At 48.9% G+C, this 57671-nt stretch carries 48 protein-coding genes and 1 other RNA gene (2 of these 49 only partly in view); 32 read left to right on the top strand and 17 right to left on the bottom strand.

Features of this window, described 5'->3' with window-relative positions:
- The 5 genes from KJS94_RS06000 to KJS94_RS05980 form a co-directional block, all read left to right on the top strand.
- On the top strand, positions 1-76 hold the 3' portion of the coding sequence (locus KJS94_RS06000; RefSeq protein WP_214446405.1) for a carboxylesterase family protein. The gene continues 716 nt to the left of window position 1, outside the view; the window shows 76 of its 792 coding nt (coding positions 717-792); the start codon falls outside the window, past its left edge; the stop codon is at positions 74-76.
- A gap of 197 nt (positions 77-273) precedes the next feature.
- Positions 274-663 carry a hypothetical protein gene (locus tag KJS94_RS05995; RefSeq protein WP_214446404.1) on the top strand — a complete coding sequence of 130 codons (390 nt, stop codon included), beginning with the start codon at positions 274-276 and terminating at the stop codon, positions 661-663.
- Between the two features lie 53 nt (positions 664-716).
- On the top strand, positions 717-1817 hold the full coding sequence (locus KJS94_RS05990) for an efflux RND transporter periplasmic adaptor subunit (RefSeq protein ID WP_214446403.1): 1101 nt from the start codon (positions 717-719) through the stop codon (positions 1815-1817).
- A 65-nt stretch (positions 1818-1882) separates the two neighbouring features.
- Positions 1883-5026: an efflux RND transporter permease subunit gene (locus KJS94_RS05985; protein WP_214446402.1), complete on the top strand. Its 3144-nt coding sequence runs from the start codon at positions 1883-1885 to the stop codon at positions 5024-5026.
- Positions 5019-6467, top strand: coding sequence for a TolC family protein (locus tag KJS94_RS05980; protein ID WP_214446401.1), 1449 nt, complete (start codon positions 5019-5021; stop codon positions 6465-6467). Before KJS94_RS05985 ends, KJS94_RS05980 begins: the two co-directional genes overlap by 8 nt.
- Before the next feature lie 137 nt (positions 6468-6604).
- On the opposite strand, the gene KJS94_RS05975 is transcribed toward KJS94_RS05980, so the two are convergent.
- A complete protein-coding gene (locus KJS94_RS05975; protein ID WP_214446400.1) occupies positions 6605-7552 on the bottom strand; it encodes a sugar phosphate isomerase/epimerase family protein in 948 nt (315 codons plus the stop codon).
- A gap of 427 nt (positions 7553-7979) precedes the next feature.
- Here KJS94_RS05975 and KJS94_RS05970 point away from each other — a divergent pair, with 427 nt between their 5' ends.
- The 6 genes from KJS94_RS05970 (at position 7980) to KJS94_RS05945 (ending at position 15021) form a co-directional block, all read left to right on the top strand.
- On the top strand, positions 7980-9806 hold the full coding sequence (locus KJS94_RS05970; protein WP_214446399.1) for an ABC transporter ATP-binding protein: 1827 nt from the start codon (positions 7980-7982) through the stop codon (positions 9804-9806).
- Positions 9807-9937: 131 nt separating this feature from the next.
- On the top strand, positions 9938-10345 hold the full coding sequence (locus KJS94_RS05965) for a DUF3276 family protein (protein ID WP_214446398.1): 408 nt from the start codon (positions 9938-9940) through the stop codon (positions 10343-10345).
- A 491-nt stretch (positions 10346-10836) separates the two neighbouring features.
- The gene (locus KJS94_RS05960; protein ID WP_214446397.1) at positions 10837-11544 is read left to right on the top strand and encodes a succinate dehydrogenase cytochrome b subunit; all 708 of its coding nucleotides are present in this window, start codon (positions 10837-10839) and stop codon (positions 11542-11544) included.
- 127 nt (positions 11545-11671) lie between these two features.
- A complete protein-coding gene (locus KJS94_RS05955; protein WP_214446396.1) occupies positions 11672-13645 on the top strand; it encodes a fumarate reductase/succinate dehydrogenase flavoprotein subunit in 1974 nt (657 codons plus the stop codon).
- A gap of 149 nt (positions 13646-13794) precedes the next feature.
- Positions 13795-14142, top strand: coding sequence for a four helix bundle protein (locus tag KJS94_RS05950; RefSeq protein WP_214446395.1), 348 nt, complete (start codon positions 13795-13797; stop codon positions 14140-14142).
- A gap of 114 nt (positions 14143-14256) precedes the next feature.
- The gene (locus KJS94_RS05945) at positions 14257-15021 is read left to right on the top strand and encodes a succinate dehydrogenase/fumarate reductase iron-sulfur subunit (RefSeq protein ID WP_214446394.1); all 765 of its coding nucleotides are present in this window, start codon (positions 14257-14259) and stop codon (positions 15019-15021) included.
- Between the two features lie 85 nt (positions 15022-15106).
- Here the strand turns inward: KJS94_RS05945 and KJS94_RS05940 are convergent, their stop codons facing one another.
- Positions 15107-16045, bottom strand: coding sequence for a hypothetical protein (locus KJS94_RS05940; RefSeq protein WP_214446393.1), 939 nt, complete (start codon positions 16043-16045; stop codon positions 15107-15109).
- 172 nt (positions 16046-16217) lie between these two features.
- Here KJS94_RS05940 and KJS94_RS05935 point away from each other — a divergent pair, with 172 nt between their 5' ends.
- Complete coding sequence (locus KJS94_RS05935; RefSeq protein WP_214446392.1) at positions 16218-17858, top strand: ABC-F family ATP-binding cassette domain-containing protein; 1641 nt, start codon at positions 16218-16220, stop codon at positions 17856-17858.
- Between the two features lie 235 nt (positions 17859-18093).
- Positions 18094-21570 carry a DUF8818 domain-containing protein gene (locus KJS94_RS05930; RefSeq protein ID WP_239804308.1) on the top strand — a complete coding sequence of 1159 codons (3477 nt, stop codon included), beginning with the start codon at positions 18094-18096 and terminating at the stop codon, positions 21568-21570.
- 88 nt (positions 21571-21658) lie between these two features.
- On the opposite strand, the gene KJS94_RS05925 is transcribed toward KJS94_RS05930, so the two are convergent.
- Positions 21659-22633, bottom strand: coding sequence for a DUF8428 domain-containing protein (locus tag KJS94_RS05925; protein WP_214446391.1), 975 nt, complete (start codon positions 22631-22633; stop codon positions 21659-21661).
- A gap of 213 nt (positions 22634-22846) precedes the next feature.
- Here KJS94_RS05925 and holA point away from each other — a divergent pair, with 213 nt between their 5' ends.
- Positions 22847-23845, top strand: coding sequence for a DNA polymerase III subunit delta (holA, locus tag KJS94_RS05920; protein WP_214446390.1), 999 nt, complete (start codon positions 22847-22849; stop codon positions 23843-23845).
- 27 nt (positions 23846-23872) lie between these two features.
- Here the strand turns inward: holA and KJS94_RS05915 are convergent, their stop codons facing one another.
- Positions 23873-24844 (bottom strand): bifunctional riboflavin kinase/FAD synthetase, encoded by a 972-nt coding sequence (locus KJS94_RS05915; RefSeq protein WP_239804307.1) that lies wholly within the window; start codon positions 24842-24844, stop codon positions 23873-23875.
- Between the two features lie 107 nt (positions 24845-24951).
- On the opposite strand from KJS94_RS05915, the gene KJS94_RS05910 reads away from it, so the two are divergent.
- From KJS94_RS05910 to KJS94_RS05885, 6 genes are all read left to right on the top strand, one after another.
- On the top strand, positions 24952-26127 hold the full coding sequence (locus KJS94_RS05910) for an AIR synthase related protein (protein WP_214446389.1): 1176 nt from the start codon (positions 24952-24954) through the stop codon (positions 26125-26127).
- A 223-nt stretch (positions 26128-26350) separates the two neighbouring features.
- Positions 26351-27208: a sigma-70 family RNA polymerase sigma factor gene (locus KJS94_RS05905; protein ID WP_214446388.1), complete on the top strand. Its 858-nt coding sequence runs from the start codon at positions 26351-26353 to the stop codon at positions 27206-27208.
- Positions 27209-27326: 118 nt separating this feature from the next.
- On the top strand, positions 27327-28214 hold the full coding sequence (locus KJS94_RS05900) for a DUF4249 domain-containing protein (RefSeq protein ID WP_214446636.1): 888 nt from the start codon (positions 27327-27329) through the stop codon (positions 28212-28214).
- Positions 28215-28322: 108 nt separating this feature from the next.
- Positions 28323-29276, top strand: a complete 954-nt coding sequence (trxB, locus tag KJS94_RS05895) for a thioredoxin-disulfide reductase (RefSeq protein ID WP_214446387.1) — start codon at positions 28323-28325, stop codon at positions 29274-29276.
- Between the two features lie 64 nt (positions 29277-29340).
- Positions 29341-29694: a dihydroneopterin aldolase gene (folB, locus tag KJS94_RS05890; protein WP_214446386.1), complete on the top strand. Its 354-nt coding sequence runs from the start codon at positions 29341-29343 to the stop codon at positions 29692-29694.
- A 9-nt stretch (positions 29695-29703) separates the two neighbouring features.
- The gene (locus KJS94_RS05885) at positions 29704-30456 is read left to right on the top strand and encodes a tetratricopeptide repeat protein (protein ID WP_214446385.1); all 753 of its coding nucleotides are present in this window, start codon (positions 29704-29706) and stop codon (positions 30454-30456) included.
- A gap of 73 nt (positions 30457-30529) precedes the next feature.
- On the opposite strand, the gene KJS94_RS05880 is transcribed toward KJS94_RS05885, so the two are convergent.
- Entirely contained in the window at positions 30530-31891 is a 1362-nt protein-coding gene (locus tag KJS94_RS05880; RefSeq protein WP_214446384.1) for an MATE family efflux transporter, read from the bottom strand.
- 24 nt (positions 31892-31915) lie between these two features.
- Here KJS94_RS05880 and KJS94_RS05875 point away from each other — a divergent pair, with 24 nt between their 5' ends.
- From KJS94_RS05875 to rnr, 6 genes are read left to right on the top strand one after another with little or no spacing between them, the layout of a single operon-like run.
- Positions 31916-32812, top strand: a complete 897-nt coding sequence (locus KJS94_RS05875; RefSeq protein WP_214446383.1) for a DUF3822 family protein — start codon at positions 31916-31918, stop codon at positions 32810-32812.
- Positions 32800-33339 (top strand): RsmD family RNA methyltransferase, encoded by a 540-nt coding sequence (locus KJS94_RS05870; protein ID WP_214446382.1) that lies wholly within the window; start codon positions 32800-32802, stop codon positions 33337-33339. Before KJS94_RS05875 ends, KJS94_RS05870 begins: the two co-directional genes overlap by 13 nt.
- A gap of 12 nt (positions 33340-33351) precedes the next feature.
- Complete coding sequence (gene bioD / locus KJS94_RS05865; protein WP_214446381.1) at positions 33352-33981, top strand: dethiobiotin synthase; 630 nt, start codon at positions 33352-33354, stop codon at positions 33979-33981.
- Positions 33978-34550: a 5-formyltetrahydrofolate cyclo-ligase gene (locus KJS94_RS05860; RefSeq protein ID WP_214446380.1), complete on the top strand. Its 573-nt coding sequence runs from the start codon at positions 33978-33980 to the stop codon at positions 34548-34550. Before bioD ends, KJS94_RS05860 begins: the two co-directional genes overlap by 4 nt.
- Positions 34540-35616: a tetraacyldisaccharide 4'-kinase gene (lpxK, locus tag KJS94_RS05855; protein WP_214446379.1), complete on the top strand. Its 1077-nt coding sequence runs from the start codon at positions 34540-34542 to the stop codon at positions 35614-35616. The genes KJS94_RS05860 and lpxK overlap by 11 nt, the downstream gene beginning before the upstream one ends.
- Before the next feature lie 9 nt (positions 35617-35625).
- Positions 35626-37638, top strand: coding sequence for a ribonuclease R (gene rnr / locus KJS94_RS05850; RefSeq protein ID WP_214446378.1), 2013 nt, complete (start codon positions 35626-35628; stop codon positions 37636-37638).
- Between the two features lie 124 nt (positions 37639-37762).
- Here the strand turns inward: rnr and KJS94_RS05845 are convergent, their stop codons facing one another.
- Positions 37763-38449 carry an HAD family hydrolase gene (locus KJS94_RS05845; protein WP_214446377.1) on the bottom strand — a complete coding sequence of 229 codons (687 nt, stop codon included), beginning with the start codon at positions 38447-38449 and terminating at the stop codon, positions 37763-37765.
- A gap of 202 nt (positions 38450-38651) precedes the next feature.
- Here KJS94_RS05845 and KJS94_RS05840 point away from each other — a divergent pair, with 202 nt between their 5' ends.
- Positions 38652-39950: a serine hydrolase domain-containing protein gene (locus KJS94_RS05840; protein WP_239804306.1), complete on the top strand. Its 1299-nt coding sequence runs from the start codon at positions 38652-38654 to the stop codon at positions 39948-39950.
- Between the two features lie 60 nt (positions 39951-40010).
- Here KJS94_RS05840 and KJS94_RS05835 read toward each other — a convergent pair whose 3' ends face one another.
- The 7 genes from KJS94_RS05835 to KJS94_RS05805 all read right to left on the bottom strand — a co-directional run bounded on the left by KJS94_RS05835 (position 40011) and on the right by KJS94_RS05805 (position 49257).
- Positions 40011-40511, bottom strand: a complete 501-nt coding sequence (locus tag KJS94_RS05835) for a GNAT family N-acetyltransferase (RefSeq protein ID WP_214446375.1) — start codon at positions 40509-40511, stop codon at positions 40011-40013.
- Between the two features lie 13 nt (positions 40512-40524).
- A complete protein-coding gene (locus KJS94_RS05830) occupies positions 40525-42165 on the bottom strand; it encodes a beta-N-acetylhexosaminidase (RefSeq protein ID WP_214446374.1) in 1641 nt (546 codons plus the stop codon).
- Positions 42166-43010: 845 nt separating this feature from the next.
- Positions 43011-45164, bottom strand: coding sequence for a DUF2207 domain-containing protein (locus KJS94_RS05825; protein WP_214446373.1), 2154 nt, complete (start codon positions 45162-45164; stop codon positions 43011-43013).
- A 27-nt stretch (positions 45165-45191) separates the two neighbouring features.
- Positions 45192-45746, bottom strand: coding sequence for a LemA family protein (locus KJS94_RS05820; RefSeq protein ID WP_214446372.1), 555 nt, complete (start codon positions 45744-45746; stop codon positions 45192-45194).
- Positions 45747-45848: 102 nt separating this feature from the next.
- A complete protein-coding gene (locus tag KJS94_RS05815) occupies positions 45849-47198 on the bottom strand; it encodes a Gfo/Idh/MocA family protein (RefSeq protein ID WP_214446371.1) in 1350 nt (449 codons plus the stop codon).
- A 40-nt stretch (positions 47199-47238) separates the two neighbouring features.
- Positions 47239-48201 carry a formylglycine-generating enzyme family protein gene (locus KJS94_RS05810; protein WP_214446370.1) on the bottom strand — a complete coding sequence of 321 codons (963 nt, stop codon included), beginning with the start codon at positions 48199-48201 and terminating at the stop codon, positions 47239-47241.
- Between the two features lie 54 nt (positions 48202-48255).
- On the bottom strand, positions 48256-49257 hold the full coding sequence (locus tag KJS94_RS05805; protein WP_214446369.1) for an FAD:protein FMN transferase: 1002 nt from the start codon (positions 49255-49257) through the stop codon (positions 48256-48258).
- 55 nt (positions 49258-49312) lie between these two features.
- On the opposite strand from KJS94_RS05805, the gene KJS94_RS05800 reads away from it, so the two are divergent.
- The 5 genes from KJS94_RS05800 (at position 49313) to rnpB (ending at position 54936) form a co-directional block, all read left to right on the top strand.
- Positions 49313-50239: a hydroxypyruvate isomerase family protein gene (locus KJS94_RS05800; RefSeq protein WP_214446368.1), complete on the top strand. Its 927-nt coding sequence runs from the start codon at positions 49313-49315 to the stop codon at positions 50237-50239.
- Positions 50240-50376: 137 nt separating this feature from the next.
- Entirely contained in the window at positions 50377-51342 is a 966-nt protein-coding gene (locus KJS94_RS05795) for a polyprenyl synthetase family protein (protein WP_214446367.1), read from the top strand.
- Positions 51343-51474: 132 nt separating this feature from the next.
- Positions 51475-53151 carry an amino acid permease gene (locus KJS94_RS05790; protein ID WP_214446366.1) on the top strand — a complete coding sequence of 559 codons (1677 nt, stop codon included), beginning with the start codon at positions 51475-51477 and terminating at the stop codon, positions 53149-53151.
- 116 nt (positions 53152-53267) lie between these two features.
- A complete protein-coding gene (locus KJS94_RS05785) occupies positions 53268-54293 on the top strand; it encodes a Smr/MutS family protein (protein ID WP_214446365.1) in 1026 nt (341 codons plus the stop codon).
- 258 nt (positions 54294-54551) lie between these two features.
- Positions 54552-54936: RNase P RNA component class A (gene rnpB / locus KJS94_RS05780), an RNA gene on the top strand.
- Between the two features lie 23 nt (positions 54937-54959).
- On the opposite strand, the gene KJS94_RS05775 is transcribed toward rnpB, so the two are convergent.
- The 4 genes from KJS94_RS05775 to KJS94_RS05760 all read right to left on the bottom strand — a co-directional run.
- The gene (locus tag KJS94_RS05775) at positions 54960-55883 is read right to left on the bottom strand and encodes a CPBP family glutamic-type intramembrane protease (RefSeq protein WP_214446364.1); all 924 of its coding nucleotides are present in this window, start codon (positions 55881-55883) and stop codon (positions 54960-54962) included.
- A gap of 101 nt (positions 55884-55984) precedes the next feature.
- On the bottom strand, positions 55985-56941 hold the full coding sequence (gene plsX / locus KJS94_RS05770) for a phosphate acyltransferase PlsX (RefSeq protein WP_214446363.1): 957 nt from the start codon (positions 56939-56941) through the stop codon (positions 55985-55987).
- A 34-nt stretch (positions 56942-56975) separates the two neighbouring features.
- Positions 56976-57170, bottom strand: a complete 195-nt coding sequence (gene rpmF / locus KJS94_RS05765; RefSeq protein ID WP_214446362.1) for a 50S ribosomal protein L32 — start codon at positions 57168-57170, stop codon at positions 56976-56978.
- 26 nt (positions 57171-57196) lie between these two features.
- On the bottom strand, positions 57197-57671 hold the 3' portion of the coding sequence (locus KJS94_RS05760) for a YceD family protein (protein ID WP_214446361.1). The gene runs 80 nt beyond the window's last position; only the last 475 of its 555 coding nucleotides appear in the window; the start codon falls outside the window, past its right edge; the stop codon is at positions 57197-57199.

Here is a 57671-nt window from a genome sequence, read left to right as displayed (position 1 = left end):
CCATAATAGTTGGGATAATGCCTTTGCAGAACCTGATTACCTTGGTTGGATGTTCAGTAAGAAGCGCAGGAAATAAAACCTATTGGGTTAATCCTCGCACCTCTCTAAAACCTGCATGTATAGCGGGTTTGGTTAGCTTAACAATGATTGCACATTTTCTATTTTCATGAAATTTTAATCTGCATTAACATGGGCAGGAAGGGTTTCTTAATAGCTTGCGGAGGAATTTAATAGGGCCTGAACAATCGTTCAATAATCCCGTTAATAAGTCCGATGCAAGCATTTAAACCCAAATTGCTCTCTTTTTGTATCAGCCTTCTTTGGCTGTTACTGGCTTCTTTTGATGCCAGGGCGGATTTTTTTGGGGAAAGTCCAGAGCCATGCAGGATCACTGCCAAAGCGCCGCAGCTGCAACATAGTCTTGAAACAGTGGAGTTTGGTCCTGCAGAGGTTTTGCGTGCCTGCTGCAGCAGGTTCAACCTGGTGCCGGATGGTTTAAGGGCAGCCTGTTACCGGGTGATTTTGCAAGTGCCTGTGGCTGAACGGAACGAGGATATGCCCGATCTATCTTCCCTCCAGGTTAGCTTTTTTCCTTATATTCGATATGACTTTCTCAAGAGCCCTGATTTCGTGGGCTACCTATTCCGATTGACGCCATTTTAATGTGAATCCCATTGCTTGTTAAGTGTTGGATCCTAATCATTAAAATGTAAAATATGTCACGACTGAACTGGCTACTGGTTCTTGCTACCCCATTGTTTATTGCCGGCTGTACAGCCAATTCCGCAGAGAAAAATAAGAAAGATATTCCTGAAGTGCCGGTAATGGCGCTCACCCAGGTTGATACCCTCTTGAATTCCGCTTATGTAGCGGATATCCAGGCCGTGCGAAACGTGGAGATCCGTTCAAAGGGTCACGGCTTCCTGGAAAGTATCCTGGTTGATGAAGGCCAATTTGTAAGGAAAGGACAGGTTTTGTTCAAGATGAATAAAGCGGAGTTCGCCAATGCGTTGGCAAAGGCGGATGCCAATTACCTGAATGCCCTGGCTGAAGTAAAATCGGCTGAGCTGGAAATGCAGCGGGTGAAGCTGTTGGCAGAAAAGAATGTGGTGGCCGGATCTGAACTTGATTTGGCGAAGGCTAAGCTGGATGCGTCACGCGCCAAGGCAAAAGAAGCCCAGGCAGAGAAAGAAAGGGCGGCCCTTAATTTGTCCTATGCTGAGATCCGTGCACCTTTCGATGGCTATATCAACCGGATCCCATTGAAGGCTGGTTCATTGCTGGAAGAAGGTTCATTGCTCACCACCTTATCGGATAACGCAGAAGTATATGCGTATTTCAATGTATCCGAGAATGAATACTTACAATTCTCCCGAAAAAAGCAGGAGGGGTCGGACGATCCCATTGCCTTGGAACTGGCCGATGGCTCCCATTATAAATACCACGGAAAGATCGAGACCATGGAGGGGGAGTTTGATGAAAGTACGGGTTCCATTGCCTTCCGTGCACGCTTCCCGAATCCTGACAGGCTCCTGAAGCATGGCGCCACCGGTAAAGTAAAACTCACCAATGCGGTGAACGATGTGGTAATGGTTCCGCAGAAATCGGTTTTCGAGATCCAGGATAAATCATTTGTGTTTACCGTGGACCAATCCAATCGCATCCACCAACGCAGCTTTATCCCCGGCAGCCGCCTGGCACAATCCTACCTGGTAGTATCAGGTTTGCAGCCCGGTGAGAAGATCGTTTATGAAGGCGCGCAGAACCTGCGTGATGGTATGGAAGTGAAGCCGCGCTACACTGTCGTTAAGCAATAATTAATTCTGGAAGCCCATAACCGGCAGCCACCTGGCAGGTGGCTGCTCAATATAGTCATATACATATGGTAGAAACTTTTATCCGGCGACCGGTGTTGTCGCTGGTGATCTCACTGATCATTACCCTGCTGGGTTTGTTGGCCCTCTTTACCCTCCCGGTAACCCAATTCCCTGATATCGTACCCCCTTCAGTGGTAGTAACTGCAAAGTACACCGGTGCTAACGCTGAAGTATGTGCGAAAGCCGTGGCCACACCGCTGGAACGCGCCATAAATGGTGTGCCCGGCATGACCTATATGTCCTCCGTATCCAGTAACAACGGGAATACCCTGATCCAGGTATTCTTCAAAGTAGGTACCGATCCTGATGTGGCCGCCGTAAACGTCCAGAACCGTGTGACCACGGTATTGGATGAATTGCCGGAAGAGGTGATCAAGGCGGGTGTGACCACGGAGAAGGAAGTGAATAGTATGCTGCTATACCTGAACGTGATGAGTAAGGATACCGCTGCAGATGAAGCTTTTATTTACAATTTTGCCGATATCAATATCCTACAGGAATTGAAGCGTATTGATGGTGTGGGCTTTGCCGAGATCATGGGCCAACGTGAGTATTCCATGCGTGTATGGCTGAAACCCGACCGCATGGTAGCCTATACTGTTTCGGCTGAAGAAGTGGTGCAGGCCCTGCGTAACCAGAATATTGAAGCGGCCCCTGGTAAACTGGGCGAAAGCTCTGGAAGGGAAGCCCAGTCCATGCAATATGTGCTCCGCTATACCGGTAAGTATTTCGAGCCCAAACAATATGAAAACGTTGTGATCCGTGCCAAGGAAGATGGATCCCTGTTAAGGTTGAAAGATATTGCCGATGTGGAGTTTGGTTCCATGACTTATAGTATGGCATCCAAGACTGATGGGCGGCCTGCGGCATCCATTATGTTGAAGCAGCGACCAGGCTCCAATGCGAGGGAGGTGATCAATGCAGTGAAGGAAAGGATGGCGGAATTGAAAGAAACCTCCTTTCCTCCGGGAATGGAATTCAATATCGCTTACGATGTATCACGATTCCTGGATGCTTCCATCAAGGAAGTTCTGAAGACCCTGGTGGAAGCTTTCATCCTCGTGTTCATCGTGGTGTTCATCTTCCTGCAGGATTTTCGTTCTACCCTGATCCCAGCATTGGCCGTACCAGTGGCGCTGATCGGTACACTAGCCTTCATGCAGGCGCTGGGCTTCTCCATCAACCTGCTCACCTTGTTCGCACTGGTATTGGCCATCGGTATCGTGGTGGACAATGCCATTGTAGTGGTGGAAGCCGTTCACGTGAAGATGCACGAAGAACATCTTTCCGCCATGGATGCGACTGTTGCAGCCATGAAGGAGATCAGTGGTGCTATCGTGGCGATCACGCTGGTAATGTCGGCTGTATTTGTGCCTGTTGCTTTCCTCTCGGGACCTGTGGGGGTGTTCTACCGCCAATTCTCCCTGACACTGGCCATTTCTATCGTGATCTCCGGCATCAATGCGTTAACGCTTACCCCGGCGCTCTGTGCCCTGATGCTGAAGCATACCAACCCCAATGGCAAGGGCTGGTTGAAGGCTTTTTTCCGCAAGTTCAATAATGGCTATGATGGCATTGCGGGGAAATACAATGGCCTTATCAACCGCATTGCCGGCAGGCGTATGGTGACCTTTGGCCTGCTGATACTTTTCTGCGTTGCTACGTTTGGTGTCAGCAAGATCCTTCCCAGTGGATTCATCCCGACGGAGGACCAGGGTATGGTGTACATCAACGTGACCACGCCACAGGGTGCAACAGTGGAGCGTACCGAGAAGGTGCTGGATATGGTGCAGGCAGAGGCTTCGAAGCTAAAGTCAGTTGAATCGGTTGCCACCCTTGCAGGTTATAGCCTGGTGAATGAAGTGGCCGGTGCTTCTTATGGTATGGGTATGATCAACCTCAAGCCATGGCATGAACGGGAAGAGTCGGTAAATGATATCATGGCTATTTTACAGGAGAAGACCAAACACATACAGGACGCGCGTATTGAATTCTTCCCACCGCCAACGGTACCGGGCTTCGGTAACGCGAGTGGATTTGAAGTTCGACTGATCGATAAGACCGGTTCAGGTAACCTGCAGCAAACAGACCAGGTGACCAGGCAATTCATTGCCAGCCTGGAAGCTTCCCCTGTAGTCAGCGCGGCCTTCACCAGTTTCGATCCCAGTTTCCCTCAATACCTGGTGCATGTTGATCATGATATGGCAGCGAAGAAAGGGGTGACTGTGGACAATGCAATGAGTACCCTGCAAACCCTGTTGGGTAGCTTTTATGCCACCAACTTCATCCGCTTCGGTCAGATGTATAAGGTTATGGTGCAGGCTTACCCTCAATACCGTAAAGGCCCTGAGGATATCCTTCAATTGTATGTGAAGAATGACAGGGGGGAGATGGTGCCCTATTCCACTTTCATCAGGCTGGAAAGGGTGTATGGGCCAGAACAGTTGACCCGCTACAACATGTACACTTCGGCTATGATCAATGGTGATGCGTCGCAGGGCTATAGTTCCGGTGATGCCATTGCTGCCATAGAGGAAGCCGCTACCCAATTGCCGCGTGGTTTCAGCATTGAATGGAGTGGTATGACCCGTGAACAGGTGCTGTCCGGTAACCAGGCCGTTTACATCTTCATCATCTGTCTCATTTTCGTTTACCTGTTGCTGGCGGCGCAGTATGAAAGTTTTCTATTGCCCCTGCCTGTTATATTGTCCTTGCCAGCCGGGATATTCGGTGCATTCGCTGCATTGAAATTGTTCGGCCTCGAGAACAATATCTATGCGCAGGTGGCACTGGTAATGCTCATCGGTTTGTTGGGCAAGAACGCCATCCTGATCGTGGAGTTCGCCATCCAGCGAAGCAAGGAAGGATTAAGCGTTTTGGATGCAGCCCGTGAAGGAGCTGCCTCGCGTTTGCGTCCCATCCTGATGACCTCCTTTGCCTTTATCGCGGGCCTGATCCCGCTCTGTATGGCCAGTGGTGCCGGTGCCATGGGTAACCGTTCCATTGGGACGGCTGCGGCCGGTGGGATGCTGATCGGTACGGTCTTCGGGGTTTTGGTGATCCCCGGTCTTTACTTCCTCTTCGCATCCATGGGAAAGAAGGAAAAGCCTGTCATTCTGAACAATCAAGTAAATAACGAAAATGTATAAACGAAATAATTGGTCGCTGGTATTGATCGCTGTCTCTGCCTTTTGGGTGGTCACGGGCTGCCGGGTGGCAGCGCCGGTCAGGGAGCCGGAGGTTAAACAGTTGCCGGGTTCGGCAGGCAATGCAGCAGATTCCCTGGGTACTGGTGACCAGCCATGGAAACAGTTCTATTCCGACAAATTCCTGGCTTCACTGGTGGATACGGCCATGGTGAACAACCCCGATATGCAGGTGGCCATGCAGAAGATCGCTATTCTCAATCAGCAGGTGTTGCAGCGTCGTGCGGCCTTCTGGCCCACGGTGAATGCGGTGGTTTCTACAGGCGTGGATAACTACGGCGACTACACCATGAACGGTGTCGGCAACTTCGACTCCAATCTTTCACCTAATGTGACCGGTGACAAAAAGATCCCGGACCCGGTTACACCGGATTATTTCATTGGCCTGCGCAGCCAATGGGAAGTGGATCTCTGGGGTAAGCTGAAGAGCCAGAAGAAAGCGGCCATTGCCCGTTATGAAGCGTCCCGCCAGGAACAGCGACTCCTGTCTACCCAAATGGTGGCACAAGTTGCAGGACTCTATTACGAGTTACTGAGCCTGGACAATGAATTGGATATCCTCAAGAAGAATATCAACCTGCAACAGCAGGCGCTGGATGTAGTGAAGATACAGAAGCAGGGAGGGAGAGCAACCGAATTGGCCGTGCAGCAGTTTGAAGCGCAGTTGTTGCGTACCCAGGCCATGGAGTTTGGGGTGAAGCAACAGATCGTGGGAGTGGAGAACGAACTTAATTTCCTGTTGGGGCGATATCCGCAACCCATCCGCAGGGGTACTCCCATCCTGCAACAACCCCTGGCGCCAAACTTACGGCAAGGGGTGCCCGGTAATGCGTTGCTGAACCGTCCGGATATCCAGGCCGCAGAATGGCAACTGCAGGCTGCCAGGGCCGATGTGGCTGCGGTGAGGGCGGCTTTCCTGCCGGCTTTAACTATTAATCCCTACGCCGGATTGAACAGTTTCCGGACTTCGGTACTCTTCACGCCGGAATCTATTGCCTGGGGCGTTCTGGGCGGATTGAGTGCGCCAGTCCTGAACAGGAAGCAGTTGAAAGCAGACCTAAAGATTGCCGGTTCACAGCAGCTTACGGCTTTCTACCAATACCAGCGTAGCCTCCTGAATGCTTACCAGGAAGTTGCTACACAGTTGTCTAACCTCCGGAACCTGAATGAGCAATATGGATATAAGGAGCGCGAGTTCGCCATCCTTTCAGCTGCGGTAAGTACAGCCAGGGATCTCTACATAGGAGGATATGCGAATTACCTGGAAGTGATCACTGCACAGAAAGGCGTACTGGATGCAGAACTTGAACTGGTGAATAACCGGAGGAAATTGTTCGCTGCACAGGTTGACCTCTACAGGGCCCTGGGTGGGGGATGGAAGTAAACAGGAGAAAAACATTACTAATAAACACCTTCCAGTAAAACCGGTTAGTAGTTTTTTTCGGTTGTATGTTGATGTTAGATGCCAGTTGTAAAAAAAGAGCGCGTTTGCGCTCTTTTTTCTTCCTGGTAAGTTGGGTTCTATTTCATTGATTTGGCCACACGTTCCAGCAATTCCTTTGTCCTGCGGATACCGTCATCTTCTGAAAGTTTGCTTCCTTCGTATTCGATGCCGATATAGCCCTTGAAGCCCGATTCCTTCACGATCTTAAGCATCTTATAATAGTCTGTTTCGATGCAATTGCCTTTCTCGTCGAAGTCGTAACTCTTGGCACTAACGCCCTTGGCGAAAGGCATCAGTTCCTGGGTGCCTACATAACGGTCGTAGGATTCGAGGCAGTTCATCCAGTTAGCGCTATCGCGCTTAATGCAGAAATTGCCGAAGTCGGGCAGGGTTCCTACGTTTTTCAGGTTTACGGATTTCATTACACCTGATAACCACTGGCCATTGGAAGAGTATCCACCATGGTTCTCCACGATCACGTTGATGCCGGCCTTGGCACCATATTCTCCAAGTCTGTGGAGTCCATCGGCTGCTCGTTTGGCCACTTCTTCAGCGGTGCCTTTTCCTGCTGCATTCACCCTGATGGTCTTGCAACCCAGGAAGGCAGCGGCATCCACCCACTTGTAATGGTTCTCTACTGCCTTGGTGCGTGCAGCTTCATCCGCATCGCCCAGTTCCCCTTCACCATCGCACATGATCAGGTGGTTGGTTACCCCATTGTCTTTGCATCGCTTGAGCAGTTCATTCAGGTAGGCTTCGTCCTTTGCCTTGTCCTTGAAGAATTGGTTCACGTATTCCACTACGCTGATGCCAAAATCCTTCCTGGCTTTGGCGGGGAAGTCGAGGTTATCGAGTTCCTTCTTGAAAAGCGCTTTGTGGAGCGACCATTGGGCAAGGGAGATCTCGAAGAAAGGTTTGGCGGGTGCCGGTGCGGCAAAAAGAGGGTTGTCCAGTAAGGAGAGGCCTGCAACACCTGCAGCCAGGGTACCGGCCTGCCTGATGAATTGGCGGCGATTCGTTGACATGTTAAGTTGATTTATGAAGGCAAAATATACGAAGAAATCGGCTTGACCTGGCAGGTGGCAACCGTTCAATTTTGGTTGGTCAGTGGTGAGTGGTTGCAGAGGCGGTATGAGCGGTTTCCGGTCTAGGATGGTGTTAAATACTGATCAGGATCGGATAAAAAATTGCAGGCCTGCATATCTTGGTAACATGAAAAAGGTGCGTCACCATGAGCAGTTCAGCCTGGTTGGCGAATAGTCACCTCTCCACACCCCACCCGCCGAAGCTTTAACATAGGAGGAACTCCACATTTCCACACTTTGCCCTTTTAGCGAAGCGGAGGGGGGCCAGATCTAAACGAACCTAACCGGTTGGCATAGCTATCACATCTCCACATTTTCACATTTCCACATCTCCACATCTCCCTCCCTCCTCCTTACCTTCGCACCAATGAAACATCTTTCCGCCCTTTATAAATATTTCTGGAAATACCGCGTACGCTTCTTCCTGGGCATACTTTTCATAGTGTTGTCCAACTATTTCCGCATCCTGGCGCCCCAGATCACCGGATTCGTGATCGATGCGGTGGAGAAGCAGTTGCCTGGTTACCAGCCCAGGAAACAGGTGCATGCCTACGACCCGCTGGTGCAGTTCATGGTCGATTTTACCCACGATATGAGCTTTGGCAGGATAGTGCTACTCTGCGGTGTGGTATTGCTGGCAGTAGCCCTTATTTCCGGCTTCTTTATGTTCCTGATGCGCCAGACCATCATTGTAATGAGCAGGTATATTGAATATGAACAGAAGAATGAGATCTATAAGCATTACCAGTTGCTCGACCTGAGCTTTTACAAGAAGAACAGTACCGGTGACCTGATGAATCGCATAGCCGAAGACGTGAGCAGGGTAAGGATGTATACCGGTCCGGCCATCATGTACTTCATCAACCTGGCCTTTACCATCAGCTTCAGTGTATGGTACATGCTCCGGGCCAATCCCAGGCTGACCTTGCTGGTATTGGCTCCCCTGCCGTTATTGGCTATTACCATCTATTATGTGAACACCATCATCAACAGGAAAAGTGAGCGCATCCAGGCCTTGCTGAGTGACCTGACGACCACTGCACAGGAATCCTATTCAGGCATCAGGGTCATCAAGTCATTCGTGCAGGAGAAGGCCCAGCAACTTTTCTTTGAACAAAACAGTGAGGCCTATCGTCAGAATGCCATTGGCCTTGCCAAAGTGGAAGCCATCTATTTTCCATCGATGTCATTGATGATCGGTATCAGTACCCTGATGACCATCCTGGTGGGAGGTATCTATGCCATGCAGCCGGGATCGGGTGTGACCACAGGAACCCTGGCAGAATTCATCATGTACATTAATATCCTCACTTTCCCGGTGAGTGCCATCGGCTGGACGGCCAGCATGATCCAGCGTGCAGCTGCATCGCAGAAAAGGATCAATGAATTCCTGCAGACCGACACCCTGATCCACCAACCTGAAAACCCTGTTGAGCCTGCTTTTGAAGGCAATATCAGTTTCGACCAGGTAAGCTTTACCTATGCCCATACCGGCATCAGGGCGATGGATAAATTCACCCTCAACATCAATAAGGGCCAGAAAGTGGCGATCATTGGGCGGACGGGAAGTGGGAAGACAACCCTGGCCCAATTGCTGCTGCGCATGTATGACCCCAATGAAGGAAGTATCAGGATCGATGGGGTTGACCTGCGGTCCATCGACCTGCAGGCATTGCGCAACCAGGTGGCTTATGTGCCGCAGGATGTATTCCTGTTCAGTGATACCATCCGCAACAATATCGCATTTGGCCTGGGGGCAGCGTCGGATGAGCAGGTGGAAAAGGCGGCAAGGGCAGCCAGCGTCCATAAAGAGATAGAAGGATTCAGCCAGCAGTATGAGACCATGGTAGGGGAGCGGGGAGTTACATTGAGTGGCGGTCAAAAGCAAAGGATAAGCATTGCCCGCGCACTGGTAAAGGATCCTAAGGTAGTGGTGTTTGACGATTGCCTCAGTGCGGTGGATGCCAAGACAGAAAAACAGATTATCGGTAATCTATATGCGTTTTTGCATGATAAAACAGCAATTATCATCACACACCGGATATTCTCGCTCTTCGAATTTGATACCATTGTTGTGATGGAAGATGGTCGCATTGCGGAGATGGGAACGCATGAGGAATTAATCAATAACAATGGCTATTATGCCTACCTGTACGAGCACCAGCAAGATGACCAGGATGAAGACGCAGCTTGAATATAGGAGGAAACACTTATCGTAGGATAAAAGTTTTATAAAATTTTGCTAATTCATTTACATCCTTATATTTGCTCCTACTTAATTCAGAACCTAAAGAAATTTTTAACTGTACTAAAAAATCTACAACTGTGGCGTACGAGAACAACGACAAAAAGATGGAAAGCGTTTACAGTAAGCGTATCAGGGCTGGTAAGAGAAGGACTTACTTCTTTGATGTAAGGGCTACCCGTAGCAATGATTACTACCTGACCATTACTGAGAGTCGTAAGAAGTTTGATGATAATGGATATGACAGGCATAAGATCTTCCTGTACAAGGAGGACTTCAACAAGTTCCTGAAGGCGCTGACAGAAGCAGTAGATTACGTTAAGACAGACCTGATGCCAGATTTTGATTTCGATGCCTATAACCACGACAATCTCGCTGAGGATGGCGAAATTATCGAAAGCGTGGAAGAGACTGTTATCGTTGTGAACAACAACGCCAGCAGTGCCCAGCCAGCCGCCGGTAATGATGAAGAAGTTGACAAGTGGTGATTTTAACCAACCAATTGCTTATTCCAACGGCCCCGGTTTCCCGGGGCTGTTTTTTTAGGGATACTGCAGCATGATAAGCACAAATCTTTCCTCGCCAGCTTTTGAAATTGTTACTATGGGAGCTAATGACTGATTGATTACCTCGAAAAAATGGAATTACAGAAATTTCAGGTTTCCCAATCATTATCCATATTCCTTCTTCTTTTTGCTGTTGAGGTGCTAATTGGTTTTGGTCAAGGGTTATTGTTATTCCGCTTTCCATAACAGTTTAGTGCAAACGATGCTTTCTGGCCTGTCATCATTCTCCAATTAAATACCCGGGCTTCTTCCATCCCAACTCCCATCATGCATTAAGGTTAGGTTTCATGTATGTCGCAAAGCATCGAAACTGTTCAGGTTTTTGCATTAATCAGCAATAAAAACTTTGCGGAAAAACGCAAGCGAAGGCTTCGATTGTTATTTTTGTGTCAAATCATAAACACTAGCTCCGTATGAAATGGTCTGATTTCTTCACCTCTTCGGTTGGAAAGAAGTTCGTAATGGGTCTTACCGGATTATTCCTGATTTCATTCCTCATTGTACACGTAGGCATCAACGCCTGCATATTCGCCGATCTCCCCATCTTCAATGCCGATGATAATGGCACCATGTTCAACAAGGCTGCTCATTTCATGGGTTCAACCGTGGTGATCCGCATTATGGAAATTGGCCTTTTCGCCGGACTGCTCCTGCATATCGTTCAGGGTTTCATGCTGGAAGCAAAGAACCGTAGTGCCCGTGCAGTAGGTTATGAAGTGAACCTGGGGAACCGTGGCAGCAAGTGGTACAGTCGTGCCATGGGCTTGTTGGGTACCCTGATCCTGTTATTCCTGGTCTTGCACCTGGCCCATTTCTGGACTAAAGCCCGTTTCACCCATACCCTGGCCCCGGTAGCCTATAATGGCGTGGAAATGCACGATATGTTTGGTGAAATGAAGATCGTTTTCTCCCAGCTTTGGGTGGTGATCGTATATGTGTTGGGTTGTATCTCCCTTGGATACCACCTGGCCCATGGTTTCCAGAGTGCCTTCCGTACGGTGGGTGTACACAACAAAAAATACAATGTGCTGTTGGAATCACTGGGATTGGGCTTTTCCATCCTGGTTCCGCTGCTCTTTGCGCTGATGCCAATTGCCATGTACCTTGGCTGGGTAGCCTAAATGAAGGGCCTGCCTTCTGGTCATGTTGAAGGTATCCCAATAGCGTAAAGGCATTCAGACAACAAAATGGTTGTGTAAAACAAATACCGTGTAATTTCAACACTTTAACGAATCTAACTTAGGATATATGCTCAATTCTAAAATTCCCGCCGGACCTTTAGATCAGAAGTGGACCTATTTCAAGGGTCATTGTAAGCTGGTTAACCCGGCCAACAAGCGTAAACTGGAGGTGATTGTTGTAGGTACCGGTCTGGCAGGCGCTTCAGCCGCTGCCGCACTGGGAGAGTTAGGGTATAAAGTAAAGGCATTCTGTTTCCAGGATTCTCCCCGTCGTGCGCACTCCATTGCAGCACAGGGTGGTATCAATGCCGCCAAGAATTACCAGAATGATGGTGATTCCGTTTTCCGACTTTTCTACGACACTATTAAGGGGGGCGACTACCGTGCCCGTGAGGCCAACGTGCATCGCCTTGCTGAGGTGAGTGTAAATATCATCGACCAATGTGTGGCACAAGGGGTTCCCTTCGCCCGCGAATATGGTGGATTGCTGAGCAACCGATCCTTCGGTGGGACCCAGGTTCAGCGTACCTTCTATGCTGCCGGTCAGACCGGCCAGCAGTTGCTGATCGGCGCCTACCAGGCCCTGGAGCGCCAGGTGGCCCTGGGTAATGTAGCCATGTACAGCCGTCATGAAATGCTGGATGTGGTGGTTATCGATGGCAAGGCACGCGGTATCATTGTCCGTAACCTCGTTACCGGCCAGCTGGAGCGCCATTTCGGCCATGCGGTATTGCTGTGCTCTGGAGGTTATGGTAACGTATTCTACCTCAGCACCAACGCGATGGGTAGCAACGTAACTGCCGCCTGGAAGGCCCACAAGAAGGGTGCTTACTTCGGTAACCCCTGCTTCACGCAGATCCACCCCACCTGTATACCGGTTAGCGGTGACCACCAGAGCAAACTGACCCTGATGTCGGAATCTCTGCGTAACGACGGTCGTATCTGGGTGCCCAAGAAGCAGGGTGATGATCGCAAACCAAATGAGATTCCTGAAGAAGAAAGGGATTACTACCTGGAAAGAAGGTATCCTGCCTTCGGTAACCTGGTTCCCCGCGACGTGGCCAGCCGTGCTGCCAAGGAGCGTTGTGATGCCGGTTATGGCGTAGGAACTTCCAAGCAGGCTGTATACCTCGACTATGCTGATGCCATCCAGCGTTATGGCAAGGCAGAAGTGAATAAGCGCAATATCCAAGGTGCCAGTGCGGACATGATCACCGAACTGGGTAAGGAAGTGGTGAAAGAGAAGTACGGTAACCTTTTCGATATGTACGAGAAGATCACCGGTGAGAACCCCTACGAAGTGCCCATGCGTATTTACCCTGCCGTTCACTACACCATGGGTGGGTTGTGGGTTGACTACGAACTGATGACCACTGTTCCGGGTCTCTATGCCCTCGGTGAAGCCAACTTCTCCGACCACGGTGCCAACCGTTTGGGTGCCTCTGCGCTGATGCAGGGTCTTGCTGATGGCTATTTCGTTATTCCCTATACAATCGGAAACTACCTGGCTGATGAGATCCGTACACCGGCCATCCCAACCGATCACCCTGCCTTCGTTGCAGCGGAGAAGGAAGTGGCAGACAGGATCAACCAGCTGATGAATATCAATGGTAAGCAAACAGTAGAAAGCTTCCACAAGCGTTTAGGTAAGATCATGTGGGATAAGTGTGGTATGGCCCGTAACGAGGAAGGGTTAAAGCAGGCGATCGATGAGATCCGCCAGCTGAAGAAGGAATTCTGGTCTGATGTGCGCATCCCCGGTGGTATCAATGAAATGAACCCTGAGCTGGACAAAGCCAACCGTGTAGCCGACTTCATTGAACTGGGTGAATTGATGTGTATTGATGCCCTGAACCGTAACGAAAGTTGTGGTGGTCACTTCCGTGAGGAAAGCCAGACCGAAGAAGGTGAAGCCATGCGTGACGATGCCAAGTACGCCTATGTTGCTGCTTGGGAATACGCCGGCGAACACAACTGGAACCTGCATAAGGAAGAGCTGATGTTCGAAGTAGCGAAGCCGAGTCAGAGATCCTATAAATAAGTGGTAGTCATGTGGACATGTGGATATGTGAACATGTGGACATGTGCGGATATTCATACCATTGGATTTAATACTCCCTACCTTGTTTTGGGTTATTAAACGGTAGTAGGATAGTGTAGGAATTGTTAGGTTGCTGTAAAATTGATGATATGCAGGAGCCTAACAAGATTGTAGGGATGACATTGGATTTTGCTGTCGAAATTTTGAAGTTCTGTGAAATATTGAGAGGATTGAAACAGTATGACCTGGCCAATCAACTGATGCGTTCAGGAACAAGTCCCGGAGCGCATGTTTTTGAGGCCCAGCATGCAGAAAGTAAGGCTGATTTTATTCATAAGATGAAAGGAGCTGTTAAGGAAACGAGTGAAGCCCTTTTTTGGATAATTGTATGTGAAAGAAGCGACCATTTGCCTACTTCAACCCAGCTAAGGGTGCAAGCGGAAGGTATCATAACTGTTATCAGCAGGATCATATTAACTGCTAAAGCCTCCCGATAATTTGATTAATAGTTGATTCGTAAATTGGATTGTAATTATTAATGGATGCTGGTTATGATGTGGATTCTCATGTCCACATATTCACATATCCACATATCCACATAATAAATGAATATGGAACACTACACCATGAACCTCACACTCAAAGTGTGGAGACAGAAGAACAGTCAGGACAAAGGACGTTTTGAAACTTACCAGGTGAAGAATATTTCTTCGGAGATGTCCTTCCTGGAGATGTTCGATGTATTGAACGAGGAATTGATCCGCGAAGGCAAGGAACCTATCGCATTCGACCACGATTGTCGCGAGGGAATCTGCGGTATGTGCTCCATGTATATTGACGGTAAGCCCCATGGTCCCTGGCATGCCAATACCACCTGCCAGCTCCACATGCGTGCGTATAAGGATGGTGACACCATCGTGGTAGAACCCTGGAGGGCCAATGCTTTCCCGGTGATCAAGGACCTGGTAGTGGATAGGACTGCCTTCGACCGTATCATCCAGGCTGGAGGATACATCTCTGTAAATACCGGTAATGCTGTTGATGCCAATGCCATTCCCGTAGAAAAAGATAAAGCGGATGCCGCTTTCGCTGCTGCAGCTTGTATCGGTTGCGGTGCCTGCGTTGCAGCCTGTAAGAACAGTTCTGCCATGCTTTTCCTTTCTGCCAAGGTTTCCCACCTGGCCTTGTTGCCTCAGGGTGGTCCCGAGCGTAAGGGTCGAGTGCTGAACATGGTGGCCCAGATGGACCGTGAAGGATTTGGCGCTTGTACCAATACTGGTGCTTGTGAAGCCGTTTGCCCGAAGGAAATTTCCATCGCCAATATCGCTCGCCTCAATGCGGAATACATTGGTGCTGGCCTCACTGCTGAGAAATAATCGCAACTAATCATAAGTAAAGGGTCAATGCAGGTAATCCTGTTTTGACCCTTTTGTTATATTCAATAGCCTGGTCAGGGCAGGCTCAGCCACCTGCGTAGATCAGTTTTTCACCATCCTTAAGGATATACCCCTTCCATGGATATAGCTTGAGTTGGCCATTCTCCCAGCTATGGCCACCTTCCTTTCCCTTCCGCTCCAATAGGATAGAACCCTTCTTCCCCGGTAGCCAGAGTTCAGCTTTTGATTGGTCGGCATTGAAAAATATATAGGCCGCTTCTGCCTTACTGGCCATTTCACCATTTGCATTCAGCCTTGTCGCGCGTTCGAATAATCGGATACATTCCTGCTGAAGTTCCGACCAGGTGTAGCCTGTTGCGCCAATGCAACCATGGCTGTCGCGATCAGCCCCTGTCATGGTTTCCTTTGCATATTCCAGTCCTGCCGGGGTAAGCATGTAACTGATTAGCTTACGCTGACCAATAACCGAATTTTCCTCTTTAGGCGATCCGGGAACAGGAAAGGTCCTTTTCAGCCTATTTTCAGCTATGAATATCGAATCATGTCCGTCATATCCTTCGAACCTTCCACCCGGTCCTTTATCGGCATCCGTAATTTCTGGTAGGGCTATGGTTCGGAGTTGCTGTTGCCCATCAAGGGTGAAGGGCAGGATAGTGCCATATGACCCGCTCCCCGCCGCCTGGGTGATGATATAGACCTCATTGGTATCATTGCCATCAAGATCGGCGACCAGGGTATTGATGATCGGGTCCTTTTCCCCTGCATCGATAGTGTTTTCAGGGTTTCCCTTGAGGAACACCTTGATCCTGGATAGGCTTGCTCCCAGGGAGTTGTCTTCTGCAACAGCAAACTCCAGGCCATGTCCTGCGGGGAAATAACTGGTATCGATCGTTTCGGAACCTGCTATGGCCCCGGTTGGCTCTTTTTCCTTTTGCTGGGAAGCGTTCCCACAGGCAATGGAAAGGAAAACCAGCCCGGTAAGTAGAATGATCAAACTTTTCATACAAAGACGGTGAGATAAGTTAAAGTTAGATAAGTTAAACATTTGTGTAATATAAAAGCACTTTTTGTTAAGTGGTTTACGATAAGAGCTCCGTTAAAATTGGAATGTTCAAACGGTGCGCAAAAGCTCATGCTTTGTTCGTACCTTTGCGCCTCGAAAAAGGGAGATATATATGATTTCGGTTAATAATGTTACGTTGTCCTTTGGTAAAAGGGTGTTGTTTGACGAAGTGAACCTGAATTTCACGAAGGGCAACTGTTATGGTGTGATTGGTGCCAATGGTGCCGGTAAGTCCACCTTCCTCAAGATCCTGTCCGGTGAAATAGAACCCAACAAGGGTACTGTTACCATCACCCCTGGTGAAAGGATGGCGGTATTGAAGCAAAACCACTTTGCCTATGATGAGGTGACGGTTTTGAATACCGTGCTGATGGGGCACCAGAAGATGTGGGAAGTGATGCAGGAGCGCGATGCCATCTATGCAAAAGCTGATTTTACTGAAGAGGATGGTATGCGTGCCGGTGAGTTGGAAGCTGAATTTGGTGAAATGGGCGGCTATACTGCGGAAAGTGATGCGGGAAGCATGTTGAGTGAATTGGGTGTTCCTGAGCAGTTCCACCAAAGCCTGATGAAGGATATCCCTGGTAACATGAAAGTGAGGGTGCTCCTGGCCCAGGCCATTTTTGGAAACCCTGACATCCTGTTGCTGGATGAACCTACCAACGGCCTCGATATTGAAACCATCAGCTGGTTGGAGAACTTCCTGGCCGATTACGAGAATATTGTATTGGTGGTATCGCACGACCGTCACTTCCTGGATGCCGTATGTACCCACGTGGCCGACGTCGACCGCCAGAAGATCAAGATCTTTACCGGTAACTACACTTTCTGGTACGAGAGCTCACAGTTGATGAGCCGCCAGTTGAGCGATAAGAACAAAAAGGTAGAGGAGAAGCGTGCTGCCCTTATGGAGTTCATTGCCCGATTCAGTGCCAATGCTTCGAAGTCCAAGCAGGCTACCAGCCGTAAGAAGGCCCTGGAAAAATTGACGATCGAAGAGATCGAACCCAGTAACCGCCGCTATCCTGGTATCATCTTCCAGCCACAGCGCGAAGTGGGCAACCAGATCCTGAACGTAGAGAACCTGGCTGCCTCTGTAGATGGCCGTGTGCTCTTCGATAAAGTTACCTTCAGTGTAAACAAGGGTGATAAGATCGCCTTCCTTAGTAAGGACCCCCTGGCGGTAACCCGTTTCTTCGAGATCATCAATAATAATGGCAAGGCGGATAGTGGAAAGTTTGAATGGGGTACTACCATTACCAGTGCTTACCTGCCATTGGAACACAACGATTTTTTCACCGAGGGCTTGTCCCTGCTGGAATGGTTGCGCCAGTTCGTACCATCGCATGTGACCGATGCCGATGAGCCATTCCTTCGCGGCTTCCTGGGAAAGATGCTCTTCAGCGGTGATGATATCATGAAGAAGACCAATGTGCTGAGCGGGGGTGAAAAAGTGCGTTGTATGATCAGCCGGATGATGTTGCAGAACCCCAACCTGGTCATGCTCGACCAGCCTACCAACCACCTCGACCTGGAAAGTATCCAGAGCTTCAACGAAGGTTGTCAAAGCTTCCCTGGAATCGTAATGCTTACCTCGCATGACCATACCTTCATGCAAACGGTAGCCAACCGAATCATCGAATTGACGCCTACCGGTATCATCGACCGCCTCATGACCTTCGATGAATACCTGGATGATGATAGGGTAAAGCAATTGCGGTCAGAAATGTACGCCGAACAGGCGCTTGCCTGATCTTGTTAAATAATCCATTTAAAGGCCGGCTTGCCGGCCTTTTTTGTGGCCTTTACCTTGCGCAGGGAGGGTGTTTTCACGGAGCAGGTCGGAGCCGGGTCGGAGCCGGGTCGGAGACGGGTCGGAAACGGGTCGGAGACGGGTCGGAAACGGGTCGGAACTGGAAAGGGAAAACGGAGCTGGGTTTCGGGCAATAAATGCTATTTTTAAACGCTATAAATAAACCTGGTGCTTGTTGAGACGGCTGTTGATATGTATCCTTTTGCTTACTTCTGTGTTTGGGGCTGTTGGGCAGGAACCAATGGCCCGTCCGCAACAGCTATCTAATCTTAGGATCAAGAAAGTGCCGGTACAACAGTCTCCCTTCAGGCTGGATTCCCTTAGCCTGGTTCCCGGTACCATCCAGGTTACCGGTCTTGCAGATTCCCTTTATTCCATCGATTGGCTGAATGCTACGATCACCTGGAAGACCTTGCCGCCCTTCGATTCTATTCTGGTCCGCTACCGAGTATTTTCAACCCGGCTCAATGCAAAGGCAAGCAGGATGGATTTTGACAGCCTGCTGAACCAACAGGTCGCACAGGTCGTCATCAGGGGGAATACCGGCCAGAAAGCTGGTGAAGGGGATTTCTTCAACTTCGGGAACATTACCTATTCCGGTAGCTTCGGAAGGGGCATCTCTTTTGGTAACAGCCAGGATGCTGTAGTCAGTTCTACCCTGAACCTACAGATCAACGGTTACCTGGCAGATAGTATTGAGATCGCGGCAGCCATTACCGACAACAATATCCCTATTCAACCCGATGGAACAACCCAACAGCTGAATGAATTTGACCGCATCTTTTTGCAGTTCAGGAAGGATGCCTGGAACCTTAGCCTGGGTGATATCGATATCCGGCAGAACAGGAATTATTTCCTGAACTTCTACAAGCGTTTGCAGGGTGCTTCTTTTGAGAATACTTCCCGCCTTGGGAGCAAGGTTACCAACCATACCCTGGTCAGCGGGGCCATCGCGAAAGGTAAGTTCACCCGTAATATTTTACAGGGGCTGGAAGGCAACCAGGGACCTTATCGCCTGCAGGGGGCCAATAACGAACTCTTTTTCGTGGTACTGGCAGGAACGGAAAGGGTATACATTGATGGGGAACTATTGCAGCGTGGGGAAGACCGTGACTATGTCATCAACTACAACACCGCAGAGATCAGGTTCACGCCAAGACGCATGATTAACAAGGATCGCAGGATTCAGGTGGAGTTTGAGTATGCCGACCGGAATTACCTTAACACCAACCTTTACCTTGCCAATGAAACGGATTTCTCCGGTAAGTTCAGGCTGCGTATGGCTGCCTTTTCCAATAACGATGCGAAGAATTCACCTATCAACCAGACGCTGGATGCCAGCCAGAAGAATTTCCTGGGCATATTGGGCGATAGCATCCAATATGCTTATTACCCCGTTGCGGCCATTGATACGTTTGCACCGGGAAAGATCCTTTACAAACGGGAATACATCACTCTGAACGGTCGACCTGATTCCATCTATGTGTATTCCACCAATCCGGATAGTGCCCGGTATAACCTTTCGTTTGTTGATGTGGGTGAGGGAAGGGGAAACTATGTTCCGGACCTGAATGCAGCCAATGGTAAGGTATACAGGTGGGTTGAACCTATCAACGGACAGCCACAGGGAAGGTATGAGCCGGCCACTTACCTGGTAACTCCCAAGACCCAGCGGGTGGTCACTGTTGGAGGTGATTACTATGTTTCTGATAAGACAATGGTTTCCGCTGACCTTGGGTATAGCCGTTATGATGTTAATACCTTTTCGGCTAAGGATAAGGATAATGACAAGGGCCTTGCTGCCAAGCTTCAACTAAAGCATATACTCCCCTTGAATAAGCAACTGAATCTCCAGGGAGATGGAGGGTTCGAATGGGTGGAGTCGAGCTTTAAACCCCTGGAACGCCTGCGGAATGTAGAGTTTACGCGTGACTGGGGCCTGCCCTTGCAAGTAACACCCGCCGATGAAACCATCTATAATGCCGGGCTTGAATTGTTTGATACCAAACAGAACAAGCTGCGTTACCAGCTTACAGGTTACAACAGGAGCGATGGATTCAATGGAATCCGGAACAGTCTCTTTCATGTACAGGAATTGAAAGGCTGGCGTTTCAACAACCAGTTTGCCTATACGCAGTCTGAGAACTCGCTGGATAAAGGCTATTTCCTTCGCCCGACGATTGACTTGGCCAAGTCCTTCAGCAGGCTCAAGAATTATTCCCTTGGATTCAGTTATGCGCTTGAACACAATGAGTTCAGGGATAAGGCTGCCGATACGCTGACCCCTACCAGCTTTTCCTTTGATATCATGCAGGTGTATATCAAGTCGGATGAAAGGAAGCGCAACACCTGGGGTTTAACTTATTATACCCGTAAGGATAAATTGCCTTTTGGGAAGGAGCTGCTGGATACGGACAAGAGCAGAAACTTCAGCATCAAGACAGAACTGTTGGCCAATCCCCGGCACCAATTCCGGCTCAATGCCACCTACCGGATACTTGATGTGATCCAGAAGACCAGCACTAATGGCAATAGTGACAAGAGTTTGCTGGGAAGGGCGGAATACCTGGTAAATGAATGGAAAGGGATGTTGACAGGAAACCTGTTGTATGAACTGGGAGCGGGGCAGGAACAGAAAAGGGACTTTTCATTCCTGGAAGTTCCCGCTGGCCAGGGAGAATTCGCCTGGTTCGATTATAACAATGATGGCGTCCAGCAATTGAATGAATTTGAAGTGGCCTTGTTCACAGACCAGGCTAAATTCATCCGGATCTTTACACCAACCAATGAATACATCAAGGCATCCTATTCAACCTTCAACTATAGCCTGACCCTTAATCCCAGGATGTATTTTGACCCATCCAAGTCCAGGGGTTTGAAAAAGTTCCTTGGCAGGGTCATCCTCCAGTCTTCGCTACAACTATTTACCAAGCAGGAGGCAGATGGTATCAGCCAGTGGAATCCTTTTGAGAACAGTTTCAATGATTCAGGATTGATCAACCTTACCAATATCTGGGTGAATAGCCTGGCCTTCAACCGATTCAGTACCAAATGGGGATTCGACATCAGCAATAACCGCAACAGGGGCAAGGTATTGCTTACGTATGGTATTGAAAGCCGGGCTATAACGGAGTGGACGATGCGCGGAAGGGTGAATATTGGCAGGCTTTTCACGGTTGAATTGATTGGCAAGAAGGGGGAGAACCAGGTTATCAGCGGCAATGCAAAGTTTGATAATCGAAACTATGACCTGAAGCAGTATGCGCTGGAGCCAAGACTAACTTTTACCAAGGGGGCAAGCTTCCGTGCGGTTACGGGTTACCGTTATAACGACAAGAAAAACCGGGGAGGGGCCCAGGAGCAATACCAATCACATTCCGTAAACACTGAAGTGAAGTATAATTTGTTGCAGAGCGCTTCATTACAAGGGAAATTCACCTATACCAATATCAGTTATCCTTACCCTACCAATACATCAGTTAGTTACATCATGCTGGATGGTTTGTTACCAGGCAGGAACTTCCTTTGGAACCTTGACCTGACCAAGCGCCTGGGCAGGAACCTTGAGCTGAATATGCAATATGAAGGAAGGAAACCGGGAACAGCAAGGGTGGTGCATATCGGAAGGGCAGGCATAAGGGCTTTGCTGTAAATGACCCAAAAAGAAACCCCTCACGGTTGGGTGAGGGGTTAGAAATATGTTCCAATAAAAAAGCTGCCCCAGGGCAGCTTTTTTATTTTTAGCTGAACAGTCCGCCTTTCTTCAGTTCGCGGGTGCCTTCGCCAATCTTGAATCCGTTGTTATAGATCTCGATCTTGTAGTTGCCACGCTGGAACTCAGAGCCAGTCTTCAGGCCAAACTCTACAGGAGACTTCTTGCCGGTTTCGATCTTCACGGGAACCTTTGCAGTGTAGGTCTTCTCGCCTTCTTCACGGGTAGTAAAAGAACCGGAACCGATTGCCTGCTGGGAAACGATCTTTCCATCAGGACCTGTTACGATCACGTATACATCTGCATTACCGGCGGGAGCGATGCGGTTGTCTACATCAAAGGAAACAACCAGCTTATCTACACGCTTGGCAGTAGAAGTAACTTTCTCCTTACCACTCTTCTTTTCGTTGATCGGGGTGATCGCGATATTGTAAGCATTCAGGGTAGAAGCTACATCAACTGTCTTCTCCAGTTCCTGCTTGGCACTGGTAGTAGTAGCCAGGTCAGAGGTCAACTGGGTTGTTTTTGCTTTCTCAGAAGTCAGGTCAGTGTTCAACTGCTGGTTTTCTGCAGTCAAACGGGCAACTTCCTGCTCGAGACCGGCAACCTTATCGTTAAGGGTTGCGATCAAATCTTTTGCCCTCTTCAATTCTGCCTGGGTAGCGTTACGCTTGTTCAGGATGCTGCGGATCTCACCCTTCAATTTAGAGATCTCGCTGTTCCTTTCGGTCAGCTGACCCTGCAGGGCGTTGTTGCTGCCGGTTACGGAATCCAAACGGGCCAGTGCTGCATCAAAGTTGCGCTGAACCTCAGTCTTCTCATCGGTAACCTGGGCTATGGTTTGATCTTTCTGAGCAATGGTCTGCTCATTCTTGTTGTTGTTCCATAACAAGTAACCCCAGGTGCCTAATAAACCAGCTGCCAGCAAGGCAATGATGAGGCCCTTGTAATCTTTTTTGGGTTCTTGCTGTGGGGTAGCCGAGGGGTAGTTAGTAGTACTCATTTGTTATCCTTTTTTTCGATTTAGATAAAATGGTTAATGAATTTTTCAGGTTTAGTTGTTAACAGACGACATAGGGCTTTCTAAAACCGTGCCAGAAATTTTTTAAAGGCGGTAAGAATGGATTGTCAAGGAGTTACGGAAGTAATCGGGGTAAGGGTTGGAATGGCTCTATAAAATTAATTCCTATAATTGCAATCTTCAAAAAAATGATGCATGTCGGTAGAAAAAATCCTGGGTGATTGGAAAAAGAAGCAGTTCAAACCGGTTTATTGGCTGGAGGGTGAGGAGGATTACTATATAGATAAGCTGATGCAAACAGCGGAACATGACCTGCTGACCGAAGCGGAAGCCGGATTCAACCTGACTGTTTTCTATGGAAGGGAGGCCAACTGGGCCGATGTGGTGAATGCCTGCATGCGTTATCCCATGTTCGCAGAACGCCAGGTGGTATTGCTGAAAGAGGCGCAGCAGATGAAGGATATTGATAAACTTGAAGGGTATATCAATAATCCCCTTTCTTCCACTGTTTTTGTAGTGGGTCACAAGGAAAAGAAACTCGATGGCCGCAGTAAACTTGCCAAGATCCTGAAGGAAAAGGGGGAAGTACTGAGCACCAAGAAAATGTATGATAACCAGCTGCCGGACTGGACGGAAAAGCTGGTCGCCTCGAAGGGCCTGTCCATTAGCCAGAAAGCCCTGCACCTGCTGGTTGACCATATTGGCAACGACTTGAGCAGGATCGATAACGAGATCGATAAGCTGTCATTGAACCTCGGCTCACGGAAAAACATAACCGAAGATGACATTGAAGAATATGTTGGTGTAAGCAAGGAATACAATGTATTTGAATTGCAGGATGCGCTGGCTCGTAAGGACCTGCCCAAGGCCATTCGCATCATCCAGTATTTTGAAGGCAACCCCAAGGCCGCACCCATCCAGATGGTCCTGCCAGCCCTTTATAATTTCTTCAGTAAGGTTTTCCAGGTCTTTGGCGTACAAGCCAGGGATGAGAAAATGATCGCCAGCACATTGGGGGTAAACCCCTTTTTCGTTAAGGATTATTTAGGTGCTGCCAACCGCTACCAGTATGAAGGAGTTGAAAGGGTAATGTTGTTGCTGCATGAATACAACCTGCGCAGCATCGGTATCCGTGACTCGGGAACCCCTGATGGCAGCCTGATGAAGGAACTAGTGGTGAAGATGATGGCCTAGGGTATGGGCATTACGCCCAATCATCATTTAAGCATTACCAAGGCTGGTCATGGCTGACTCCTTGTCGAGGGCCAGCTGGGCCTTTAATGCCTCCAGTCCGTCGAATTTCTTTTCTGCACGCAACCTGTGGTGCAGGGTAACCGACAGGGTATGTCCATAGATGTCGGCATTGAAATGGAAGATATTCACCTCAATTACCCGGTTCAAACCATCTACCGTCGGGCGCACACCGATATTCATCATGCCCTTCAGAAAATTCTTCGAATATTCTTTTCCGTTAGCATCGGTCAATTGAACGGTGACCGCATAAACACCATTTGCAGGGATCAGTTTTTCATTGTCAGTAATCAGCAGGTTTGCTGTTGGGTAGCCAATGGTCCGACCCAATTGGTTTCCTTTTACCACAGTGCCCTCAAAGAAATAAGGGTAACCCAGCAGGGTGGAAGCGAGTTCCACATCACCCTGCAGCAGGGCCTGGCGGATTCGCGTTGAACTGACCGTAGAAGCTTCCAGCATATGGGCCGGGATCTCGATCAGGGAAAAGCTGCCTTTTGATGCATAGTCTTCCAAGAGGTGGAAATCCCCCTCGCGGTTCTTCCCAAAGCGATGGTCATAGCCAATGATGATGGTATGCGGGGTGAACCTTTTCACCAGGAAGTCTTCTACATATTCCCGGGCGGATTGCAGGGCAAATTCATTGGTGAAGGGCACTACTACAAGGTGGTCGATCCCGGCAGCTTCCAGCAACCGGATCTTCTCGGGTAGGCTATTCAGCAATTGAACCGGCTCGGGTGCCATTCCCACGATCCTCCGTGGATGGGGATGGAAGGTGATGATCAGGGTTTCCCCTCCGATCCTGGCGGCTTCGGCCTTCAGTTGATCCAGGATCTGCATGTGTCCGCGGTGCACCCCGTCAAAAGTGCCGATGGTCACTACAGCCCTCCGGAAAGCAGGCAATTGTTCTATGTTGCGATGGACTTGCATGAAAAGTGGGGGCAAAACTAGGAAATTTAAAGTGTGTTGGTGAGTGAAAAGGGAAATCTATTGGACAAAAGCGCCTCCCATTTGCGCAATTTTACCCACCTTTGCACTTCGAAAATATCAACATGAGTCTCTATTCCCAGCGCGGCGTTTCAGCTCAGAAAGAAGAAGTTCACAAGGCTACAGAAAAACTGGACCAGGGTTTATATGCCAATGCTTTTTGTAAGATATACCCCGATTACCTTGGTGGGGATGCCAACTGGGTAAACCTGATGCATGCCGATGGTGCCGGTACCAAGAGTATCCTGGCCTACCTCTATTGGAAGGAGACCGGGGATAACTCTGTTTGGAAAGGTATCGCCCAGGATGCCATTGTCATGAATATCGATGACCTGCTTTGCGTGGGCATTCATGATAACCTGCTATTCTCCTCTACCATTGACCGTAACAAGCGAATGGTGCCTGGCGAAGTACTGGAAGCCATTATTTCCGGAACCCAGGAATTTTTTGATGAAATGAAAGGTTATGGGGTGAATATCCATTACCTGGGAGGTGAAACCGCTGATGTGGGTGACGTGGTCAGGACCATTGCCGTAAACGGCACCATGACTGCCCGCTGGCCGAAGAATAAGTTGGTGACCAATGACAAGATAGGGGTGGGCGATGTGATTGTTGGTTTTGCCAGTTTTGGCCAGGCTGTTTATGAAAAAGCCTATAATAGTGGCCTCGGCAGCAATGGATTGACCAGCGCCCGTCACGATGCCTTGCATAAATCCTATGGCCAGGGTTTCCCTGAGTCCTACGACACCGGTCTGGATGATAAAGTGGTATATATCGGTCCCCACAAAATGACCGATCCTATTGAGGTGGAAGGGTTTGGAGCTATTGACATGGGGCATTTGCTCCTGAGCCCAACCCGCACCTACGCCCCCCTGATGAAAGTGTTGCTGCAGGAATACTTTGACGATATCCACGGATTGGTGCATGCCAGCGGCGGTGGCCAGACCAAATGCCTGAAGTACCTGCCCGGTAAGTTTAAGATCATCAAGGATAACCTTTTCCAGCCCCCGGTAATCTTTAACCTGCTGAAGGCGGCATCTGGGTCAGATTGGAGGGAAATGTACCAGGTATTCAATATGGGCCAGCGACTGGAAGTCTTCACCAGTGCAGAAAAGGCTGAAAAGCTGATCGAAGCTGGTAAGGCCCTGGGTATCGAGGGTAGGGTGATCGGCCGGGTAGAAGCAGGTGAGAAGAAGGAATTGGTCCTGACCGCAGCGGACGGTTCGGTAGTAACTTATTAACCGAAATCGATTGCAGAGGCCCTTTTTCGGTCAGAAAACCGTCATTTCACGGTTAATATCCCCTTTATGGGTAGATTTATCCACAAAGTCTATGAACTCTGTAAAATGGAATGTACCTTTGCAGACAGTTCTGGACCTTTCTCGCCCTTTAACTTCCCTTTGGACAACCATCGGCGAACTTTAAGTGTCTATAGAGCGTTATTCATCAAATTAACAGACAGGCATGAGGCAGCTAAAAATTGCTACACAGATTACCAACCGTGATTCCCAAGCGGTTGAGAAGTATCTCCAGGAAATTTCCAAGATCTCGATGATCACTCCCGAAGAGGAGACCATTTTGGCGCAGCGCATCAAAATGGGTGACCAAAAGGCCTTGGATAAGTTGGTTCAGGCCAACCTCCGATTCGTTGTATCTGTGGCCAAGCAATACCAGCACCAGGGTTTGTCGCTCAGCGACCTGATCAATGAGGGTAACCTGGGTCTGATCAAGGCTGCCCAGCGTTTCGATGAGACCAAGGGTTTTAAATTCATCTCATATGCCGTATGGTGGATCCGTCAGTCGATCCTCCAGGCTTTGGCTGAACAGGGACGCCTGGTTCGCCTGCCCCAGAACAAAATCGGAACCTATAACAAAGCCAATAAGGCATATATGGCTTTCGAACAGGAGCATGAGCGTGAGCCATCTACTGAGGAACTGGCAGAGATCCTCGAAATGAGCGAAACTGAGATCAATAATATATTCCAGAGCAATACCCGTCACACTTCCCTGGATGCGCCTGTGCATGAGGCAGAAGATGTTGCCATGGGTGACCTGCTGGAAGGAAGTGATGATACCGATGAGGACGTAATGCAGGATTCCCTCCGCAACGAAATCCGTCGCGTATTGAAATCCCTGAGTCCACGTGAAGCTGAGATCGTGAATGCTTATTTCGGCCTCGATGGCGAAAATGGCGTGACCATTGAGCAGATCGGCCAGAAGTATGACCTGACCAAGGAGCGTATCCGCCAGATCAAGGAAAGGGCGATCAAGCGCCTGCAGAAAGCCCGTTACAGCAACGCGCTGAAAGCATATCTCGGATAACAAAGGATTAAATGCAGTAGAATTATACCAGTCAATTTAGGGATCCCGCTTTCGGCGGGATTCCTTTTTTTAACCATTGGCGGCGATACTTGTTATGTTCAAAAGCTTTTCCTTGAAAATGTACTTGCGGAATCTATGGCTCATTGTAGTTGCCAGTATTGGCCTTCTTTCCTGCGAAAAGGATATTGACTTTGACCTGGAAGAACAGGCCCCCAAACTGGTCGTAGAGGCTTCTATTGAGAATGGGCAGGCTCCAGTTGTTGTCCTTTCCAAAAGCTTTGATTATTTCAGCCAGATCGATTCGGCCGACCTGGCGGCTTCCTTTGTCCGCAATGCCGTGATCCGGGTATCCAATGGTTCCATTACCCACCAGTTAAAGGAGTATGCCATTCCTTCCCCTTTCGGGACCTTCTATTACTATTCCAATGATACAACCGTTTCTTCCCCATCCTTTAAAGGGGAGGAAGGAAAGTCGTACACCATGGAGATCCAGGTGGACGGGCAGCGCTACACCGGCAACACAACCATTCCGCTGCTTACCAAGACCATCGATTCCCTTTGGTGGAAGCCATCCCCTAATAACCCCGATACCAACCTGGTAGTGTTGATGGCGAGAGTGAATGACCCCAAGGGTTTCGGGAACTATATCCGTTTCTTCACCAGCACCAATGGCGGGAATTTCTTTCCCGGCCTGAATTCTGTCTTTGATGACCAGATCGTTGATGGAACCATTTATGATATTGAGGTGGAGCAGGGGGTGGACAGGAACCAGGAGATCGATTTTGAGACCTATTCCTTCTTCCACAGGGGTGATACCGTTACCGTTAAATTCACCAATATCGATAAGGCTACTTACGACTTCTGGCGGACAATGGAATACAATTATGGCAGTATAGGAAATCCCTTTTCTTCGCCAACAAGGGTTCTAGGGAATATCAGCAATGGTGCCCTGGGCTATTTTGGTGGCTATGCAGTTCAATACCGCTCCCTGGTTATCCCCAAATAATCCCGATAATGGTCCATAGCGGGCGCAGGGTAAGTATAGTCACATTTCCTTAACGCATTTCATACTATTTTTGGCATCCTTGTAAAAAGAGTAAACAGATCAATTATTATGGAGCAATCAAACGCAGAACACGTACACTGTCTGATCATAGGTTCAGGTCCTGCAGGCTATACTGCAGCAATATACGCTTCCCGCGCCAACCTTAAGCCGGTACTCTACCAGGGTATCCAACCAGGGGGACAACTTACCATTACTACAGAAGTGGAGAACTATCCGGGGTATCCTGAAGGCATCCAAGGACCGGAAATGATGGTACATTTTGAAAAGCAGGCTGTCCGCATGGGAGCAGATATCAGGTACGGACTGGCAACCAAGGTAGACTTCTCTGCAAGGCCTTTCAAAGTTTGGATCGATGAGGAGAAAATGATGACTGCTGATGCGGTGATCATTGCCACCGGGGCATCCGCCAAATGGCTGGGCCTGGAAAGCGAACAGCGATTGAATGGTTTTGGGGTGAGCGCCTGTGCCGTATGTGATGGGTTCTTCTTCCGCGGTAAGGAAGTAGCCATTGTTGGTGCGGGCGATACAGCCTGTGAAGAAGCACTTTACCTTTCTAAGCTTTGTACGACCGTGCACATGATCGTACGCAAGGGCGAAGATGGTATGAAGGCATCCAAGGTAATGCAGGACAGGGTGAAAGCTACCCCCAATATCAGGATCTACTGGAACAGCGAAACAGAGGAAGTGGTAGGGGAGAATAAGGTAACCGCTGTTAAGATCAAGAACAACCAGACCAATGAAGTAACAGAAGTTCCGGTAAGCGGATTCTTTGTTGCCATTGGCCACCAGCCCAATTCAGATATCTTCAAGGACTGGCTGGATATGGATGAAGCCGGTTATATCAAGACCATACCCGGTACCTCTAAGACCAATATCGAAGGGGTATTTGCGGCAGGTGATGTTCAGGATAAGATCTATCGCCAGGCTGTTACGGCCGCGGGCAGTGGTTGTATGGCAGCACTTGATGCAGAACGATTCCTTTCTGCAGCCGGGCATGTATAAAAATAATGCCCATCAATCCCATAAATGTATAATTTGGCAGCCAGGCGCTGCCAAATTTTTTTTTATGCTGACCGTACATTTAAAAGACGTTATCATTCATGCCTACCATGGCCTGTATGAAGGGGAAGAAAGGACCGGTAACAATTTCGAGGTGAACCTCAGCGTTTCTTATGAAGCGAAGAAAGGTAAGTTGGATGACCTGAAACACCTGATCAGTTATGAAGACCTGTTCAGGATTGTGCAGAAAAGAATGAATACCCCAACCCCCTTACTGGAGGAACTCGCTGATGGCATCATCTGTAAGATCCACCAGGAATATTCACAGGTGCAAAAGGTAGAGATCAGTATATTCAAACTGCAGGCGCCTATTACCGGTATGCAGGGAAAGGTTGGCATAACCCTTGTTCGCAAATTTTAAATCCAGGTATTGTTGAGAATATTGGTATACATAGGGCTATTGTTGTTGCCGGTTTTGGCTGGTGCCCAGGATGTGCAGCAATTGCTGAAAGAGGCTGCTGCGCTGGAAGCCAGTATGCGCGATGCCGAAGCATTCGTTAAGTACCAGCAGGTAGTCAAGGCCCAGCCTACCAACCTACAGGCATTATGCAAGTGCAGCGAATTGAGCAGTAAATTGGGACACCGTCAAAAGGAGCACAATACGCAGGTCACATATTATGAAGTAGCATTTAAGTATGCTGACCTGGCATTGAAAGTGAACCCAAGTTCTACTGATGCCAATTTTGTAATGGCACTGGCCATGGGAAGGATGGCCTTGGTGTCTGCCGGCCGTAAACAGGTCGAAGCGGTTAATGATATCAAGAAGTACGCGGAAAGGACCATTAAGTATGGTCCCAATGATTTCAGGGGTTATCATGTACTTGGAAAATGGTATTACGAGATCACCAACCTGGGTAGCTTCAAAAGAACGGCAGTAAAGGTCTTTTATGGGGGGTTCCCTTCTGCATCCTACGAAGAAGCGATCAAGTGCTATGAAAAAAGCATGGCCCTGAATCCTGATTTCAACCTCAATTACCTTGAGCTGGCCAAGGTGTATCATAAAACAGGCCGCAACGACAAGGCAAGGGAGTTGCTCCATAAGCTCCAGGCCATGCCCCATCGCATGGAAGATGATAAGCGTATTAAAGATGAAGGGGCGAAACTACTGGCGTCCCTGCAATAGGCCCTGGTAAAGATCCTGGCATTTTTTTATTCCGGGTTCCCTGACCCAAGCCTGTTCCATCACCTGCTTCTTATCAGATCTCTTTCTTTTTCCATTTGCCGCTTCTGATGTATGCATAGGAAAGGGAGAAAAGTATGATCCAGTATAACCATTCGCTCATCCAGCCATAGGTGATGGGGAGTTTCATCACTTCCAGCACTACATAAGCATAGATCGTATAAGCGACAATTGCCACTATCTCTATGACAAGGTTGACCTTGGTATTTCCCGTACCGGTCACGCCATTGAGCCAGATGGTAGCAAAGGACATCAATAGAAGGGCAAGGGAAATAATTCGTATAACGGGAACGGCTGCACGAACAAATTCTTCCCCCTGTCCATAAAAGGAAAGGAATAAGGCAGGAAAGAGATTAAGGAAAATACAAAGCAGGATGGAAATGGAAAGGCTGAGCTTCACGATCTTCCCGATCAATTCCTCCACCCTTTCTTTCATGCCCTGGCCTATGATATTGCTCACCATGGTATTGGAGGTGGAAGCGAAAGCCCAGGTAAACACCCCGAAAAGTCCGAAAATATTTCGCATCGTATTGGAAATGGCCAGGTCGCGCTTGCCATGGTGTTCGATAAGAATATAGAAGAACTCCCAACTGATGATGCTGATCGCATATTGGAAAATCAGGGGGGAAGATTGTACCAGGACCAACCGGGCATTTTCCTTATTCCACCTGAAATGCCTGGCCAGTCCCAGCTGTTTACTGATCCCCTTCCATTGGATCACCGCGAAGACCACGAACATACCCAGGAATTCCGCAATGATCGACGCATAGGCGGCACCGTTGAAGCCGATCTCCGGCATCCCGAATTTCCCGTAGATCAATCCATAGTCGAAGAAAATATTGCCAAGGGTTTCAGCCAGGGTCCCCCAAACGAGGTACTTGCTTTGGTTGGTTCCTACCAGTAATGCATTGCGCATCTGGTAGAGATACAGGAAGGGTAGGCCCCAGATCCGGATATGCAGGAAACTGACGGCCTTCTGCGTAAGTTCCGGTGAATGCAGGGACCGCTGTAATACCGGCGTAGCCACCAGGTAGGTGAGCAGGATGCCAAAAGCAGCGAAGGTCAGGGAGAGGAAGACCCCCTGTGCGAATAGCTTACCGATCTCTTCCACTTTGTCCTGGCCGGCACGTCGGGAGATCAGGGCCTGCAAGCCATTGTTCAGCCCGTAACCGATCACGGCGAAGATGAGGTAGTAAACCCCTGTAATTCCGGCTGCTGCCAGCGAATCTTCCCCCAGTCCTCCAAGGAAAACATTATTCGTTACAAAATTGACCTGGGGAACGAAAATGGCGAAGCTGATCGGCAGGGCAATGGACAGGATCTGCCTGTTACTGATGTTAACTTTCAGGTCTGTAGCTGTGCTATTGGCGGTTGACATAAGCGATACGCAAGCTAGCGCAAAATGGGCAGATTGGGCAGCCTCCATGAAAATGCTGTATTATTGCAGGAGAACATGAGCCAGATTCATTTACGTTACGATATAGGGCTTGGCCCGGTTGAGGACCCTGCCAACAGCCAATTGCTGATCCAGGTCCAGGAGAACAGTTTGCATTCCATTGTTGCGGATGCAGAAGGGCAGCCATTGCATTTTCAATCCATCCAGTTAGTAAAGGATCCGGAAGGGGAGAACCCCCTTGTGGAATGGTTTAGCGCCAAAAAGGAATGGATGCAGCAATGGAAGAAGGTAACCATTGTGCATTGGGCTCCGGAAGCTACCCTGGTGCCAGCGGCCCTTTGGCGGGAAGAGGATGCAGGTGAATTGCTGGACCTCCAGTTTGGGGACCTGTTCAAAGGAATTGTAATGGCTGATCATGTCCCTGTTGAGGAAGCCTACACCGTTTACAGGGTCAGTAAACATCACCGTAAAGCAGTGGAGTCTTCTGGCGGCAACCTTCATCAATGCCATCTTTTCACTCCGTGGTTGAGCTATATCCAGCGCCAGCCCAAAGCTGATGCTGGTAACCTATACCTTTATTTTGAGTCCGGCCAGTTTGCCCTTGCAGTATGGAAGGACCAGTTACAATACATTGCCATCATAGAGTATAACGTACCGGAGGATGTAAGTTATTACCTCCTGAAAGCCTGCGGCCAGGCTGGTCTTTCCCAGCAGGAAGTTGTGTTACAGGTTGATGGCTGGATCGATACGGGCTCTTCCCTTTACCAGGAGCTCCGGAAGTATTTTATCCATGTCAATACCGGCAGGTTGCCTGAAGGGATGGAACTGAATGGGGAAGCCCTGAAGGATACGCCGGTCCATTTCTTCACCCCCCTTATTCAAATGATGTCATGCGTATCATAAGCGGAAAGTTGGGCGGAAGGAAAGTGAATCCACCGGCGAAGATGCCTTATACCCGCCCAACGACTGATATTGCGAAAGAAGGCCTCTTCAATATTTTGCAGAATAACCTCGAGTTCGAAGGCATCAAGACCCTAGACCTCTTCGGGGGAACAGGAAGTATCAGCTATGAACTGGCCTCCAGGGGAGCTGCAGACCAGACCATTGTAGAGAAGGATCCTTCCATGTATTCTTTCATAAAGAAGACCGCGGCAGAGTTTGGCCTTGACCACCTTAAAGTGGTAAAGATGGATGTCTTCAAGTTCATAGAAACCTGTAATGACCAGTATGATCTCATCTTTGCAGGACCACCCTATGCCCTGGAAGCTATTGATGATATTCCCAGGAAGATCGTACAGCACCAGCTGTTAAAACCCAATGGCTGGTTTGTACTGGAACATACCCCAAGGAACCACTACCAGGGTTTCGAGAAATTTGTTTCAGAAAGGAACTATGGCACTACCGTGTTTTCTTTCTTTATCAATCGTTAAGCTTACGGAACCATGCAAAGACCAATATTTATCACCGGCATAGGTACCGGTGTGGGCAAAACCATGGCAGCGGCTGTCCTGGCGGAAGCCCTCGAAGCCGATTACTGGAAACCTGTACAGGCAGGAGAGGAGGATGGTACAGACCGTCAATGGGTGGGTGACAGGCTCAGCAATAGTAGGTCGGTCATCCATCCCGAAGCTTACAAATTAAAACTACCGGCATCTCCGCATATTGCTGCCCGTGAGGAAGGCATCAGCATCAGGGTGGAGGATATCGTTTCCCGCTGTCCTGTTACCCCTAACAGGTTGATCATTGAAGGAGCAGGCGGATTGCTGGTCCCCATAAACGGGAAGGCATTCATTGCAGACCTCATACTGGCCCTGAATGCAAGGGTTGTATTGGTGAGCCGCAATTACCTGGGTAGCATCAACCATTCCCTGCTGACGGCAGAGGCTTGTAAAACAAGGGGTATTGAAGTGGCAGGCTGGATCTTCAATGACCAATATATGGACTATGAAAAGGAGATCGTGAATTGGACAGGGATACCTTCATTGGGATCCATCCCCTTCAGCCAGCACCCGGATAAATCATTTGTTCAGCAGCAGGCAGCAGCAATTAAACCATTTTTGTCGCAGTTATGACCAAGCAGGAGTTGCGCAAGCAGTATACCGAAAAGCGTTTAGCCATTCCCGATAGGGAAAGGAGAAAGCTTGACGACCTGTTGCTGATCAATTTCCAGCAATTGGATATTCCTCCTTTTGTAGAAACGGTCATGTCCTATTGGCCACTTGAAACGAAAGGGGAAGTGAATACATTCCTTATTACTGATTTCCTTGAATTCAGGATGCCTGGTTTGCAACTGGCTTTCCCTGTTAGTGATTTCACTAACCATTCCATGAAGCCCATGCTGGTGAATGACGACACTGATTATGTTCGGAATGAATACGGGATAGCGGAACCGGTGAATTGTCCTGAATTATCACCCAAGGATATCGATATGGTGATCGTTCCCTTATTGGCATTTGACCGGATGGGTTACAGGCTGGGCTATGGAAAAGGGTTCTATGACCGTTTCCTTGCGCAATGCAGGGCGGACGTATTCCGGCTGGGCCTTTGTTATTTTGAACCCCTTGATGCGCTACCCGGCATCGACCATTTTGATGTACCTTTAAGTGCATGCGTAACACCAGCAACCATCTATGAATTTTAATATTCCATTACTCAAGCCCATTCGCATCATCCTCTTTCCTGTTTCCCTGGTATATTATGCAGTGATCAAGGTACGTAACTGGATGTACGATAAGAAGTGGTTGCAGTCCTCCGAGTTTGCCCTGCCCATCATCTGTGTGGGAAATATAGCTGCAGGAGGTACGGGCAAATCACCCATGGTGGAATTCCTGATCCGTCACCTGAAAGAGGATTTCAGGGTGGCTACCCTGAGCCGGGGCTACAAAAGGAAGACCAGGGGCTATGCACTGGCCAATGATGCTACCAATGCACTTGAAATAGGCGATGAGCCCATGCAGTTCCACCTGAAATTCCCGGATGTGGCAGTGGCAGTTGGCGAAGAAAGGATCGTTGCCGTGCCTCAATTGTTACACGACAGGCCGGATACGCAGGCCATTATTCTCGATGATGCCTTTCAGCATAGGGCCATTAAGGCAGGGCTGAACATTGTGCTAACCGACTACAGCAATTTATATACCCGCGACTGGTACCTGCCTACCGGCGACCTGAGGGACGAGAAAAGAAGCGTGCAACGGGCAGATATTATCGTTGTAACCAAATGCCCTGCCAACCTGAGCAAGGAAGACGCGGAGGCCATCCGGAAGGAATTGACGCCGGAGGAACACCAGCAGGTTTTCTTTGCCACCATTAAGTATGGGGAACTCTACCATATCCTGGACCATACGCACTATAAGATCACGAATGATGTGGAGGTGCTGCTGGTGACCGGTATTGCCAATCCCAGGCCTTTGAAGAAATTATTGGATGACCAGGCAAAGACCTATGACCAGTTGGGATTCAGCGACCACCATATCTTTACGATCGATGATCTCCGGGATATCAGGCGCAGGTTTGAACAGCTGAATGCCGCGCACAAGATCATCCTCACTACAGAAAAAGATTCGGTGAGGCTGGTGAAATTCGACCAGGAATTGAAGTCATTACCCCTTTTCGTGATTCCCATTGAAATGGCGTTTTTGTTTGGGGAACAGGAAAACTTTACCCGTTTAATCGCTACATTTATTAAGGAATTTAATGTTAGTGCTTAAACCAACCGGATGAGTAAAAAGAAACAATCCAAAAAGAAAAGCAGGAAAAAATCTTCTACTCCCGCAACGCTGAAAGGCCGGTTAGATATTACCCGAAGCGGAATGGGATTTGTGATCGTTGAAGGCCAGGAGCAGGATATACTCATACGTCCATCCGATTTCAATACAGCCATGCACGGTGATACCGTAAGGGTCAGGATCACCAAGGAAAGCGGGCGTAGTGGCCGGATGCAGGGCGTGGTTACCGAAGTGGTGGACAGGAAACAATCTGTTTTCATGGGCAAGATCGAATTATCGAAATCATTTGCCTTCTTCATAGCCGATTCTGATAAACCCATGCCCGATGTATATGTGCCCTTATCCAACCTTAATGGTGCCAAGAATGGCGAGCGGGTGGTGCTAAGGATCCTGGAATGGGAGCAAAACAAGAAACCGGTGGGTGCGGTAGTGGAAGTATTGGGCGAGCATGCGGAGAATGACCTGGCCATGAGGGAGATCATCCTGGAGAGTGGCTTCCCGCTGAATTTCCCTGAGGAGGTATTGGAAGAAACAGCAAGGATACCCGATATTCTATCCAGTGCAGAGATCAAGCGCCGCAGGGATTGCAGGGATATCCTGACCTTCACCATTGACCCGGTTGATGCCAAGGATTTTGATGATGCCTTATCGATCCGTGAATTAAAGAACGGGCATTATGAAATAGGCGTACATATTGCTGATGTAAGTTATTATGTAGAACCAGAGACGGAACTGGACAAGGAAGCCTACCACCGGGCTACATCGGTATACCTGCCCGATAGGGTGAATCCCATGTTGCCGGAAAAGATCTCTAATGAATTATGTTCCTTAAGACCGCATGAGGATAAGTTTACTTTTTCTGCCATTTTCCAGATATCTCCAAAGGGCGAACTGAAGGATTACTGGTTGGGAAGGACCGTGATCCATTCCGATCATCGCTTTACCTACGAGGAGGTGCAGGAGATCATTGAAAGCGGGGATGGCTTGTATAAGGAAGAATTATTGCTCCTGAATACATTGGCGCAAAAGTTCAGGAAACAGCGGTTTAAGAAAGGGGCCATCAATTTCACTTCGCAGGAGGTAAGGTTCAAACTGGATGAGAACCGTAAGCCGATCGGTATCATGATCAAGGAGAGCAAGGAGGCGCATCAGCTGATCGAAGAGTTCATGCTGTTGGCCAACCGAACAGTTGCGGAACATATCAGCAAAGCGGGTGAAGGCAAGAAGAAGGTTCCCTTCCCTTACCGTATCCACGACCAGCCTGATGAAGAAAAGCTGACCCCATTTGTGGCCTTTGCGATGAAGTTTGGCCATAAGTTCGATACGAAATCACCTGAACGTATCGCTGCTTCCTTCAACCAATTGTTGCAGGATGTTAGCGGAAGGCCGGAGCAACATGTATTGGAGCAACTGGGCATCCGCACAATGGCCAAGGCTATTTACACTACCGAGAATATTGGCCACTATGGCCTGGGATTCGAGAATTATTGCCATTTCACCTCACCTATCCGTCGATATCCCGATGTGTTGGCCCATCGTGTCCTGCAGCAGGTGTTGGACGGAGAGTTGCCTGTTGATAAGAAGATGGAAGAGAAATGCAAGCATTGCAGCGAAAGGGAGAGGGCTGCCATGGAAGCGGAGCGGGCTAGTAATAAGTATAAGCAGGTGGAATACATGAAGAATTTCCTTGGGGAGGAGTTCGATGGGGTGATCAGTGGTGTGGCTGCTTTTGGCTTCTGGGTGGAAACGGTAGAACACAAATGCGAAGGATTGGTGAGTATCCATTCCTTGCTGGAGTATGACGACTTCGCACATGTTGAATCGGAATATATGCTGGCCGGCAGGAGAAGTGGCCGTACCTTCCGGATGGGTGACAAGGTCCGGATTCGGGTGGTGGCGGCCAACCTCGACAAACGCCAATTGGATTATGAATGGGTGATCACTGCTGCCCTGAAGGAAGAATCCCCAACTGCCAGGAAAAGGGTGGGAAAAGGGAAAAAGTAATCAGGAATAGTTTATAAGGAACTGCCTTACCGGTCTGCTCAGACGGGTAAGGCAGTTTTATTTTTTTCTAAATAAGGAATGTCTATACTTAAGGTCCTCAATGAAACATTGAATGGATCATTACTTACATGAGCATGCTTAGCACATCCTTGATGGTCGTCGCTTCCTTGAAATTCTCATGTTCAATGGTATGGTCAATGGTTTCATGCACCCATGTGGTATGGTAGGGGACATGGCAGGCATGACCACCCAATTGCAATACCGGCAGGATATCGGATTTAAGGGAATTGCCGATCATCAGGAATTCTTCCGGCCGGATATCAAGGTGCCTGATGAGTTTTTCGTAATCGGAGACTTTCTTGTCGGACATGATCTCAATGTGGTGGAAATAATGTTCCAGTCCCGACCTTTTCAGTTTCCTTTCCTGGTCCAGGAGATCACCTTTGGTGGCCACTACCAGCCTGTACTTGCCCTTTAGCGTATGCAATACATCCTCCACCCCATCCAGGAGTTCAATAGGCTTGTCCAAAAGGTCTTTCCCATATTGGAGCGCCTTCTCAATGACCAGGTTATTTACGGTGTTATCAGAAACCCTCAATGCAGTTTCGATCATGCTCAGCATGAAACCTTTGATGCCATAGCCATAGAGGGATAGGTTTTGTAATTCTGTAGTGAGTAATTCCCTCGCTACCGTATGGGCCGGCATATAATCTTCCAATAAGGCGCAGAATTTATCCTCGGTCTCCCTGAAATAAGGCTCGTTCACCCATAACGTATCGTCAGCGTCGAATGCAACAACTTTGATATCCATACAATTTAATTCTGCTGCAAATTACGGAAAGCCCGATAGGTGGCAGCCACTATGAGGGTTAATCTGCCGGGCATTTCAGGTATTCAGGTCTACAGTTTGATCGAGGGAAGTGGCAGTCAAGATAGGTTTATTGGGATTAAGCCGGTAAAGCTGTAACCCAGATCAATGATCAGGAGTCCCAAGGTCTATGAAATTTTTTCACATGAACATGAAACTCAAGATTGGATTGATTGCAGGGATAAGTATCCTGGCTATTACTAAAGTAATCGCGCAATCGAAATTGGAAAAAACGGCTGCTTCATTCATTGAACTGCATAACAGTGGAGATACGGCGGCCTATCGGCAGTACCTCGTAAATGCGGGAACTTCACCTGATAAAGTAAGTGAATGGATGCGGGGCTATGCCAATGCATACCGGATGCTAGGCAAAGTTTCTACGAGGAAGATCATTTCAACGAGTCCGGTCACTGCAGAAGCCTGGGTGCAGGATAATCAATATGATGCCTGGTGGAAGTTTACCATTTATACAGATTCCGTACAACAGTTCAAACGCAGGACCATTGAACCAGTTCCTTTCACCACACCCTATATCCAAAAGGGGAAACTCAGTACAGCACAGGTAGCCATCCAAATCGACCAGTATATCACCGGTAAACTTGGTGGCGCATTCTCCGGAAATGTACTGGTGGTAAGGGATAAGCAGCAATTGTATTTTGGTAGCTTTGGCAATAATGGTGATCAGGTTCCCAATACCCGTAAACAGTTGTTTGGCCTTGCTTCCATGGGAAAAATGTTTACGGCAATTGGTATTTTACAATTAAGGGGTATGGGTTTACTCTCCCTTGAAGATACGGTAGGGAAATTCCTGCCAGGTATAAAGAACAACACAATAAAATCCATTACCATTCGCCAACTCCTCAACCATAGTTCCGGTATGGGTGATTTTTTCAACAGCCCTGTATATGCGCAAATAAAGGACAGTATCCGCGGGGTGATGGATATGCTACCTGTATTAGAAGCAGACAAGCTTGCCTTTGAGCCCGGTAAGGGATGGCAGTATAGTAACAATGGCTACTGCCTGCTGGGTATCATCCTGGAGCAACTGGGCCGTAAGCCTTTCGGGGAGTATATCAAGACGCATATTTTTGATCCTGCCGGGATGGTAACAGCAGAGCCGGGTGATGGCGCGGGTGGTGGCCGTGCAACCGTAGATGATATGCTGGCTTTTGCACAGGCATTGCAGGCTGGAAAACTATTGTCTGATGTCAGTAAACAAGAATTGCTGGAGTATAGGGTAAATGACCATTATGGAATGGGAATGGAACACCAGCAACTGGGTAAGGAACATATTGTTGGCCATAGTGGGGGATATATCAACCAATGTACGGAACTGAATATGTACCTGAAGGAAGGATACATTGTGGTCATCTTATCGAATAGTAATCCTCCTTTCGGACATTTTGTTTCCAATAAGATCAAGGAATTGTTGGTAAGGAGTTAACTATAAATGTTTGAAATAGTGATGCCTGGTTTCATTCGCCAGGCATCATTGTTTATCTGCTTATGTAGAAACAGTGTATGTCATTTTCAATGTCTTCATTGGTTTGCCCCGGAACACCATGACCGGACCTTCTTCTTCTGAGGGTTTAAAGCCTAGTTTTTGGTAAAGGCCGATGGCCGAGACATTGTTTTCCAGCACATAAAGGAAAATGACCGGGGAAGGCGCAATATTCATTAATTCCCTGATGAGTTCCCTGATCAATTGTTCCCCGATGCCTTTTCCCCTTTTGGCAGGATCGCCTACTAGCAACCGGCCGATACGCGGGGAGTTGGGTTCATTCCAGATCAATTCCCCGAGGGCAACGGGCACTTTGTTTTCATCTTCCCCGATATACAATTGTTTAAAGGGGAATTTTTCCTGGTGCCTTCTGATCTGTTCTTTTGTTATGGGCAAATGCCAATCCGGGCCTGCAAACTGGAAAAGCAGTTCTTCGTCGGTGAACCATTTTTCCAATAAGGGAAAATCCCCCGGCTGGTATTTCCTGATAGTTAAACTGTTCATTGATGGTAACTGGTTATTTATCCATTCCCCATTGTTTGTAATTCCTGAACCATGAACTGTTCCAGGACTGGTATTTTGGGATGATGGATTTTTCAAGTCTTTGCAGGAAGTCCTTGTAATTCTTTTGTTCCAACGACGTCCAAAGACTTTCACTAACGGCGCTCATGCGGGGAAAGACCATATAGTCAACCTTGTATTGGTTCTCCATATATTCCGTCCAGACATTGGCTTGCCCACCGATCACCTTGTGTGCGAGCTTTTCTTTTTTCAGTGTGGCAGGTATAGGGTCATACTGGTAAACAGCTTCCAGCGGATTGTAACCATGAATGGCAAGGCTATCCTTGGGGTCCTTTGACTGGTAGTGGTCGAAATAGTAAGGCTTGCCCGGTGTCATGATGATGTCGAAACCTTTCCTGGCAGCCATTACAGCCTGCTTTTCGTCTCCCCAGTTCATGATGAGGGTAGAGGTGTCCAGGTCTCCTTCTGCGATTTCATGCCAACCAACAGCCCTTCTGTTGAGCTGTTTGAGGTAGCCGGCCACCTGTTCAATGAAATAGGTTTGCAGGGCTACTTCATTGGCCAGGCCTTTTTCCTTCATGAAACGCTGCGTGGCAGTATCGGCCTTCCACCAGAGCTTGCTGCATTCATCCCCTCCAATATGGATATAGGTTGAAGGGAAGAGTTCCGCAAGTTCTGTAAAGATGGCCTTGAGAAAGGTGAAGGTTTGTTCTTTAGGTGCCAATACATTGTTTTGCCGGTTATACATGCCCCATGTTGTAGCAACATTCCAGGTGGTATCCGGTTTTGTGCTGAGTTCAGGATAGGCGGCAATGGTAGCCCTGCTGTGGCCGGGGATATCGATCTCCGGGATAACATTGATGCCCCTTACGGCTGCATAGGCCAAAACATCCTTGATCTCGGCACGGGTATAATAACCGCCATAGCGTTTGCCATCATAACGGGCAGGGCTATCCTTGAAATGCCCGATCAGGGTAGAATCGCGCCAGGAGCCGATACTGTTGAGCCTGGGATAGCTCAGCACTTCCATGCGCCAGCCCTGGTCGTCCGTGAGGTGCCAGTGGAAAGTATTGAACTTATGGAAGGTAAGGTAGTCGATGTATTTTTTTACATAGTCAAGCGGGAAGATATGCCTTACTACATCCAGGTGCATGCCCCTGTAGGCGAATCGTGGATAGTCTTCAATGACAACAGCGGGAACGCGGAGCTCCTTTTGCGGGCCTATGGGCAGCAGCTGGAAAAAACTCTGCATACCATTGATGATTCCGCGGATATCCCTTGCCGTTAGTTCCACTTGTTGATGGCCGGCATCAAGGATGTACATTTCCGGCCTGTTGATCTTACTGCTGTCTTTCCGCAGCAGGATGGCGTGTTTAGGGGCCTTGGACTGATCTCCATTTAAGGGAATAAGAGCGAGTTCCAGTCCGGTCTGGAATTTGACCTGGTCCCTGAAATAGTTGGCCTGGTCCTTCCAGCTGGGTTCGTAGTAAACAGTTGAGGCAGCACTGATAGTGACGGGCTTTCCCTTCACTGGTTTAAGTGATACCGGCTTGGGGATGATGGAAAATTGTTCCTGTGAAAAGGTTGATCCACTTGTCAACAAGAAAAATGAGAGGATGATGCAAATACGTTTCATGGGGCAAAAATAGGGGATAGAAAGGGGGAATGAGGGATGTGGGGATGTGGGGATGTGGAAATGTGGACATGTGGACATGTGAAAATGTGATCTTTACGCTAATCAGTGGAAGGAGTGGACACCCCTTCCATTGCGATAAGAGGGCACGGTGTGGAGACCCACCTGTGCTAGAGCTTCGGCGGGGGGATGTGATCTTTAGGCTAACCAGTGGAAGGAGTGGACAACTTAAACCTCTGCGGGGACTCTCGTAGAATACCAGTATGAGGTTGAAAGACTTACCACCCCGCGTCGCCCCCGTTGTGTCTTATGACCAACGGGTAGTTGAACGATGAGCTTATCTGTTGGTTGCATAATTATTTCGCCTTTTGTACATCGGGGTCCCCCTCGGAAGCTACCGTGTACCCACATCTTCACCTCATCAGGCTCTCCCGCAGGGGACTCTGATGAATGTAGGATGGAGATCAATCGGGGACTCTCGAAGAGAAGTCCTATGTGGTGATAATATGTAATAGCCTCCGTCGCCCCCGTTGTGTCTTATGACCAACGGGTAGTTGAAAGATTAGCTTAACTGTTGGATGCATTAATATTTCGCCTTTTATACATCGGGGTCCCCTTCGGGAGACCCCGATGGGGGTATAAAAAGTTGTGGGTACACGGTAGCCCCTTCGGGAGACCCCGATGAAGTAAATAAAACCCCTCAAAAGCACGCATGCGCCTTTGCGTACCGTAGCGGTGTTGCGTGGGACAAGCATATCCTTTAACACCTTAGCGGGATATTCCGAAGGGGCCACCGATGGGATATCAAATATTTACCTGCTCTTGTTATGGCTTTACCGGTGGGGCATTTACCAGCCACCACCACCGCCGCCGCCACCGCCACCGCCGCTGCTACCACCACCACTGCTTCCCCCGCTGCTGCTGCTGGGTGGGGTAGAGGCAGAGGAGATGGTGCTGGATAACCCGGATGATACACCTTTGCTCAGGTCACCCATATTAAAGCCACGGGAGAAACCACCAACGGTATGGTAATAGGCCGGGCGATACCCTTGGTCAATGGCATTTAGGAGAATGCTTTGAAATTGTCCGGCCCATTCGTTCTCTACCTTAAGGGCGATAGCATAAGGCAGGTAGCGTTCAAACAATTCCAATGTTTTTTCGGGTGGCGTCAATTGCTGGTAGTAGTGCTGTTCCGCCTGGCCGAGGTACATCCGGAACCCAAGGATATGATCCGCCGTTTCCCTTCCCTTTACCGTATAGGCACTCATGATGCGGGAAAAGACGAGGTGCACTATAAACATGAACAACCAGATCGAACCTGCGATGATCAATAATGTTTTTGAGAAATTGGTCACCAGGAAAAATATCGTGGCAGCCAGGGAAAGTATAACCACTATCCATCCCGCACAACCGAATTGGGTATTCAGGGCAAACATTTCGGTCGCTTTTGCTGATCGCTTGCTACCGCGTGTAAACTTTTCGCTTAATGTCCTGGATAGCTGTCCATCCAATCGCTTTATCGTACTGTTAAAGGTTCCTTTCTTTATCTTTTCGCCATACAATTCCGCCACCCTGAAACCATAACGGCCATCATCAACCGATTGGTCAGCCCTATTGCGGGCCGATTGCCTGAATGAATAGGTGGTGGATGCAAACAGGCTGCCGGTTTGGGATACGTCTATTTCCAGTTCCCCATGTACGGCAAAGTCTACCAATGCGGCTGCAAAAAGGTGAGAACCATATTGCTGGTCCAGGATATATCCGCAATCTGCCGGGCTAAACCCTGCAGGTGGATCAAATTGCGGGTAGATGGTGCCTTTCTTAGGGTCCCTTCCTTTTTTATTCCAGATGAAAAAATAGGAACCCAGTAAAAGTAGGCCCAGTGCTCCCAGCAAGGGAATGATATAGTTGGACCCAAGGAAGTTGAATGTATTGTCGGAGGAGGTCGGAGCCAGCAATACCCCTTTTTCAATAGCAGCGGCGACAGTCAACCCTTCATACGCATTGAACCTGTTCGTACCATTGAAAAGGATGGTATGGGCATTTTCCTTTATCCCGGTGCAGTTGCGTTCGGTAGCGCCCTGGGGACCGGTATAGCAGGCCCATTCCAATATCGATGCACCTTCGGGAAAGCTGATCCTGCACGTGATGCTGTCGGCCGTAAATACCCAGCCATTGCCATTGACGTTCCAATACAGTTCATCCTTGTCAGGGTGGAAGATCAACTGCCGGTTGGTGCTGTATTCGATGCGGTAATGGTAAACACCTGTATCCAGTATCACCTCTTCACTTCCCGCCTTGATACGGATACCATTTTCCAATGACTCTGTGATATAGTGTTCCGGTTGACCATTTTTGTACAGGGCTTTCAGCTTAAAGCCTGTCCTTGTCCAGAAGCCTTTTTTATCGCGGTACTTAGTAGGGAAGTCGCGTACTATCCCACGTTGGATATCGTTGTTTTGGGAAGGTAAGCTGCCAGGGTCACCCCTTATGCCTTCATCGCCATTCCCGTTGTAGATGGTTATGTCCTCGGTTACCAACAACTCGCCATTCTTCTGGACGGTAATATTGGAGGAGAAGTGCAGGATCCTGTCGCTTGGGTCGAATGAGAACAAGGGATAGAAAGCATGGGGATTCTCCAGTGCCCTCGCAATGCCATTCTTTACTGCCAACAGGTAGGCATCCCGGCCTTGTTCCCAGGCTTTACCACCGGGGGAAAGGTTCCGGTATTGTGCATCCAGTTTGTAGAATGGATTCAATAGGGTAGCCTGTAAGACCAGGTTGACCCTGTCGCCCATGTTGGCAAGGGAAGACTTGAATTGGGTGGCACTGATCCGATGGGAGTTTGCTAACGGTAATGCCTGTTCGAAAAAAATACTGTCCACCTGCTTTTGGCTGATGAACCTTGCTGCATTAGGTGTAAGCCATTCCTGCTGCGCCTGGTTAATGCTGTAGCAGCAGCACAACTTCACAATAAAAAACAACCGGCGCCAAAGGTGCATAGGACGGTATTGAAGGTTAATCGGCCATTATTTGAAGGAAACGCCGGGAAGGTTACGAGCAGCAGCTTCTTCCTCAAAGAAAGGTTCTGCTGTGAAACCAAAGATCCCCGCAAGGATATTGCTGGGGAAAACGGCAATGGCCTGGTTGTAACTCCGGACAGTGCCATTATAATAGCGCCTGCTCTGGTTGATCCTGGTTTCCATTTCCTTGAGGTCGGCTTGCAGCGACATGAAATTGCTGTTGGCTTTCAGGTCAGGGTAGGCTTCTGCCAGGGCAAAGAAATCCATCAATGATTTATTGAGGTGGTCACCGGCATCCATTTGCTCGCTGGGGTTTGATGCTGAGGCACCTTTATTGCGCCATTTTACGATATCGGCAAGGGTGCTGCTTTCATGCAGGGCATAGCCTTTCACTGTTTCCACCAGGTTGGGGATCATGTCGTTCCTTTGCTGCAGGAAGGTGCCAATGCCACTCCAGGCTTCCTTCACAAGGATGCGTTTTTTCACTAACTGGTTATAGATAACGATAATGATGAAGAGCAGCAGGACGACTGCAATGACGAGTATACTTACTGGTGACATGTGGGTTGTTTTAGGATCAGGTATATTAAAAATACTGAATATTATTGGGCAGAAACAAAAATGCCCCCGATTGGGGGCATTAGAAAACCATTATAGCCAATACTAGAAATATTTGGTGATGCCGGGCACTGCAACCGGATAGAAACCTTCAGTATTGGGCAGTACAGGTGGTGGGGCATCCCAGGCAAAGGACTTTGGCATGATATCAATACCTGAATTGATGGCCTTCTCCCATTCGATCACCTGGCCGCTATAGGTAGCCATCCTACCCAGGATAGAGGTCATGGTACTCTTCGCACCATTCTCAGCATCACTGAACCGGAACTGGCTTTTTGCAATGGCCGCAAACAACTCATCATGCTCGGTCTGGTAGGGGTTGTTTTCTGTCTTGTAATCGAACTGGAACAAGGCGTTACCCTTGCTGTCGGTGATCTTTCCAGTGCCGCAGAATATCTTACCCTTTGTACCCACCAGTAGTTCATCCACCTTGCTCATGGTGCCGGGAATATGCCTGCACTGGCTGTTCAGGATACTGCCATCGGCATAGGTGAACTCCACATAGTGGTGGTCAAAGATCTCCCCATGGTCCTTTCCCTTGCGTACCTGCCTTCCGCCCATTCCCTGGGCACTGACAGGATAAGTTCCCTTGAACCAGTTTACGACATCAAGGTTATGGATATGTTGTTCGGTGATATGGTCGCCGCAGAGCCAGTTAAAGTAATACCAGTTGCGCATCTGGTATTCCATTTCTGTTTGTCCTGCCTTCCTGGGCCTTACCCATACGCCATCGTTGTTCCACCAGGCTTGTGCAGCGATGATATCGCCGATCAATTCTTTCCGCTTGAACAGTTCGCGGTAGGAATTCTGGTAATGGCGTTGCAGTCCTACCACCACATTCAACTTCTTCTGTTTGGCGATAGCGGCAGTAGCCAGTACTTTCTGGATACCTGCCGGGTCCACGGCCACCGGCTTTTCCATGAACACATGTTTCCCTTGTTTGATGGCTTCTTCAAAATGAATGGGCCGGAAACCCGGGGGTGTGCAAAGGATCACCACATCGGCCAGCGGAATGGCTTTCAGGTAGCCGTCGAAGCCTGCGAACTTGCGTTCTTCCGGAACATCGATGGCCTTCTTTACCCTGGCAAGTGCTTCCGCAGAATCGAATGCATCCGGCGAGGTAATGGATGTATAACAGTTGTCGATATTATCCTTAAAGGCATCTGCCATGGCCACCAGTTTTACATTCTGCTTGCTTTGCAGCGCCTGTAATACTGCACCGGTTCCCCGTCCGCCGCATCCAACCAGGGCTACTTTTATTGTGGCATCTGCACCGGAAAAGAAATTGGCCCTCGAAAGCAGTGGGGCAGTCAATAAGCCTCCTGCTATCAGGGTGGAATTTTTAACGAACTCCCTCCTGGAGGAAGTATTAGGTGTTTGTTGTGTTTTGCTCATAACAGTGCTTGTTGTTTATATGGCTTGCTATTTAATGGAATTACTTGCCCAGGTACTGTCGGTAAAAGGCTTCCGCTTCTTCCCTGGAGGGTTGGTTGAGGGGTCTTACGATCCGGAATCCTACCGCACTGGCTTCGGTAAGCCACCATTTGCTCTTGGGGATCTGGGGGTCGCGCCGGTTCCATGAAGGGTCTGATTTCATCCTTTGTGCTGAACGCAGTTTTTCGGCAGGGTCATTATATCCTCCTCCCTTCAGCGACTTGGGATAACGGGAAGGATTAAACGCTGTTAGCGGGTCCTTCTCTTTCTCTTTAAGTTGTTCCAGCCTGTTTGATTGATAATGATCGAGGGTCCACTCTGCCACATTGCCCAGCATATCATATAGGCCCCAGGGATTCGGTTTCAGGGAGCCCGATCGGTGGAATTTGTTGCCACTGTTACCCGCATACCAGGCATGTTCGCCAAGGGCTTTGGGATCATCACCAAAATAGTAAGCGGTGGTACTGCCTGCCCTGCACGCATATTCCCATTCTGCCTCTGTGGGCAGCCGGTAAAAAATGCCGGTCTTCTGGTAAAGCCAATAGCAATACATGAGGGCGGCATATTGCGACATACTGTTCACCGGGAAGCCGCCTTCCTTGCCCATGCCCAGGCTGAAGTCTATATACTGGGGACTGGGTCGGGTCACTGCATCTGCATCATTATTCTGGCTGATGGATGCATCGGTATAGAACAGGTCGAAGGCATCGCGGCTGGTTTCGTGGGTGGCCATCCAGAAAGGTGAAACCTGGATGGTGCGCTGTGGCCCCTCATCTGCCTGGCGCCCGGTTTCATTCGCAGGGCTACCCATCCTGAACTGGCCACCAGGAATGGGGACCATATTGAAAGATAGGGAAGAGCCGGGTATGTCCTGGCGATAAGGTTGAAATGCCACAGATTGTGCCTGGGTATAGAGTGTGATCGTTGATCCTGCTAACAATAGGTAATGAAGCTTGCCTTTCACCTGGGATAATTTCCCCTAATTTAAATGGGAAATCAAGACAGCGCGTCGGGAGGATTATTTTGACCAATAATTGGATAATCCTTTTGTATACCTGGCCCTAAGCTTACCATTTTTGAGTTCAGTGACCAAGAGTTCCGCCCCAAGGGAGTTTGCGAGTTGCCTTGCTTTGCGGAAGGGTAAGAGGGAACAAGCTTTTGTCAGCCAATCCGCATTTGTGCAATCGTTTGCCAAAATTGTAACGTTCACCTGCCGGGTGATGCCATAACCGGTTCGTGGATCGATAATATGGGAATATTTCTTTCCATCATAGAGGAAGTATTGGTAAACATCCCCTGATGTAGTAACTGACCTGTCGGTCAGCAACAAATGTTTTGGCTGCAGGTCCTGTTTACTGCCCGGCATGTTGATGGCAATATTCCATCCTTCCTTTCCAGGCGGTTTACCTGATACTGCGATATCGCCACTAACATCAATCAACACATCATGAAAGCCCTGCTGCCTGCAAAGGTCTAACACCTGTTGCGCGATATAACCCTGGGCAATGCCGCCCAGGTCGAGTTGCATCCCTTGCTTCAGGAGGTTAACTTCCCTGGTCTTAGCATCAAGGATCATAAACTGAGACCCGGTAAGGGCCAGTCTGGATGCAACTGAATCCGGGTGGGGCCACTCCTTTGATTTACGGGCCTTTCGCCAGAGATGGGTAAGCGGACCCAGTGTAATATCGAAGTTCCCACCGCTTAATTCGTATGCCTGTTTGGATCGCAGCAGGATAGCGAATAATGCCGGAGATGCCTTAAAAGCCGTTCCGCTTCCCGATTGCGCACATAATCGATTGAGTTCGCTGCTGTCGATATAATCACTGAAGATCAATACGAGGGAATCAACCAGCCGGTAACAGTCATGTGCCATCTGCGCGGCTGATGAACTGTCCGGGGCGTAAAGGATGATGCCGAAAGGTGATCCCATCTTCTGGGCAGAAAACTGGAATCTTTTCGTCTGTGCATGGACGGTAGTAGCAAAAAAAACTGTAAAAAGGATAAAAATCAGTCGGTACAAATTGCCTTGCTTTTGGAATGAATTGGGGTAAATTTAAGACTTCAATAATAGCTCCATGCAAAGAAGGAATTTTGTCCAGCAATTGGCACTGGCTGCAGGAACCCTGGCGGTACCTCGTCTTACAAGCGCAAATGCAAAGGTGAAGGAAGCCGACCTGTCCACCGACAAGCCTTTCAACCTGAATTATGCCATCCATGATGGCATGTTCCGCAGCCATGCCGGCGATGATTTTATTGAGCAGATCAAATTCGCGCACAGCATGGGTTTCCGGGCTATCGAGGACAATGGGATGATGGCCAGGCCGGTGGAACAGCAGAAGAAAATAGGGGAGACCCTTGCCAGGTTAGGTATGCAAATGGGGGTGTTTGTGATCACTTCCCAGAACTGGCATTGGAAAACTTCCCTCACCACAGGCAAACAGGAATTTATTGACCTGATGGTAAAGGATTGCAGGGAGGCGGTTGAAGTGGCCAAGCGTTGCGGGGCTAAATGGATGACCGTGGTGCCGGGAAATTATGAACGCAGCCTGTCGCATGACCTGCAAACGGCCAATGTGATCAATGCCTTGCGCAAGGGCGCCGGGATCCTTGAGCCGCATGGACTGGTGATGGTGCTGGAGGCACTGAGTGATAATCCCGACCTTTTCCTTCGCCATACCCATCAGACCTATATGATCTGCAAGGCAGTGAACAGTCCCTCCTGTAAGTTCCTGTTCGACATGTACCATATGCAAAGGAACGAGGGGGATATCATTAAGAACATCGACCGTACCTGGGATGAGACCCCTTATTTCCAGATAGGGGACAATCCCGGCAGGAATGAACCCGGTACCGGCGAAATGAATTACCGGAATATTTTCCGCCATATCCATTCAAAAGGCTTTAAAGGTGTCCTGGGCATGGAGCATGGCAATGCCAGGCCGGGGAAGGAAGGGGAACTTGCCCTGATCAAAGCCTACAGGGATGCGGATAATTTCCTCTGATCCAGTCCCGTATTCCAAGGTTTCCTCCTGGATGGCCGGGTAGCAAAATCACCTGTTTGCCGGATATTTGTGGTCGCAGAATTCCTTCCTTCACCCCAAATCCCCTATTTTAGCGACTTCCAAATTGTATCCGACGCATGCATGCTTTTGAAGAATTGGCTAAATCCTTTGCTGAACATTTTTCCCATTCGCATTTCCCTGCGGAGCCGTCAACCCTGTATGGCCCAGCAAGCTATTTCCTGGAATTAGGAGGGAAAAGGGTTCGGCCCGTGGCGGTACTGATGGGGAATGAGTTGTTTGATAATATCCATCCCGATGCCTGGCAGGTAGCCACCGCCATTGAACTCTTCCATAATTTCACCCTGATCCATGATGATATCATGGACAAGGCGCCCCTGCGCAGGGGCATGGTGACCGTACATGAGAAGTACGGTGAACCCACTGCATTGCTGGCCGGCGATGTGATGCTGGTGGTAGCTTATGATTACCTGAACAAGGTGCAATCCGAGCATATCCATAAGATCATCCACCTGTTCAACAGGACGGCGAAGGAAGTATGTGAAGGGCAACAGCTGGATATGGATTTTGAAAAGCAGGAAACTGTTTCACTTGATGGCTATATCCGGATGATAGAATTAAAGACCTCCGTGCTGCTGGCGGCCAGCATGAAGTTGGGAGCCATCTTAGGGGGTGCCGGGGAAGGAAACCAGAAGCATATCTATGAGTTTGGCCGTAACCTTGGGATCGCCTTCCAGGTACAGGATGATTACCTCGACGCCTTTGGCGACCCTGCTAAATTCGGAAAGCAGGTTGGCGGTGATATCCTCGCCAACAAGAAGACCTTCCTGCTCATCAAGGCTATCGAATCGGCCAATGAGGTACAGAAGGCAACCATCCAGGATTTGCTGGGATCCAATCCGCCGGATAAAGTGGAAAGGATGCTGCAGGTTTACCGGGAAATTGGGGTAGACCGCTGGGCATTTGAATTAAAGGATAAGTATTTTACCACGGCAATGCAACACCTGGAAGATATTGCAGTGGTGAGCTCAAGGAAAGAACCCCTGAAGCGACTGGCTGAATTCCTGGTGAAGCGGGACTATTGAAGCGCTGGGACAGGTGTTCATTTTGTAGCCGCTTAAGAAGTACCAGGATATTCCATCATCAAAAAGCTAGAGACCTGTTATACAAGGAAAACCTAACTGTGAAATAATTAAATGATTGCTTAAACCTACTGCATGGCAAATTCTTTATTCAGGAAAAAATCGATCGACAGGATCATCAGGGAACATGAAGAAGGCGGCTCCGACGGGCATGGCGGGCAGATGCACAAAGTGTTGTCGGTTCGCGACCTGACCTTCATGGGTGTTGCGGCAGTTATCGGTGCCGGTATCTTTTCAACAATTGGTTCCGCTGCCTATGACGGCGGTCCGGGTGTGATCTTCCTATTTATCATTACGGCCATCACCTGTGGATTCACTGCACTCTGCTATGCCGAGTTCGCTTCACGCGTACCCGTTTCCGGTAGTGCCTATACCTATTCCTATGTTACCTTTGGCGAGGTGATAGCCTGGATCCTGGGCTGGGCGCTGATCCTGGAGTACAGTATTGGTAATATAGTAGTGGCGATCTCCTGGAGTTCCTATTTCAATAATATCCTGCACAATGTATTTGGCGTAGACCTGCCCCCTTATCTGGCTACCGGTTATGAAACAGCCAAGCATGCCTGGCATGATGCAATAGCCAATAATCAACCTACTGCCGGTCTGGTGTACGAGACCGCGCCCAAGATCATGGGGATCCCCTTCATCATCAACCTTCCGGCTTTTATCATTGTGGTGCTGATCACCATGCTGGCCTATATTGGCATCAAGGAAAGCAAGAGTACAGCCAACTTCATGGTTGGACTGAAGATCGCGGTACTCATCTTTATCGCCATTATCGGGTTTTGGTTCATTTTCTCAGAAGGAACTACCGATAACTGGACCCCCTTCCTTCCCAATGGCATGTCGGGTGTACTGAAGGGCGTTTCGGCCGTATTCTTTGCCTATATCGGCTTTGATGCCATTTCCACCACCGCGGAGGAATGTGCCGATCCCCAACGCGATATGCCACGGGGCATGATCTATTCACTGGTATTGTGTACCATCATTTATGTAGTGACTACCCTGGTGATCACGGGTATGGTCAACTATAAGGAATTTTCCGGTGTGACCGATCCCCTGGCTTTTGTATTCGACAAGATCAATATGTCTAAAGTGGGGACCTTTATTTCCATCAGTGCTGTTGTGGCCGCTACCAGTGTGATGTTGGTATTCCAGATCGGCCAGCCACGCATCTGGATGAGCATGAGTCGTGATGGACTGTTGCCCAAATCATTTGGTAAGATCCACCCTAAATACCAGACCCCCTGGTTTGCCACCCTTATGACAGGATTGCTGGTGGGTATCCCTGTTTTGTTTGTGGATGATAAACTGATGACCGACCTCACGAGTATCGGTACCCTTTTTGCCTTCGTGCTGGTTTGCGGTGGGGTGTTGATCCTGCCGAGGATGGAAAAGAAGTCAGGAAAGTTCACCCTGCCCTATATCAATGGAAAATTCATCATCCCTGTGCTGGTGGCAGGATTCCTGCTCTTATCCGGTGATAGGGTGAGCAGTGCGATCGCTAATATTTCTACGGAAGGCTACCAGGAGATCCTGTTCCTGCTCTTTGTGATCGGCTCCATATTGATCGCCATCTTCTCCTTCCTGAGGAATTATTCCCTGATCCCGGTACTGGGCATGCTTTGTTGCCTCTACCTGATGATCGAGATCCCTGCCAAGAGTTGGATAGTGTTCTTCGTTTGGATGGGATTGGGGCTGGCCTTCTATTTCCTCTACGGCTACCGCAAGAGTAAGCTGGCTCGTAAATAAGTACTTAAGTTTCCAATTATAGCAGATAGGCAATATTGTTGAACCAATATTGCCTATCTGTTTTTGGGGCATGCCGGAACAGAATAATATGCTTTGCTCTATTGTATCTTTGCGCCATGAAATTTGAGATAGGCGATAAGGTGGTGGTGCGCATCACCAATGAAGAAGGGGAAGTGGTGGATATCATCAATGACAAGATGGTGATGGTTGATGTAAGGGGGGTGAAGTTCCCGGCTTATGTTGACCAGCTTGATTTTCCCTATTTTAAAAGGTTCACGGAAAAGAAACTCTTCCCGGAGAAGCCCAAACCCAAGACCTATATAGACCAGGTGCCCAAGGAGAAGATCAGGGAATTACCGCGACGCGAGCCCAACGGGGTTTGGATCACTTTTATTCCCAGGTTTGAAACGGATGAGTTCGGGGATGATGTAGTGACCTTGTTAAAAGTTCACCTTCATAACCAGAACGACCAGGGTTACCAGTTCACTTACCATCTCAATTATTTCGGCAATCCGGAGTTTGAACTGAAGAACCAGGTACTGGCCTTCCAGGATTTTTATATCCATGATATAGCTTTTGAAGACCTCAATGATAGTCCGAGTTATTGGTTCGAGTTTTCCCTGTTGAGCCCGGATAAGAAGAAGGCTGATTATTTCGAGGCTAGCCTGAAACTAAAGCCCAAACAGCTTTTTGCGAAGATCCAGGAGATCAGGGAGAAAGGTGAGCCGACATTTTCCTATCAATTGTTCAAGCAGTACCCCGATAAGGTGGAGGAAGAAAAAGTGGAGTTGGGTAAGCTGGCTGCTGCCGGCTTCAAAATGTATGAGGCTTCCAAGGCGAAGCAACACCTGCCGCCTGCCCGTACGGTGATCGACCTGCATATTGAGAAGCTCACCGATAATTGGAAGAACATGAGCAATGGTGAGATCCTGCAGTTGCAGGTAGATGAGTTTGAGAAGTATTATGAACTGGCCTTGGCTCATTACCAGCCCATGCTTACCGTCATCCATGGGGTGGGCAGCGGGCGGTTGAGGGATGAGATCCATGATATCCTGCGCCACCGGAAGCAGGTGAAGTATTTCGTGAACCAGTACCATCCGAGTTATGGTTATGGGGCCACGGAGATCTATTTTCAGTATTAAAAGGCTTTTATTTCAATTACAAAGCAAAGTCCGTTTCGCCTGCCTTCGCTGTAGCTACGGCAGGCCAGAAAGCGTGAAGAAGGCAAAGGGTGTTAATTTTTGCGTTCTCTTTGGCTCCTTTGCGCACTTTGCGTTACTAACATAATGGTTGGGTAAGCCCCTGGTTGGCCTAAGGTTCACACTTCGCCCGCCGAAGCTTTAGCGCAGGTGGGTTTCCACATTTTCACATCTCCACATCCCCACATCTCTTACCTTTGCCATTCCATCCGTGCTATCGCGGCGTGCAAACGTCGAGGAAAGTCCGGACAGCACAGGGCAATGCACCGGCTAACGGCCGGGGGACGGATATCCGTTCACAGAGAGTGCCACAGAAAATTACCGCCCGCCTTCGCTAAAGCTACGGCGGGTAAGGGTGAAAACGTAGGGTAAGAGCCTACGGTGCAGGCCAGTAATGGTCGGCGCGGGTAAACCTTGCATGCTGAAATGCCATGTATACCGGTGGTCGAGGGCGGCTCGTCCGATGATGCCGAAAGGTGTCAACGCCGGAGGGTAGGCAGCTAGATCCTGTCAGTAATGGCAGGGCCAGATAAATGATAGCAACCCCAAAAGGGTACGGAATCCGGCTTACAGGATGGAATTTTTATAACGACCAGCAACCCTGTGTCGTTATTTTTTTAGGTGCAGGGCAATGCCGGCAGCCAGTTCCATCATCCAGGCCAGGCCCAGGTGTACCACCAATCCCCCGATCACACTCTGGGAGTAACAGGCGATGATACCCAGGATCATCCCCCCGAAATAGGAGGATACACATTCCAGCAAAGGCTTACCGAAATGGATACTGCAATAGAATACCGCCATCGGGATAACGGCGGCCGGTCCCACATAGCGGGCAAACAATATGACGAGAAAGCCCCGGAAGAAGATCTCGATGGTTATAAAATCAGACCCATATCCCAGTTCATACAGGAGCTTTTGCCACCATGCCGGACCATCCGGGGCCAGGAAATTCAGGGCCTTCAGTTTGGGGTAGGTAGCCAGGAAATCGGGTTTACCAGCCACCATTGCTACCAATGGAACCATGCATGCCAATAACAAAAGGTATGGGCCCCATTGGAACCCCTTTGTATTCCAACCGATGAAAGTTCTTTTTTCCGGCAGGGCGGTCAACACCACATACAGGAGCAGGCTGGTGATCAATAAGCGTAGGGGCCAGTCGATGACCAGTCCCCAAAACCTGCCTGGTCTTTCGGGTAACCATGCCAGTAAGACTTCCTTCCAGCCCCCGGCAGTAACCTTGAAGGCAAAGAGGGCAGGGGCCAGCAGCACCAATAGTTTCAGGGCAGCCGGGAATTGTACCTCCTTGTTGATTGCAAAGTAGATCAGGTAGGGAATGCCAAATGCCAGCAGGTAGAGGGCATAGAAAGCAGCAAACCTGGCCTTTCGGGTGGGCAACTGGTAAATGAGTTTGGGTTCAATACCCCATTTGTAGTTGGCCCAAACCAACAGGGCAATGAAAACCGTTGAGAGAAACCAAAACGTTTTATTGGACTGATGAAAGAAGTCCTGGAAATAGGAAAGGAAAGAAGGCATGGTATGTCTTTGCTGCTGGTATGACCAAGATAGGTTGACCACAAATAAAGCAAAGTTTCAGTTATCCGTTAACTGAAAGGTGATTGTAGGGGATGTTCAGGTCAGGAAGAAGCTTCGCTACTGCTGAAGGAGGCCTGCATTTTCTCGAGCAGGTTGCTTTGCAGCATCTTTTCTGCAAGGCGCAGCATGTTTTTGAATGCCTTGGCATGGGAAATGCCATGGCCGATGATCACAGGTTTGCTAACACCCAGTACAGGTGTTCCGCCGTAATTCTCGAAGTTGAAGCGATCGAAGTATTCGTGATGGATCGATTTGCGGTGGGTTACTTCAAAAAGGGATTCGGCCAGTTTCAGGATGATATTACCGGTAAAGCCTTCACAAACCATTACATCGGCCTTGTCGACCAGGATATCCCGGCCTTCCACGTTGCCAATGAAATTGATGTGGGCATTTTCTTTCAGGAGCGGATAGGTAGCCTGGGCCAGCATATTGCCTTTGCCTTCCTCTTCACCAATATTCACCAATCCGACCCTTGGGTTATCGATGCCCAGGATGTGCTGGGCGTAAAGGGAACCCAATACGGCAAACTGGTTCAGGTGTTCAGGTTTACAATCGGCGTTCAGTCCCACATCCAGTAAAAGGCCGGTCTTGCCATCTTCCTTGGGAATGATGGTAGAGATCGTTGGCCTCAGTACACCTTCAATGGGTTTGATGCTGAGATGGGTACCCACCAGCATGGCTCCCGTATTACCGGCGCTGATAAAGGCGTCGATCTTGCCTTTGGCCATGTAATAGAAACCAACGGCGATGGAAGACTGCTGTTTTTCCTTGAGTGCCTTGGTAGGGTGCTCGTTCATTTCGATCACCTGGGGGGCATGTACAATTAAATAACGCTCCGCGGGAATGGCGTATTCCTCCAGGAGCGGTTTCAGCTGTGCTTCATCACCAAATAAAAAAATATGTGCCGGAGCATCATGTTCAGATAGGTACAGTTGGAGTCCCTTCACCGCTTCACGCGGCGCGAAGTCTCCACCCATCATATCCAGACCGATGTTCATCTCCGGCAACAGATCGTTTTATTGTACTGGTTAATTACTTCTTAATGGGAGCCTTTTCAGCAACCAATTTACCCTTGTAGTACAATTTTCCTTCGCTCACGTGTGCACGGTGACGAACATGCAGTTCACCAGTTGTGCTATCAGTGCTCAGGGTAGCTGCTTCTGCCTTGTAGTGAGTCCTTCTCTTGGCACTACGCTGCTGTGAATGTCTGCGTTTCGGATTTGGCATATCTCAACAGTTTATAAAATACAAAATCAATTATCCAGGTCTTCCTTAAATTTCTCCAGGCCCTTCCAGATGGTGGCATTGGAGTCCTTCTTTTCTTCAGGTTCCATTTTCTTCAGCATTTCCAACACCTCTTTATTGCAGAATGACCCTCCGATCTCTTCTTCTTTGCACATTTTCTGCATGGGCAGGCTGAGGTTGATGAATTCGAAGATCCAGTCGGCTACATGAATGTGGCTTTCTGTGCGGGAAATGTAATAAACGTCAGGATCTTCTTCCTGTTCGTTCATTTCCTCCGGGTTGTCAACAAGCTTTACCACTATGTTGAACTCATCCCAAAGGTCCCAGGGAAGGGCATTGCTCCCGCAACGGTCGCAGGTCACTTCCACTGTTCCGCCGATTTCGAATTTCAACAGCATGAATCCGTTCTTCTTGTCGAGGCCCAGTTTTACCTGCGCCTTGCAATTACGGAAGTCCTGCTGGTTATACGCTTCAAAGAACCTG

The sequence above is a fragment of the Flavihumibacter rivuli genome, from assembly GCF_018595685.2.
GTDB classification, from domain to species: domain Bacteria; phylum Bacteroidota; class Bacteroidia; order Chitinophagales; family Chitinophagaceae; genus Flavihumibacter; species Flavihumibacter rivuli.
This window is presented reverse-complemented; position numbering and strand designations above follow the sequence as displayed.

Coding starts and splice junctions, on each gene's coding strand:
- KJS94_RS05995 (WP_214446404.1), top strand. CDS start 274: ATGCAAGCATTTAAACCCAAATTGCTCTCTTTTTGTATCAGCCTTCTT.
- KJS94_RS05990 (WP_214446403.1), top strand. CDS start 717: ATGTCACGACTGAACTGGCTACTGGTTCTTGCTACCCCATTGTTTATT.
- KJS94_RS05985 (WP_214446402.1), top strand. CDS start 1,883: ATGGTAGAAACTTTTATCCGGCGACCGGTGTTGTCGCTGGTGATCTCA.
- KJS94_RS05980 (WP_214446401.1), top strand. CDS start 5,019: ATGTATAAACGAAATAATTGGTCGCTGGTATTGATCGCTGTCTCTGCC.
- KJS94_RS05975 (WP_214446400.1), bottom strand. CDS start 7,552: ATGTCAACGAATCGCCGCCAATTCATCAGGCAGGCCGGTACCCTGGCT.
- KJS94_RS05970 (WP_214446399.1), top strand. CDS start 7,980: ATGAAACATCTTTCCGCCCTTTATAAATATTTCTGGAAATACCGCGTA.
- KJS94_RS05960 (WP_214446397.1), top strand. CDS start 10,837: ATGAAATGGTCTGATTTCTTCACCTCTTCGGTTGGAAAGAAGTTCGTA.
- KJS94_RS05955 (WP_214446396.1), top strand. CDS start 11,672: ATGCTCAATTCTAAAATTCCCGCCGGACCTTTAGATCAGAAGTGGACC.
- KJS94_RS05950 (WP_214446395.1), top strand. CDS start 13,795: ATGCAGGAGCCTAACAAGATTGTAGGGATGACATTGGATTTTGCTGTC.
- KJS94_RS05945 (WP_214446394.1), top strand. CDS start 14,257: ATGGAACACTACACCATGAACCTCACACTCAAAGTGTGGAGACAGAAG.
- KJS94_RS05940 (WP_214446393.1), bottom strand. CDS start 16,045: ATGAAAAGTTTGATCATTCTACTTACCGGGCTGGTTTTCCTTTCCATT.
- KJS94_RS05935 (WP_214446392.1), top strand. CDS start 16,218: ATGATTTCGGTTAATAATGTTACGTTGTCCTTTGGTAAAAGGGTGTTG.
- KJS94_RS05925 (WP_214446391.1), bottom strand. CDS start 22,633: ATGAGTACTACTAACTACCCCTCGGCTACCCCACAGCAAGAACCCAAA.
- holA (WP_214446390.1), top strand. CDS start 22,847: ATGTCGGTAGAAAAAATCCTGGGTGATTGGAAAAAGAAGCAGTTCAAA.
- KJS94_RS05910 (WP_214446389.1), top strand. CDS start 24,952: ATGAGTCTCTATTCCCAGCGCGGCGTTTCAGCTCAGAAAGAAGAAGTT.
- KJS94_RS05905 (WP_214446388.1), top strand. CDS start 26,351: ATGAGGCAGCTAAAAATTGCTACACAGATTACCAACCGTGATTCCCAA.
- KJS94_RS05900 (WP_214446636.1), top strand. CDS start 27,327: ATGTACTTGCGGAATCTATGGCTCATTGTAGTTGCCAGTATTGGCCTT.
- trxB (WP_214446387.1), top strand. CDS start 28,323: ATGGAGCAATCAAACGCAGAACACGTACACTGTCTGATCATAGGTTCA.
- folB (WP_214446386.1), top strand. CDS start 29,341: ATGCTGACCGTACATTTAAAAGACGTTATCATTCATGCCTACCATGGC.
- KJS94_RS05880 (WP_214446384.1), bottom strand. CDS start 31,891: ATGTCAACCGCCAATAGCACAGCTACAGACCTGAAAGTTAACATCAGT.
- KJS94_RS05875 (WP_214446383.1), top strand. CDS start 31,916: ATGGGCAGATTGGGCAGCCTCCATGAAAATGCTGTATTATTGCAGGAG.
- KJS94_RS05870 (WP_214446382.1), top strand. CDS start 32,800: ATGCGTATCATAAGCGGAAAGTTGGGCGGAAGGAAAGTGAATCCACCG.
- bioD (WP_214446381.1), top strand. CDS start 33,352: ATGCAAAGACCAATATTTATCACCGGCATAGGTACCGGTGTGGGCAAA.
- KJS94_RS05860 (WP_214446380.1), top strand. CDS start 33,978: ATGACCAAGCAGGAGTTGCGCAAGCAGTATACCGAAAAGCGTTTAGCC.
- lpxK (WP_214446379.1), top strand. CDS start 34,540: ATGAATTTTAATATTCCATTACTCAAGCCCATTCGCATCATCCTCTTT.
- rnr (WP_214446378.1), top strand. CDS start 35,626: ATGAGTAAAAAGAAACAATCCAAAAAGAAAAGCAGGAAAAAATCTTCT.
- KJS94_RS05845 (WP_214446377.1), bottom strand. CDS start 38,449: ATGGATATCAAAGTTGTTGCATTCGACGCTGACGATACGTTATGGGTG.
- KJS94_RS05840 (WP_239804306.1), top strand. CDS start 38,652: ATGAACATGAAACTCAAGATTGGATTGATTGCAGGGATAAGTATCCTG.
- KJS94_RS05835 (WP_214446375.1), bottom strand. CDS start 40,511: ATGAACAGTTTAACTATCAGGAAATACCAGCCGGGGGATTTTCCCTTA.
- KJS94_RS05830 (WP_214446374.1), bottom strand. CDS start 42,165: ATGAAACGTATTTGCATCATCCTCTCATTTTTCTTGTTGACAAGTGGA.
- KJS94_RS05825 (WP_214446373.1), bottom strand. CDS start 45,164: ATGCACCTTTGGCGCCGGTTGTTTTTTATTGTGAAGTTGTGCTGCTGC.
- KJS94_RS05820 (WP_214446372.1), bottom strand. CDS start 45,746: ATGTCACCAGTAAGTATACTCGTCATTGCAGTCGTCCTGCTGCTCTTC.
- KJS94_RS05815 (WP_214446371.1), bottom strand. CDS start 47,198: ATGAGCAAAACACAACAAACACCTAATACTTCCTCCAGGAGGGAGTTC.
- KJS94_RS05800 (WP_214446368.1), top strand. CDS start 49,313: ATGCAAAGAAGGAATTTTGTCCAGCAATTGGCACTGGCTGCAGGAACC.
- KJS94_RS05795 (WP_214446367.1), top strand. CDS start 50,377: ATGCATGCTTTTGAAGAATTGGCTAAATCCTTTGCTGAACATTTTTCC.
- KJS94_RS05790 (WP_214446366.1), top strand. CDS start 51,475: ATGGCAAATTCTTTATTCAGGAAAAAATCGATCGACAGGATCATCAGG.
- KJS94_RS05785 (WP_214446365.1), top strand. CDS start 53,268: ATGAAATTTGAGATAGGCGATAAGGTGGTGGTGCGCATCACCAATGAA.
- KJS94_RS05775 (WP_214446364.1), bottom strand. CDS start 55,883: ATGCCTTCTTTCCTTTCCTATTTCCAGGACTTCTTTCATCAGTCCAAT.
- plsX (WP_214446363.1), bottom strand. CDS start 56,941: ATGAACATCGGTCTGGATATGATGGGTGGAGACTTCGCGCCGCGTGAA.
- rpmF (WP_214446362.1), bottom strand. CDS start 57,170: ATGCCAAATCCGAAACGCAGACATTCACAGCAGCGTAGTGCCAAGAGA.